Origin of the sequence: Niveibacterium sp. COAC-50, assembly GCF_013184235.1 — a bacterium.
Lineage (GTDB): Bacteria > Pseudomonadota > Gammaproteobacteria > Burkholderiales > Rhodocyclaceae > Niveibacterium > Niveibacterium microcysteis.
The window spans coordinates 55,939-111,418 of the sequence record NZ_JABCJM010000009.1 but is presented as its reverse complement, the minus strand read 5'-3'; the positions used below and the strand labels follow the sequence as shown (position 1 = coordinate 111,418).

Sequence of the window (55,480 nt, the reverse complement as noted above, 5' to 3'; positions counted from 1 at the left end):
CTCCTCCGCTTTGGGCACTGGCAGGAGGGCATCGTCCCGGAGGCGGGGCTGACCGCCGCGGAGCGGGGGCAGATGCAAGCGTTCTTTGAGCTGGTCGCGCGGTTCCGGCGGCGTAGCGCCGCTGGCAAGGCCTTCGCGCTACCAATGGCGGCCAGCAAGGTGGATGGCGACGCGCTCGCGCTGGACCACGTCAGTTTCGCGACGTGGCTGCGCGGCCAAGGGCTGAATTCCGCGCCGCTGCACTGGTACGTGGACTACGCTTGCCGCGATGACTTCGGTACCCCCGCTGCGATGGTATCCGCCTGGGCCGGCCTTCACTACTTTGCCGCCCGTGATGGTGAAGCGGAGGGGGCATCGAGCGACGTGGTGCTCACCGCACCTGAAGGCAATGGATGGATCACCGAGGGGCTCGCCGCACGCATCGGCGGCGAGCGTCTGCAATGCAATGCCATAGTCCGGCGCGTGCGGGCGACGCGCAGCGGGTATGAGAGTTGGGTAGAGGACATTGCAAGCGGCCGGACCTGTCGTGTCCGGTCGAAAGCCATCGTTTGGGCGGGCCCTTTGTTCGTCGCTCCGCGCGTGATCGAGGGCTTGCCCGACAGCGCACGTGACTATGCGGCGCGCATCGACTACGCACCTTGGGTGATGGCGCAGTTGTCGTTACATAGTTCTCCACCCGAGCGTCCCGGCGCGCAGCGCGCTTGGGACAACGTGCTCTACGGCTCGCGTTCGCTCGGCTACGTGGTCGCCACGCATCAGCGCCTCTCGGCGGCCCAAGCGCCGACGGTGTGGACCTGGTATCACTCGCTGCAAGGGGCGCCCAGCAAGATTCTGCGGCGTGAGCTGTTGGCTCAACCGCGGGAACATTGGGCGGCAATGGCCTTGAGCGAGCTCGCGCCGGCCTATCCCGATCTGGCGGACCATGTTTCGAGGATTGACTGCATCCGGCACGGCCACGCGATGGCGCGTCCCTTGCTTGGCTTTCTGGCGGATCCAGCGCGACACTGGTTTGCGCGGGGGCTGCCAACCTTGCAGTTTGCGCATGCGGACGTCAGCGGCTTCTCGGTTTGTGAGGAGGCCCATGCGCGCGGCGTGTCGGCGGCGGAGCGCATTGCTGCCGCCTTGAGCGGCCGCAAGCCGGACCCCCAAGTGATCTTCGATGTTTGATGAGGCCGACCCAGCGCCCTTCCTGCGATAATCGCGCACCATGAAAACGTTCTTCCTCTATCTGCTGCTTGGCGCGAATGCCTTGCTTGCGCTGATGAACATGACGGGCTTCTCGGCTGCCCCGGGCGGAGAGCCGGATCGCCTGTCGAGTCAGTTGCACCCGGAGAAGCTCAAGATCATTGGCCATGGCGACGACGCGCCAGCGCCTGAGCAGGCCGCGGCGGACCCAGCGCCGGTGGCGTCGGAGTTGGCCCCGGTGGTGGCGAGCAGCGAGGCGGCGCCCGCGGCTGAATCCGCGCCGGTTGAGGCGCCTGCGACCAAGCCCTTGGCGCTAGCCTGTGTCAGCTGGGGTGGGTTGACCAAGGCCCAGGCCGACGCAATTGCGTTGCGTGCGAAAGGGCTCAAGTTCACCGCCAAGGAACAGACCGTGAACGGCACGAGTTCTTGGTGGGTACATCTGCCACCGCAAACGGATCGGGCCGGCGCGGATAAGAAGGCCGAGGAGTTGCGCACGCTCGGCGTAAACGACTACTTCATCGTCAAGGATCCGGGCGCCAATCAGAACGCGATCTCGCTCGGGCTCTACAAGAGTGAGGAGTCGGCGAACCGCGCCCTTGAGGCCCTCAAGACCAAAGGGGTACGCAGTGCCCGTATCGAGGCTCGCGATACCAGCAGCATCAAACTGGAAGTGACCGGTCCGGCTGACCAGCTCGCCAGTTTTTCGAGCGACACCTCGTCGCGTGTGCCCAGTGCACCGCGTGCGAACTGCCCGCCCGGACGCTGATTGACGTGACGACACGCCCCCTTGTGGTCGGTCTGACGGGCGGCATTGGTAGCGGGAAGAGTGCCGCCGCGGAACGCTTCGCCGCCTTGGGGGCGGCGATTGTCGATACCGACCAGATCGCCCACCAGCTCACGGTAGCAGGCGGTGATGCGATTCCCGCATTGCAGCAGGCGTTTGGCCCACAAATCATCGGGGCTGATGGTGCCCTTGATCGCGCCGCGATGCGTGCGTTGGCGTTCGGTCAACCGTCGGTGCGACAGCGCCTGGAGGGCATCCTGCATCCGATGATTCGCGCACGCAGCGACGCGGCTGTTGCTGCGGCGCAGGCTGCGCCGTACGTCGTGCTGGTCGTGCCGCTGCTGTTGGAATCGGGGGGCTATCGCTCGCGTTGCGACCGGATTGCGGTGGTTGACGTACCTGAGGCGCTGCAACTGGAACGCGTCATGCGGCGAAGCGGGCTCGCCCGCGAACAAGTCGAAGCGATCATGGCTGCGCAGGCTTCGCGAGCCCAACGGCGCGCAATTGCCGACGATCTGATCGACAACAGCGGTGACATTGCTGCGCTGCAGCGTCAAGTCGATGAGCTCGATCGCCGTTATCGTGCTGAAACCTCAATGCCGGCGCGGCTTTCGTGACAAATTCCCTGCTATGATTTAAAGCACTTTCTCAAGTTTCGCGTTTTACACAACGACAAACGGACGCCGGAATCGCGCAGTGATCACCTACGAATATCCGCTGAACGAGCGCATTCGCACACTGCTGCGGCTTGAGGACCTGTTCGACAAGGCATTGCACTTCACGCTGTCGGATGGGGCGTACGAACATCACACCGCGCTGGTGAGCGTCTTCGAGATTCTCGATGTCGCCAGCCGCGCCGACCTGAAGGTCGATCTGGTGCAGGAGTTGGAACGCCAGCGCCAGATTCTGGTGTCCTTCCGGCACAACCCCGACATCTCCGAAGAAGCGCTCTCCGGCGCGCTCTACGAGATCGAGCAGGCCAGTGCCGCGCTGTTGGCCATGGCCGGCAAGATCGGCCAATACCTGCGCGAGAACGAATGGTTGATGAACATTCGCAGCCGCGCGGCGATTCCCGGCGGCGTGTGCGAGTTTGACCTTCCCTCGTACCACTATTGGCTGCACCGCAGTACCGAAGCCCGCCAGGCGGATTTGCGGGGCTGGATCGGGCCGATGACGCCGATCCGCGAAGGCCTTGCGATCGTGCTGCGCCTGCTGCGCGCCAGTGGCCGGCCGGACAATCTGGTCGCTCATCGTGGCCAGTTCCAGATGATGATGGGCGGGCGCAGCGCGCAAATGCTGCGGATCCGTCTCGCACAGGACGAGTCTTTCGTACCGGAAATCAGCGCCAACAAGTACGCGCTGAATGTGCGCTTCGTCGGCGCCGCCAGCGTGGCCCGCACGCGGCAAGCCGAATCTGATGTCGAATTCGAACTGACCTTCTGCAATCTCTGATCGCGCAGCCGGAACCTCCGGCCCGCCGCATCGCTCGAATCCCTTAAACTCGCGCGTTCGAAAAGAGCCGGCATCGCTGCGGACCCGCAGCGCAACCGAGCCTGGTCGGGCCTCGCCCGTTCCTTCCCCTGACTGGAGTAATGATCATGACGAAGCCACAGATCGGCGTCATCGGCATGGCCGTGATGGGCCGCAACCTTGCGCTCAATATCGAAAGCCGTGGTTACACCGTGGCGCTCTACAACCGCTCTTTCGACAAGACCGAAGAGGTGGTGCGTGAGAACCCGGGGCGCAAGCTGGTGCCGACGCAGTCGCTGGAGGCATTCGTCGCTGCGCTGGAAACCCCGCGCCGCATCCTGATCATGGTGAAAGCGGGCGACGCGACCGATGCCACGATTGCCGCGCTGCGCCCGCTGTTGGCGCCCGGCGACATCCTGATGGATGGCGGCAACACGCTGTTCACCGACACGATCCGGCGCAACCGTGAGCTGGCGACGACCGGCATCAACTTCATCGGCATGGGCGTCTCCGGTGGCGAGGAGGGTGCGCTGAAGGGGCCGTCGATCATGCCCGGCGGGCAGCGCGATGCGTATGAGCTGGCGGCGCCGATCCTGCGCGAGATCGCCGCACGTGCGCCCGACGGTGAGCCCTGCGTGACCTACATCGGCCCAGACGGCGCCGGCCACTACGTGAAGATGGTGCACAACGGTATCGAGTACGGCGACATGCAGCTGATCGCGGAGGCTTACGCGCTGCTGCAGGGCGTCGCAGGGCTGTCGAACGAGGAATTGGCTGACACGTTTGCCGACTGGAATACGGGCGAGCTGGACAGCTTCCTGATCGAGATCACCGCCCAGGTCTTCCGCAAGCGCGATGGCGAGACCGGCGGCTATCTGGTCGATGCGATCCTCGACAAGGCAGGCCAGAAAGGCACCGGCAAGTGGACCTCGCAGTCCGCACTGGATCTGGGTGTGGCCCTGCCCTTGATCACCGAGTCAGTGTTCGCGCGCTGCATTTCCGCCTTGAAGGATCAGCGGGTGGCTGCGAGCGCGGTGCTGGCTGGCCCTGCCGCGGCACCGTTCGAGGGCGATCGCGCGGCCTTCGTCGAGGCGGTTCGCCGCGCGCTGTACCTGTCGAAGATCATCTCCTACGCGCAGGGCTTCGCGCAGTTGCGCGCCGCTTCGGACGAGCACGGCTGGGATCTGCAATACGGCGAGATCGCGAAGATCTTCCGCGCCGGCTGCATCATCCGCGCCCGCTTCCTGCAGCGGATCACCGATGCCTACCAGGCGAATCCGGCGGTGGCGAACCTGTTGCTGGACCCATACTTCGCCGGCATCGCAGCGGACTACCAGGCCGCCTTGCGCGAGGTGGTGTGCCATGCGGTGCGGGCCGGTGTGCCGGTGCCGACCTTCGCATCGGCGGTGGCGTATTTCGACAGCTACCGTTCGGCGCGCCTGCCGGCCAACCTGATTCAGGCGCAGCGCGACTTCTTTGGTGCCCACACTTACGAGCGCACGGACCGCGCCGGCATCTTCCATTCTGATTGGCAACACGCATGAGCAACCCGAACCCGCGCACCGTCAAGTGCCCCACCTGCAGCCAGCCCGTTGTGTGGGCGCCCGAGAGCCGTTGGCGCCCGTTCTGCTCGGAACGCTGCAAGCTGATCGACCTTGGCGCGTGGGCGGACGAGGCTTATCGCGTACCCGGGCGGGAACCGCTGGCGGACGATCTGCCGCCGGGCGCTGACCCGCGCAACTGAAGCGTCGCAGCTTTAGCGGGCTGCGCTGCTTTTTGCGAGCTTGCGCCGGGCGAGCGCATCCACCAGATCCGGCAGCAGCAGCCTGAGCCAGCGGCCGAACTTGCCCTGGCCGGTCATCACGCATTCGCGGCTGCGCCGTGTCATCGCGCGCAGGATCAGGTTGGCGCAGGTCTCCACCGGCATCGCGCGGCCCTCGTCCAACCCGCTCTTGCCGGCGGGTTTGCCGTCGGCGCCGTAGCCTCGGTAGCGGATCTCGGTCGCCACCACGCCGGGGTAGGCGATCGTGACACCCACGCCCTGCGCCGCCACCTCGATCCGCAGGGCCTCGAGGAAACCGGTCATCGCGAACTTGCTCGCGCAGTAGGCGGTGCGCCCCGGCACGCCGAAGAGCCCGGCGAGGCTTGATACGCCGACGACCTGGCCATGTCGCGCGAGGATATGCGGCAGCGCATGGCGCACGCACCACAGCGTGCCGAAGTGGTTCACGCGCATCATGTCCTCGTACCAGCCGAAGTCGCTGACCTCGCTGATCATCGCGTGGCCGGATACGCCCGCGTTCGCCACCAGCACGTCGATGCCGCCGAAGCGCTCGACGGCCTTGCGTGCCAGCGCCGCGCAATCGGCTTCGATCCCCACGTCAGTCGGCACGCACAGCACCAGCGCGCCGAGCGCGCTGCACTGCTTGCCGACCGCAGCGAGTTTGTCGGCGTTGCGTGCAGCGAGCACGAGTTTGGGCCGCTGCGACGCGAGCTGGCGCGCGAGTTCCGCGCCGATGCCGTCGGAGGCGCCGGTGATCACCACCACCTTGTCGGTGTAGCGCGGTTTCATGGGGCGCTGCGGTGCCAGACACTGCGAATCGCCGCGATGCCGTGGGCGCCATAGCCACGCGCGGCATCCATATCGGTCGCGATCAGACCGCCGATTGCAAACGCCGGCATCGGCAGATCGCGCGTCAGCATGTGGAAGGCGCCCCAACCAATGCCGCTTGCGCCCGGGTGTGTCGCCGTAGGCAGCACCGGGCCGAGCAGGGCGTAGTCGAGTTCGAGGCGGGCGGCTGCTTCGAGGTCGGCGCGCGTGTGGCACGAGGCGCCGACCCAGTCGAAAGCCGGCCGCTCGGAAAGCTCGGCGAGCTGCGCCGCACGCAGATGCAGCCCGTCGGCGCCAACTGCCGCAGCCAGGGCGGCGTCGCCGTTCACCACTGCGAGGGCGCCGTGTGCATGGCAGCGCGCCACGCTCTCACGCGCAAGCTGTTCGCGCGCTTCCGGCGCGAGGGTCACGTCGCGGATCTGCACCAGTCGCAAGCCGGCAGCGAGCGCGGCATCCAGCGCGGCGAGCTGGGCGTCGATACCGATCTCCGCGGCGTGGGTAACGCCCATCGTGCGCGGCAGGCGCAGCGATTTGAGGATCGGTCCATTCGCCGGCAGCATCGGCGACACGCTGAGGGCATCGGCCCGTTGCCATTCGAGCGCCGAGTGCACATGGTCGTTCGGTGTGCCGGACCACTCCGCAACCTCGAAGAAATGCAGCCGCACATGCGCGTGCTCGTACAGGTGTTCGCGCGTGATCCACGGATTTGCGCGCTTGACCGTGATGCCAAGTTCCTCTTCCAGTTCACGCACCAAGGCGGCCTGGGCGGATTCGCCCGGTTCGACCTTGCCGCCCGGGAATTCCCAGTAACCGGCATAGAAGGTGTCCGGCGCGCGCTGACCGAGCAGGAAACTGCCATCAGGCCGCGTGATCACGGCGGCGGCCACTTCAACGCGTTTGCGCATCGCTACTCCCGAAGAAACGCGCCTGCAGCCAGGCGCCGATGAAGATGCCTGCGAGTGCCCACAGCAGATCGAGGTTGCCGAGCCCGAGCCCGGCAATCGCCGGGCCGGGACACACGCCGCAGAGGCCCCACCCAGCGCCGAAGATCGCAGCGCCGATCACGGTGCGGCGCGAGAATGGCGTCTGCCGCTTTTCAAAGAAGGCGCCGGCGAGCGGGCGGGCCAGCAGGCGAGGGCCGATCTGATAGGCGAGCAGGGCGACGATGACCGCGCCGCCGAGCACCAGCAGCAAACCAAGATCCTGAAAGCGCAGGAAGGCGAGCACCACCTCAGGCTGCGTCATGGTCGCGAGTGAGAGACCAAATCCGAAGACCACCCCGCAGAGGAGTGCGATGACCAGCCGGCTCATGGCAGCACCCCGAAGTGCGCGGCCAGTTGGGCGACGACGATTGCGGTGCTGAGGAAGGTGACTACGGCAACGAGCGAGGGCCAGCGCAGCGACGCGAGTCCGCAGATGCCATGGCCAGCGGTGCAGCCATCGCTGAGGCGCGCACCAAAGCCGATCAACAGGCCGCCGGCAAGCATGAGCCAGGGCGGTACGCGGGTGCTGGCGCCGAAATGCCCGAGGCTCGCAGCGAACAGCACGCCGCCGAGGACCAGGCCGGCCGCATAGGTGAGGCGCCAGCTGCGGCTCTCCAGCAGCTTGGCCTGGTGCAGCGCGGGTAGGCGCGATACCCAGGAGAGGCTGGCGCTGAAGAAGGTCGACAGCCCGCCGACGAGGCCCGCGAGCAGATAGAGCGCGCCAATCGCAGTACCGATCAGCAGCCCGCCGGCGAGGTAATGCCAGGGGCCATTCGGGAACAGGGTCTCAATCATCGGATGCTGCATGGTGGGTTGAAGAAGTGCCGGGCGTGGCGCGGCCTGCTACATCGCGTGCGAACTGCCAGGCAACCCGCCCGCTGCGCGAGCCACGCATCAGCGCCCACTGCAGCGCCTCGGTCCGCGTGGCCTCGTTGGCGATCTGTGCGTCGGCCACGCCGAAGGCGCGCAGCCAGTGGTACACCACCGACAGGTACTCGTTCTGGCCGAACGGGTAGAACGAGATCCACAGACCGAAGCGTTCCGACAGCGAGATCTTCTCCTCGACCGCCTCGCCCGGATGCAGCTCGTCGCCCACCTTGTGCGTCTGCAGGTTTTCGGCGAAGTATTCCGGCATCAGGTGGCGGCGATTGCTGGTGGCGTAGATCAGCAGGTTGTCCGGCGGTGCGGAGAGGCTGCCATCCAGCACGCTTTTCAGCGCCTTGTAGCCGGGCTCGGAGTCCTCGAAGGACAGGTCGTCGCAGAAGACGATGAAGCGCTCGCGTCGTCCCGCCACGAGATCGACGATTTCGGGCAGATGCAGCAGATCGCTCTTGTCGACTTCGATCAGGCGCAGGCCGCTCGCTGCGTACTCGGCCAGCATCGCCTTGACCAGCGAGCTCTTGCCGGTGCCACGCGCACCCGTGAGCAGCACATTGTTGGCGCGGCCTCCACGCACGAACTGGCGGGTGTTGGCGTCACAACGCGCCTTCTGGTCTTCGATGTCCTGCAGATCGGCCAGCCGTATGCGGTGCGGGTGATGCACCGGCTCAAGCCAGCCGCGTCCGTTGCGGCTGCGCCAGCGATGCGCCGGCGCACTCCAGTCGGGCGGTGGCGCCTTCGGTGGCAGCACCGATTCGAGCCGGTCGATCAGCGCCTCGGCGCGCGCGATCAGGTGTTCAAGGTTGGCCATCGCGGTGCGTCTCTCCGGGGTTCTTGTTTTCGATGCGCGCGGGGTCCTTCTTCGGCCAGGTGGCCCACACGATGATCAGCAGCAGTGCGAGCGCGACGCCCGCCTCAAGAAATATGACCCACATGCCACATGGCCCCGCGCGTGAGAGAAAGGGGGCGACGGTTATACTGGCCCGCGCCACGAACTCACAAGTTTAGCCGAACGATGCTTCGCACCCGCCCCGCCTTGCATACCGCTGTTCCCGTGTTGCTTGCCCTGCTGTCCGCGTGTGCAACGGTGCCGGAGACGGCGCCCACCGCCGCCGAATGCCCGGCCTGCCCGGTTTGCCCGACCGTGCCGGAGAAGCCGCCCGAGAAGCCCAAGGCCGATCCGCTGCAGCCGGCAAGCTGGAGCGACCTGCCGGGCTGGGGCGCCGACGATGTGTCGCAAGCCTGGGTTGCGATGCTTTCCTCATGCCGGGCCATGAAGGCGCCCGCGTGGCAGGCCAGTTGCCAGGCGGCCCGCGAGTTGGGCGAGAAACCCAGCGCCGCTGCGGTGCGCGCCTTTGCCGAGCGCGAATGGCAGCCGTGGCGGGTGGTGAACCCGGATGGATCGAACGAGGGTTTGATCACCGGCTACTACGAGCCGCTGATCCGCGGCAGCCGCACCCGATCCAAGTCGTACGACACGCCCGTCTATGCGGTGCCGGACGACTTGCTGATCATCGATATGGGCGAGATCTATCCAGAGTTGAAGAACATGCGGCTGCGCGGTCGGCTGGAGGGCCGCAAGGTGGTGCCCTACTACTCGCGAGCGCAAATCGAGGCCCGCCCGGACAAGTTGGGCGACAAGGTTCTGCTGTGGGCTGCCGACCCGATCGATTTCTTCTTCCTGCAGGTGCAGGGCTCCGGCCAGGTGCAGCTGGCGGATGGCAGCCGTGTTCGCATTGCCTATGCCGACCAGAATGGCCATCCGTATCAGTCGATCGGCCGCTGGTTGATCGACAAGGGGGAGTTGAAGCTCGAGCAGGCGGGTATGGAGGGCATCCGCAACTGGGCGCGTACTAACCCCGGTCGGCTCACTGAAATGCTCAATGCGAACCCGAGTTTCGTATTCTTCCGCGAACAGCCGGCGAACGGCGATGGCCCGAACGGCTCGCAAGGTGTGCCGCTGACGGCGGGGCGATCGATTGCGGTGGATACGCGCAGCGTGCCGCTTGGCGCGCCGGTGTTTCTTGCAACGACTGCGCCGGGCACTGACAAACCGATGCAACGGCTCGTGGTGGCGCAGGACACCGGGGGTGCGATCAAAGGCGGCGTGCGCGCGGATTTCTACTGGGGGTTTGGCGCTGAGGCCGGCGCGCAGGCCGGCAAGATGCGCAGCCGTGGCCAAATGTGGGTGCTATGGCCGAAGGGGCAGACCCCTCCTGGGGCGAAGCCAGGCACCTGACTCGTGCGCAGGAGCGATGCAATGCACGACGACGGTGCAATTTCATCGCTCATGCACCGCGCCAATGCGTTGCATGCATGCTGCAGTCAGCCGAAATGGCGTAAGTTATTGATTTTATAGTAAACGCCAAATTGGTGCGGTTGTTGCTTGTTGGTGCGCCATCTCGTTATGGAGCCCCTCATGGAGCAACTCAAGACATCCAGCGACGTTCTATTCGTTCTGCTGGGCGCCATCATGGTGCTGGCGATGCACGCCGGCTTCGCGTTTCTGGAACTCGGCACGGTGCGTAAGAAGAACCAGGTCAACGCCCTGGTCAAGATCCTCACCGACTTCGCCGTATCCACGATCGCGTATTTCTTCATTGGCTACGGCGTCGCCTACGGCATTCACTTCTTCACTGGCGCGGAGACGTTCGTCCAGCGCGGCGGTTACGACCTGGTGAAGTTCTTCTTCCTGCTGACTTTCGCTGCGGCGATTCCGGCGATCGTGTCGGGCGGCATCGCTGAACGTGCGCGCTTCCTACCTCAGCTGGGCGCGACGTTCCTGATCGTCAGCTTCGTTTATCCGTTCTTCGAAGGGATCATGTGGAACGGCAACTTCGGCGTGCAGAAATGGTTCGAAGCGGGCTTTGGCGTGCAGTTCCATGACTTCGCCGGCAGTGTGGTGGTGCACGCGGTGGGTGGCTGGATTGGCCTGGCGGCAGTGCTGATGCTCGGCGCTCGCCGCGGTCGCTACAACAAGGATGGCGCTGTTGCCGCGCACCCGCCTTCGAATATTCCGTTCCTCGCCCTCGGCGCCTGGATTCTGGTGGTCGGCTGGTTCGGCTTCAACGTCATGAGCGCGCAGACGATGGACAAGATCTCCGGTCTGGTCGCGGTGAACTCGCTGATGGCGATGGTTGGCGGCACGCTTGCAGCATTGGCTGCCGGCCGCAACGACCCGGGCTTCGTTCACAACGGTCCGCTTGCCGGTCTGGTGGCGGTCTGTGCGGGGTCTGACCTGATGCATCCGATCGGTGCCCTGTTCGTGGGTGCAATTGCGGGCGGGCTGTTTGTGTGGATGTTCACGCTGACGCAAAACCACTGGAAGATCGACGATGTGCTGGGCGTGTGGCCGCTGCATGGCCTCTGCGGCGCTTGGGGCGGTGTTGCGGCTGGCATCTTCGGCAGCAAGGCGTTTGGTGGCCTGGGCGGTGTCAGCCTGCCGGTTCAAGTGTTCGGCACGCTGGGCGGCATCGTTGTCGCGCTGGTGGGCGGGGCGGCGGTGTATGGCTTGCTCAAGCTGGTCGTTGGAATTCGCCTCGATGCCGAGGAGGAATTCAACGGCGCTGACTTGTCGATCCACAAGATCTCGGCGACCGCGGAACGCGAAACCCTTTGGTAGTGGTGATCGGAAGAAAACTAGGTCTGTCGGACGAGAACAACACCCGTCCGAATATAGTAGTTCCACCAATGAAGAGCCCGGCATGTGCCGGGCTTTTCAATTTGTAGGCGCTTGTGTGTATTTCGGAAGCGATCGTGGAAGGTTCGAGGCTGTTCCGCGGGGGCGGCCAGAGTGACGCCGACCGCTGCACGAGCACGTGTCGGATGTTCTTGGGCTGGCTTTCACTGCTGGGCGGTCACTCTTCTGGGTTCTCGAAATGCCGTTGCGACGACACCAGTGATCCCTATCCAAGTGCGGCTTGGGCCCTTCGCGCGCTGAGCACAGACACGCTTGTGAGGTCACATTCCCGACGTTCGCTATGGATGCTCAGTATGACGAGGGTCCAGATGTGGACAAGGACTCTCCGGAGGTCTCCGTGCTGAAGGCAATGTTTGATGCCGCCTCCTGACTGGAGTTCAGTTCCTCTGAGTTGGCCCAGATCCTACGGCTGAGTCGAGAGACCGTCTCCAGAATGCGTGCGGCGGTGACCGCTGGCACCGTGGCTCCGCGGCTTAAGATGAAATCGAAAACTTGGGATCTCGCGCTCCATCTCGCCAGTGCGTACCGTGCACTCCACGCCCTGGTAGGGGGCAATGACTGTGAAGCGCGTCTTTGGTTTCACGGGGCGGCACCGAGTCTGAGCGGGCAGCGCCCTCGGGACGCCGTGGGTTCTATCGAGGGCTTGATTAGCGTGGAGCGGTAACTAGACGCATTTCGTGCCTGCGCCTAGTTGATTGCTCAAAGGGCGATCCTGTGACTTGCTAATTGGGCGCCACCCGGCGTCCATCGTTGTGCCTCATCGAAGGCATTTCCGAAGGAGTGTGGCTCTAGGCGCAACAAGACGATTTCATTTTGCACCGTGAGCACCGAACGGCGGAAATTCAATCGCTTTCTTGGCCTCCGTCGTGGGCTAACCCGCACCAACACTAGTTCTTAGGTCGTCGGCCCTCCAATACCAAGCACAGGTTGGGCTTTCGCACTTCTCGACTCTTTACGCACTGCAGCTGTTGGGGAGGCTCTTGCATTGGGCTTCAATCCTCTCGGACTAAATTCGCATCGACATGAAGATCGCGACTTGAAAAGGGGGGAGGTCGCACCTATTATTAGCACTCGTCAGGGGTGAGTGCTAACAGCATGGCGCGCAAGCGCACCCCGCCGCTACCGTTTTTTCGGGGCCGGTTCGCCGGCCCGATTCATTGAACGTACTACGTACGAGGAGTGACCTGATGAAGATCCGTCCTTTGCACGACCGTGTGATCGTCAAGCGCATCGAAGCCGAGCGCACCACCGCATCCGGCATCGTGATCCCTGATTCCGCAGGCGAGAAGCCGGACCAGGGCGAAGTCGTCGCAGTTGGCCCGGGCAAGTTCCTGGACAACGGTGAAGTGCGCAAGGTTGATCTGAAGGTTGGCGACCGTGTGCTGTTCGGCAAGTACGCCGGCCAGACCGTCAAGGTCGATGGCCAGGAAGTCCTGGTCATGCGTGAAGAAGACATCCTGGGCGTGGTCGAGGCCTGAGCCTCCCGTTCCCCGGTCTGAAATTCCAGAGTATTCAGGAGCTACACAATGCCCGCTAAGCAAGTTCTGTTCGGCGACGACGCACGCGTCAAGATCGTCAATGGCGTCAACATCCTGGCCAACGCGGTCAAGGTCACCCTCGGCCCGAAGGGTCGCAACGTGGTGCTGGAGCGCTCGTTCGGCGCCCCGACCGTGACCAAGGACGGCGTCTCCGTCGCCAAGGAAATCGAGCTGAAGGACAAGTTCGAGAACATGGGCGCGCAGATGGTCAAGGAAGTTGCTTCCAAGACCTCGGACAACGCCGGTGACGGCACCACCACCGCGACCGTGCTGGCCCAGGCCATCGTTCGCGAAGGCATGAAGCTGGTCGTGTCGGGCCACAACCCGATGGACCTGAAGCGCGGTATCGACAAGGCTGTCACCGCCCTGGTCGCCGAAGTGAAGAAGGCTGCCAAGCCGACCACCACCTCGAAGGAAATCGCCCAGGTCGGTTCGATCTCGGCCAACTCCGACAGCTCGATCGGCGACATCATCGCCAGCGCGATGGACAAGGTCGGCAAGGCCGGCGTGATCACCGTCGAAGACGGCAAGTCGCTCGACAACGAGCTGGATGTCGTTGAAGGTATGCAGTTCGACCGCGGCTACCTGTCGCCGTACTTCATCAATAACCAGGAGCGTCAGATCGCCGCTCTGGACAACCCCTTCGTGCTGCTGTTCGACAAGAAGATCTCGAACATCCGCGACCTGCTGCCGGTGCTGGAGCAAGTGGCGAAGGCCGGCCGTCCGCTGCTGATCATCGCTGAAGACGTCGAAGGCGAAGCCCTCGCGACCCTGGTGGTGAACAACATCCGCGGCATCCTGAAGACCGTTGCCGTCAAGGCCCCGGGCTTCGGCGACCGTCGCAAGGCCATGCTCGAAGACATCGCCATCCTGACCGGCGGCACCGTGATCGCCGAGGAAGTTGGCCTGACGCTCGAGAAGGCTACCCTGGCCGACCTGGGCCAAGCCAAGCGCATCGAAGTCGAGAAGGAAAACACCACCATCATCGACGGCAACGGCAAGGCTGAAGCGATCCAGGCTCGTGTGGCCCAGATCGACGCCCTGATCGAAACCGCGACCAGCGATTACGACAAGGAAAAGCTGCAAGAGCGCAAGGCCAAGCTGGCCGGCGGTGTTGCGGTGATCAAGGTCGGCGCTGCGACCGAAGTCGAAATGAAGGAAAAGAAGGCCCGCGTCGAAGACGCGCTGCACGCAACCCGTGCCGCCGTTGAAGAAGGCGTGGTTGCCGGTGGTGGCGTTGCCCTGCTGCGCGCCCGCGCTGCGGTTGGCGCCATCAAGGGCGACAACGCCGACCAGGACGCTGGTATCAAGATCGTGCTGCGCGCGATCGAAGAGCCGCTGCGCCAGATCGTTGCGAACGCCGGCGACGAGCCGTCGGTCGTGATCGCCAAGGTGCTGGAAGGTTCGGGCAACTACGGCTACAACGCTTCGAACGGCACCTATGGTGACCTGGTTGAGCTGGGCGTGCTGGATCCGGCCAAGGTGACCCGCACCGCGCTGCAGAACGCCGCTTCGGTCGCTTCGCTGATCCTGACCACCGACGCGATGGTTGCCGAACTGCCGGAAGACAAGCCGGCCGGCGGCATGCCTGGCGGCATGGGCGGCATGGGCGGCATGGACATGGGCATGTAATTGCCCCGGTTCATCCGAACGGCTGAATGAAGAAACCCCGCTCCGGCGGGGTTTCTTTTTTGGGACGCCGCTTGCGGCAGGCTCAGGCGGGCGGTGCGAGCAGGCGATCGAGTTCGGCTTGCATGGCAGCCGCCACCACTTCACCTTTGGACTTGCGCGCTGCGGCGAGGAATTGGTCGCGGATCGCAGCGTAGTCGGCGAGCGTTTCGGCCTTCTCGACCTGCAGTTGCAGCATGAAACCGCGCAGCCCCAGCGTTTCGCGGATATGCAGGTTGAAATAGGCGTACAGCGCGCGGCGCTGCTCCTGCTCGTCGGCGGGCGCCGCCTGCGCCACATCTTCACCGGCTGCGGCGGGGATTTCGGTGTCTGGCGCGTCGGGCGACGCTTCGATTGCAACAGGCGGGGCGTTGGCCTCGGCCCCGGTACCCGCGATCAGCCCGTGGCCGATCAGTTCGCGGAAGCTGTCCTCGGTGACCCCGATTGTCTGCAGTGTATCGAGCAGTTCGCCTGCACGGTGCTTGCCGTCGATCAGCACGAGCAGGGAGCGCACGCGCGGATGCAGGCGGATCTGACGCGCGGTGATCTCCTGCGCGCCGGCCTCAGTCTTGAAGAAGACGGTATCTCTCATGTTGTCTCTCTCGCTGGCGCACATCGTTGTATGCGCCTCTTTCTTTTCTTACTGTGCTTGCTTCTGCGGCCCGGCGCAATGCCGCGCCGCGACGGCGTCGAAACGGCTTAACGCGGCGTTGTTGCGGGAATACGACAAATGCAATCCGCTGGCGTATGGGCGCAATGATCGATGAAGGGTATGCGTTTTGCAAATTCTGGGATTGCCTAACCTTGCGCGACAAGGCTTTGGTGCTGATGAGAACGGCTCGCACAAACAGCCGCAGGGAGCCCGCCGCGATTTGCCTCTTGATTTGCGGGCACGCAACAGTAATATCGAAAACGGCTGCCCTCACGTGGCCAAACATTCCTGAGGCCCCGTGCGTTTCGTGCGGGGCTTTTTTTCGCCCTTCCGGCGCCCCGAAGGTGCTGTGACGCCTCAAGGGGGGTGGGTGCTAAACTGCCGTTCGCAGCGCGCTGGCGTCCTGCCAGTGCGGCTCCCGGGGCATCCCATGAGAATCCTGCTCGCTGAAGACGACGAGATCATTGCCGATGCGCTGATTCGCGCGCTCAAACGTGGCGGCTTCGCGGTCGATCATGTGCCAACCGGCAGCGAGGCCGATGCCGCGCTCGCCAGCCAGTCATACGACCTGGTGGTGCTTGACCTGGGCCTGCCAAAACTTCCGGGCATCGAAGTGCTCAAGCGCCTGCGTGGGCGCAAATCGACCACGCCGGTTCTGATTCTCACCGCACAGGATGCGATCGAAGAGCGTGTGCGCGGGCTCGATGCCGGTGCTGACGACTATATGACCAAGCCCTTCGCGCTGCCCGAACTCGAAGCGCGCGCCCGTGCTCTGACGCGGCGGGGCACCGGGCAGGGGCGCTGCATCACGCTCGGGGCGCTGTCCTACGACCAGGCCGACCGCGTCGTGATGGTGAGTGGCCAGGTTGTGGAGCTCTCCGCGCGCGAGATCGGCGTGCTGGAAACGCTGTTGCTGCGCGCCGGGCGCCTGGTGAGCAAGGAGCAGCTGGTGGACCATCTGTGCGGATGGGGCGAGGAGGTCTCGCACAACGCGATCGAGGTCTACGTCCATCGCCTGCGCAAGAAACTGGAGCCGTCAGGCCTGAAGATCGCCACGGTGCGCGGGCTCGGTTACTGCCTTGAAAAGCCGGATGCGGCTACCTAGATGGCCCGGCTCCGCGTCGTCCAAGGGCGGCGCGGGAGGGCGACGCCCGCCGTATTCCCTGTTCGGCGAGATCCTCGACTGGATGCTCGCGCCGCTGCTGTTCCTGTGGCCAATCTCGATTATCGCCACCCACCATGTCGCGCAGGGCATTGCCGACAAACCTTACGATCGGGCCCTGGAAGCGAACGTCGCCGCCATTGCAAGGCTGATGCAGGTCGACGCGATGGGGCGGGTGACGGTGAACTTTCCGGCGCCGGCGCGCGCACTGCTGCGTGCCGACGAAGAAGACGCGATCTACTACCAGGTGATTGGCCCGCGCGGCGAACTGGTCGTGGGGGATGTCGAGCTACCGCCGCCACCACCTGAACCGGCGGAGGACGACGAACACCCCGCGCGCGCCCTTCATTTCGCCGACCTCGAAATTGCGGGCGAGGACGTGCGCATCGCGCGCCGCCGCTTTCTGCTGCCGGACGGCAAGGGCGAGGCGATCGTGCAGGTCGCTGAAACGCGCAACAAGCGCGAGGCGCTCGCCTCACGCATCGTCACCGGTGTGCTGTTGCCGCAGTTTCTTGTGATTCCGGCGACGGTGGTGCTGGTGTGGCTGGGCCTCACGCGCGGGATTGCGCCGCTCAACCGGCTGCAGGCGCTGATTCGCCGGCGCCGCCCGGCCGATCTTTCGCCGATCGAGCCTGCAAGCGTGCCGGAGGAAGTGCGGCCCTTGATCATCGCGTTCAACGACATGATGCAGCGCCTCGACGAGAACCTGCAGGCTCAGCAACGCTTTGTGGCAGACGCGGCACATCAGATGCGCACGCCGCTTGCCGGGCTGAAGATGCAGACCGAACTGGCCTTGTCCGAACACGACCCCGAGGCGCTGCGCGACTCCCTGCAACGCATTCACACCGGCGCTGAGCGTGCCGCGCACTTGATCAACCAGCTGCTTGCGCTGGCCCGCGCCGAGGCGAGTTCGCACGGCCGCAGCGGCCTCGAGCGGATCGACCTGGAGCAGCTGGTGCGCGAAGTGGCAACCGAGTTCGTGCCACGCGCTCTGCACAAGGGCGTCGATCTGGGCGTCGAGACGACCGGCTGGCCGCTTGCGGTGGACGGTATGCCGGTGTTGCTGCGCGAGATGCTGAAGAACCTGATCGACAACGCGATCAAATACACGCCGCGGGGTGGCCATGTCACGGTGTTCTCGGCCTACGATGCAGAGCGCCCGCGTGTTGCGCTGCTCGGGGTGCAGGACGATGGTGTTGGCATCCCCGAGGAGGATCGCGAACGCGTCTTCGAGCGCTTCTACCGCGTGTTGGGCAGCGGCGTGGAAGGCAGCGGGTTAGGGCTGCCGATCGTGCGCGAGATTGCCGATCTGCACGCCGCGACGATTCGCCTCGAACACGGCCCGGGCGGCGTCGGCACGCGATTCCTGATCGAATTTCCACGCGCCGGCGAACCCGTCGGGCCGCGTCCGCAAGCCATGGGCGAATGACCGCCGTTCTGCGTAAACCCGCACCAGCGCTCGTTTTTTGGTGCATTGCAGCGTAAGTCGCCCGTAAGTCAGCCCTCCTAGCCTGCGTCCGTCGTACATCCGTCTAGAAAGACGGGGCGACTGCAGCACCAACCCAATTGGAGGAGACATGGCACAAGTTGGCAGCATGGCTATCGAGCCGCAGGCTCGTGGCATCACTGCCGAGGAACGCAAGGTGATCTTTGCGTCATCCCTCGGCACGGTGTTCGAGTGGTACGACTTCTATCTCTACGGTTCGCTGGCGGCCATCATCGCCAAGCACTTCTTTGCCGGTGTGAACGAGACCACCTCGTTCATCTTCGCCTTGCTGGCGTTTGCTGCCGGTTTTGCGGTGCGCCCCTTCGGCGCGATCGTGTTCGGCCGCCTTGGCGACATGATCGGCCGCAAGTACACCTTCCTGGTGACGATCCTGATCATGGGTATCTCGACGGCCATCGTCGGTATGTTGCCCACCTATGCGCAAATCGGTGTTGCGGCGCCGGTGATCCTGATCTCGCTGCGTCTGCTGCAAGGCCTCGCACTCGGCGGCGAGTACGGCGGCGCGGCCACCTACGTCGCGGAGCATGCGCCGAAAGGCAAACGCGGCCTGTTCACCTCGTTCATCCAGACCACGGCTACGCTGGGCCTGTTCCTGTCGCTGCTGGTGATCCTTACCTGCCGCACGCTGCTGGGCAAGGATGAGTTCGAGGATTGGGGCTGGCGGATTCCGTTCCTGATCTCGGTGCTGCTGCTGATCGTGTCGGTCTACATCCGTCTGCAGCTCAACGAGTCGCCGGTGTTCAAGAAGATGAAGGAAGAGGGCAAGGCCTCCAAGGCACCGCTGACCGAATCCTTCGCGCGCTGGGAAAACCTCAAGGTGGTGATCTTCTCGCTGCTTGGCGGCACCGCAGGTCAGGCGGTGGTCTGGTACACCGGCCAGTTCTACGCGCTGTTCTTCCTGTTGCAGACGCTCAAGATCGACCCGATGACCGCCAACCTGCTGATCGCCGGCTCGCTCGCGATCGGCACGCCGTTCTTCATCGTGTTCGGCGGCCTGTCGGACAAGATCGGTCGCAAGCCGATCATCATGATCGGCTGTGTGCTGGCGGCGCTGACCTACTTCCCGATCTTCAAGGCGCTGACCCAGTACGGCAACCCGGACATCTTCGCCGCACAGGCGGCCAGCCCGGTGGTCGTGGTGGCGGACGACAAGGCCTGCTCATTCCAGTTCGACCCGGTCGGCAAAGCCAAGTTCACCAGCTCCTGCGATATCGCCAAGGGTGCGCTGGCGAAGAAGTACATCCCGTACTCGAACGAGGCGGCTGCCCCGGGCGCAGTGGCGCAGATCAAGATCGGCTCGACCGTGATCTCCGCCTACGAGGGCACCGGCTTGCCGAAGGACGAAGCCAAGGCCAAGAAGGACGCGTTCGACAAGGAACTCGGCGCAGCCCTGAAGGCGGCCGGCTACCCGGACAAGGCCGACCCGGCCAAGACCAACATCCCGATGGTGCTGCTGCTGCTCACGATCCTCGTGATCTACGTGACCATGGTGTACGGTCCGATTGCCGCCTGGCTCGTCGAGCTGTTCCCGGCGCGAATCCGCTATACCTCGATGTCGCTGCCGTATCACATCGGCAACGGATGGTTCGGCGGCTTCCTGCCGACGGTGGCGTTCGCGATGGTGGCGGCCACGGGCGATATCTACTACGGCCTCTGGTACCCGATCGTGATCGCGGTGATGACCGCTGTGATCGGCACACTGTTCATGCCTGAAACCAAGGACCGCGATATTCACCACGCGTGATGCAACGGGGCGGGCGTGCCCGCCCCGATTCAACGCCCGGCTCGTGCCGGGCGGTTTTTTTGGAGAGTACGCACGATGAAGCGGATGCTTCGTATCCCAATGAATCTACGCACCGCTGCCGCGATGGCGCTATGCTCGCCGATGATGGCGCTGGCATCCGGCGGCGACTCCGGCACCGGCGCCGTGGGTGAGATGGAGATCTCCGGTGGCCAGTTGATGCTTGTGCTCGGCGGCGTGGTCCTCGTCGGACTTGCGCTGTGGCTGGTGATCAAACTGATGAACAAGTGATCCTGGGCTGCGCTGCCCTGGGGGCGTCGTGAAACTCGCGCTGCTTGCCGATATCCATAGCAACATCGAGGCGCTCGACGCCTGTCTTGAGCATGCGCGGCAGGAGGGGGCGGACGCCTTTGCGGTGCTCGGCGATCTGGTTGGCTATGGTGCCGATCCCGGCCCGGTGATCGATCGCATCCTCGCATTGGGGGCATCTCTTCATGTTGCCGTGCTCGGCAACCACGATGCCGCAGCCGTCGGTCGCAGCCAGGAGCCGATGAACGACGAGGCGCAGGCCGCGATCGAATGGACCATTCCGCAGCTTAACGACGAACAGCGAGCCTTCCTCGCACAGTTGCCGCTGGTGGTGAGGGACGACGACGTCACCTGGGTGCACGCCAGCGCGGAATACCCCGAGCTGTTTCCTTACGTTGCAAGCGCGGCCGATGCGCGCGCCAGTCTGCTGGCGGCGGGTACGCGCTATGTCTTCTGTGGCCACGTGCATGATCCGACCTTGTACTACGTCGGCTCCGACGGGCGGCTGACGCCATTCATGCCGACACCGGGCTTCGGCATTCCGGTCGGGCGGCATCGCAGCTGGCTCGGTATTGTTGGGTCCTGCGGCCAGCCGCGCGACGGCCGCACCGGCGCCTGGTACGCGATGTTCGATCGCAGTCGCGCTCGCCTGAGCTATCACCGCGTGCCCTACGACACAGCAAGTGCCGCGGCCAAGATACGCCGCGCCGGGCTCGCCGAACGCTTTGCGTTGCAGATCGAGGGGCTCGCCTGATGCTTGCGACCGAGCTGTCGCCGGGCGACGAGATCGACGGCTACCGTGTTGAATCACGCCTGCATGCGGGCGGCATGGCCGTGATCTACCGCGTGTCGCGTCACGACTTGCCTGGCCCCGCCGTGATGAAAGTGCCTCGCCTGGGGCAAGGCGAGCCTGGTGCCACCGTGGTCAGCTTCGAAGTCGAACAGATGGTGCTCGAAGCGCTCGACGGCGGCCCGGTGCCAAAGCTCTACGCGGTGGGCGATCTGGAGCGCAGCCCGTACTTGGTGATGGAGCATGTTGAAGGGCTGACCTTGTCTGATCTGCTCGATCAAGGCCCGCTCGCCGAGACCGAGGTGCGCCGCATCGGCGCGGCGGTTGCCAACGCGGTGCAGCAGCTGCATGAGCAAGAGGTCATCCATCTCGACCTGAAGCCCTCCAACATCATCCTGCGCCCCGACGGCCGTGCGGTACTGATCGACCTGGGGCTTGCGCGTCATGCCCACCTGCCGGATCTGCTCGCGGAAGAGTTTCGTCGCCCGCTCGGCTCGGCGCCATACATCGCACCCGAACAGGTGCTGGGTATCCGCAGCGAGGCGCGCAGCGACGTGTTCGCGCTGGGGGTGATGCTCTACGAATTCGCCACCGGCAGCTATCCGTTCGGCGCACCCAGCTCGCCCGGTGGCATGCGAAAGCGTTTGCGCGAGAGCCCGGTGCCGCCGCGCGCTCGTGTGCCCGCCTTGTCTGAAGCGCTGCAGGAAACGATCTACCGATGCCTCGAGGTGAACATCGAGCGCCGGCTCGCCAGCGCAAAGCAGCTGGCCTTCGAGTTGCAGCATCCGGATCAGGTCGCCATCACCGAGCGCGGCCGCTGGACGCGACGGCAGGGCGCGCTGCAGCGGTTGCGCAACTGGATCGTCGGCCTTGGCTACGAGCCTGACGTGACGGTCGCGCCGGCCGCTCGCGCCAGCGATGCGCCGATCATCATGGTGGCCGTGGCCACTGCCTACACCAACGAAAAGCATCAACAGGCGATTCGCAATGCGGTGCGCCGCTTCGCGCAGGCGATGCCTGACGCGCGCGTGGCATGCGTAACGGTGAGCAAGCCGCAGCCGGTGATGGGGACCTCAGACGAGGCCACCAGCGGGCCGCGCCTGCATCTTCAACAGCTGATCCAGCTGCGCCACTGGGCGGAGCCGATCGCCCTGCCGGCGAGCCGCATCACTTTCCATGTGCTGGAGGCGGCCGACCCCGCCGACGGCCTGCTCGAATATGCGCGCGGCAACAGCGTCGACCACATCCTGATTGGCGCGCCGCCGCCCAATCTGGTCGGCCGCAACATCCTGCCGCCGGTGGCAGACAAGGTCATCAGCGACGCCCCCTGCAGCGTCACCATCGTCCGCCCGCGCTAACGCGGCGGCAGCCACGCCGTAAGCGAACCGTCAGCGCTCCGTCAGCGCCGAGTCAGGCTCGGCGCCTAACCTCCGCCATCACGCTGTGACAAGCGCGAATAAAAGGAGGAGGGGCAATGAGCAGCAAGGCGATCAACTGGGCGGCGATCGACGCCGACCCGCGGTTCCAGCGACTGCACGCCAAAAAGACGTCATTCCTGATGGGGTTGATGATCTTCTCGGTCGTGTACTACTTCCTGCTGCCGATCGGTGCAGCGTATTTCCAGGATGTCTACAAGATCAAGGTCTTCGGGCCGGTGAACGTCGGCTTGCTGTTCGCGCTGTCGGAATTCATCGTCGCCTGGACCATCGCCTTCTACTACTCGAAGAAGGCCAACACCGAGTTCGACGCGATGGCGGAAGAGCTCGTGCGTGAAGCAGAACGGATCGGGGGCTGAACCATGGAATTGCGCAGCAAACTTCTACCGGGTGCGCTCGGTCTAGCCGCAGTCCTGGCCGCCGGCCCTGCGCTCGCGCAGGGTGCCGTCGCGCCTGAATGGCGCTGGCTGACCTTCCTCGTTTTCGCGGCGATCATCGCGCTGACGATGTTCGTGACCTACGTAGCGTCGAAGCGGGTGCACTCCGCGTCGGACTTCTACACCGCGGGTGGCGGCGTCTCGGGCCTGCAGAACGGCTGGGCGATCGCCGGTGACTATCTGTCCGCCGCATCCTTCCTCGGCATCGCGGGTCTCATCAGCCTTTATGGCTACGACGGTTTCATGTACTCGGTCGGCTGGCTGGTGGCCTACATCACCGTATTGCTGGTGATCGCAGAGCCGTGCCGCAACATCGGCAAGTACACGCTCGCCGACATCCTCGCCTACCGCAATGATCCGAAGAAGACGCGCGTGGTTGGCGCGATCTCGGTCATCACCGTATCCACCTTCTACCTCACCGCGCAGATGGTCGGCGGCGGTGTGCTGGTGAAGACGCTGATCGGCATCGACTACGAAGTGTCGGTGATCACCGTTGGCGTACTGATGCTGGCCTATGTGCTGTTCGGCGGCATGGTCGCAACCACCTACGTGCAGATCATCAAAGCGGTGCTGCTGGTGTGCGCATCGCTGGTGCTGGTGGCCTTCGTGTGGGCGCCGTACGGCTTCAGCCTGCCGGGCTTCCTCGACGCCGTCGTGGCGGATCCGAAGGTGCAGGCGCAGGTTGCCGCGCTGCTCGGCGATCCGGCTAAGAACATGTCGCCGGCTGAACTCGGCCAACGCTTCCTTGAGCCGGGCCTCTACTTCAAGGCGCCGATCGATCAGATCTCGCTCGGCATCGCGTTGGTCTTCGGTACCGCCGGCCTGCCGCACATCCTGATGCGCTTCTTCACCGTACCGACGGCAAAAGAGGCACGCAAGTCGGTGATCTGGGCGATGGCGATCATCGGCGGCTTCTATGTGCTGACGATCTTCCTCGGCATGGGCTCCGCGATCAAGGTTGGCCCGGAAGGCATCAAGGCGGTCGATGCCGGCGGCAACATGGCGGCCCCGCTGCTCGCGCAGTTCGTCGGTGGCGGCGGCAACAGCTTCCTCGGCAACTTCATGCTGGCCTTTGTGGCTGCGGTCGCGTTCGCCACCATCGTGGCGGTGGTTGCGGGCCTGGTGCTCGCGGCGGCCTCTGCGGTGGCGCACGACTTGTATGTCGGCGTCGTCAAGGGTGGTCACGCCAGCCAGGCAGAGCAAGTGCGCGCAGCGCGCATCGCTACCGTGTTCGTCGGCGCACTGGCCATCGTGATCGGTATCGCCGCCAAGGGCCAGAACGTTGCCCACCTGGTTGCGCTCGCCTTTGCCGTGGCCGCCTCGGCCAACTTCCCGTGCGTGCTGCTGACGCTGTACTGGAAGCGCTGCAATACTGGCGGCATCGTGGCGGGCATGATCATCGGCACGATCACCGCGATCGGCCTCGTGATGGTCTCGCCGAACATGACCTACCCGAAGGCCGTACGCGCCGCGGCGCAAAAGGTGCTCGACGGTGAGGCCGAGAAGCGTGCGGCGATCGCCAAGCTTGTCGCCGCCGCTGACGAGGCTTCCACCGCCAAGGCTACGAAGCAGACGGCTGCGCTCGACAAGGCGGTGAAGAAGGCCAACGACGACCTCAAGAAAGTCGAAGGTCAGGAGACCTCGATCGTCGGTCTCGAAAAGCCGCTGTTCGAGTTGAAGAACCCGGGCCTGATCTCGATTCCGCTCGGCTTCCTCGCCGTGATTCTTGGCTCGCTGCTCTACCGCGACAAGCGCGCCGAGGACATGTGGGACGAACTCTATGTGCGCCAGAACACCGGCATCCTTGCCGCGAAGGCAGTTGCGCACTAGAACACAGTTAGTGTCACTCCATCTCTCGCCCCTCTGCGGAGGGGCGTTTTTTTGGTCACGAGCCGGCGGGCCGCCCCAAAATCACGAAGTGTTTGACTTTCCGAATATCTCAGCTAAAATGCTTAGCTCTTCGGCCAGATAGCTCAGTTGGTAGAGCAGCGGATTGAAAATCCGCGTGTCGGTGGTTCGATTCCGCCTCTGGCCACCAGATTTAGACGCCCAACCCTTACCGGTTGGGCGTTTTCATTTCTGGGTCTGAAACGCCTTCATCTCACACTTCCGGCAGCCCATCGCGTCTGTGCGCTGGCGAGTTCCTCGCGGCTGAGCACGAATTCCGTGCTGTCGGTCAGGCGATCGACGACCAGGTCGATGAAGCGGCGCACGCGGGCGGGTTGGGCGGTGCGGCTGCCGTAGTAGAGGAACAGGCTGTAGGCGTCGGCCACGTTGTCCACCAGCAGGGGCACCAGGCGTCCGGCGCGGATATGCGGCGCGGCGGTGGGCGCGGCGAGCTGGCCGATGACTTCTCCGGCGAGCACGGTGCGCAATTCGAGGATCTCGTCGTTAGTGCAGAAGGACGGCGGTACCGGACATTCCTGCACCGCGTCGCCGAGCTTCACATGCCAGGGCACCAGACGACCGTTGCCCGGATGGCGGAACACACTGCAGCGGTGACCGTTGAGCGCCTGATGGCTTTCCGGCAACCCATGTTTGCGCAGGTAGGTCGGCGCGGCGCAGATGATCAGCTGCAGCGGGAACAGGCGGCGCGCGATCAGCCCTTCCTGCGGCGAAGATCCGATGCGGAAGCCGACATCGACCCGGTCTTCCACCCAGTTGCCGATGCGGTCGTCGAGCTGCACGTCGGGCTGCACTTCCGGGTAGAGCCGGCAATATTCTTCCAGCACCGGGCTGATCACCGGCTGCAGCACCGAGCGCGGGCCGACGATGCGCAGCGGCCCGGCGATCTCCTCGCGGGTCTGGCGTGCGCCGTACAAGGCTTGCTGCAGGCCGATCAGCGAGGGGCGCGCAGCTTCGAGGAAGCGCTGGCCTTCCTCGGTCAGCGACATGCTGCGCGTGGTGCGATGGAACAGCCGCACGCCCAGGTAGGCCTCCAGCTGCCCAAGCGCCTTGCTCGCCGCTTGCGGCGAGATCTGCTGCGCCTCGGCTGCGCGGCTCAGGCTACCCAGCTCGGCCGTGCGCACGAAAGTCGTAATCGAGCGCAGTTCGTTGATGGCCATATGTGACCCCCGCTCAATGCATTTACATCTTTAGGTTGTAAATCATTCAACGCTCTTGCGTCTAGTTTGATGTTTATCGGCTGACTAGAGTTCGTCCCATCGGCATGCAACCCGCGTGCGCCCCCTCAAGGAGATCTCGATGGACAACTTCAGCTTCTACAACCCGACGCGCATTGAATTCGGCAAGGGCAAGGAACAGCTCGCCGGGCAGATCCTGGCCGAGCACGGCATCAAGAAGGTGCTGCTGACCTACGGCAGCGAGCGGATCAAGCGCGACGGCCTGTTCGCAACGATCAGCAAGAGTCTGGACAAGCATGGCATCGCTTTCGTCGAGTGCGGCGGCATCGTCAGCAACCCCTTGCTGTCGAAGGTGCGTGAAGCGATCACCGTGGCGCGCGAGCACAAGGTGGAGGCTGTTCTCGCGGTGGGCGGTGGCTCAGTGCTCGATAGTGCCAAGGCGATCGCGGCCGGCACGCTGTACCAGGGAGACGTGTGGGATCTGTTCCTGCGCAAGGCGCCGGTCGAAGCGGCGCTGCCGGTGTTCGCAGTGCTCACGCTGGCTGCGACGGGCAGCGAGATGAACGCCGGCGCCGTCGTCACCAATGAGGTGACGAAGGAAAAGTTCGCGATCCAGTCGCCGCACACCTTCCCGAAGGTGTCGATCGTTAACCCGGCGTTGATGCAGACCGTGTCGCGCGACTACCTCGTGTATTCCGCCGCCGACATCATCGCGCACTCGATCGAGGGCTACTTCACCGCCACGGTGCAGCCGAAGATCCAGTCGCGCCTGGTCGAATCGGTGATCAACACCGTGATCGAAACGACCGATGCGCTGCTCGCCGATCCGCTGGACTACAACGCCCGCGCCGAATTCGCCTGGGCCGCCACGCTGGCTCTGAACGGTGTCACCTATGCCGGCACCGCGGGCTTCGGCTACCCGAACCACATGATCGAGCACTCGCTGTCGGCGCTGTTCAACGTGCCGCACGGTGCCGGTCTGTCGGTCGTGATGCCGGCCTGGATGAGGTGGTACCACGGCCGCAACCCGTCGCAGTTCGAGCGTTTCGCTAAGCAGGTGTTTGGCCTCGCCACGGCGGAGCAGGGCATCGCCGCGCTGGAGCAGTGGTTCGACAAGATCGGCACGCCGACGCGCCTGTCGCAGTTGGGCATCACTGCAGCCGACCTGCCCGCGATTCTCGACAACCTACAGGGCAATGCGCAGTGGTTCGGCCTGGCAGAGATCTACACGCAGGACGTGCTGGCCGAGATTCTCAAGGGCGCGCTGTAAGGCGGACAAGCGGCATCAAACGAGGACGAATTCAATGAGCAAAGAAATTATCGTCATTATTGGCGCCGGTGGTATCGGCGTCGCCATTGCACGCCGACAGGGCTTCGGCCGCACGGTGTTGCTGGCCGACTTCAATGAGGAGACGCTTGCCAGCGCGGCGCAGTCCATGCGTGATGCGGGCTATGCGGTTGAAACTCAAGCGGTCGACGTCACCTCCCGCGAATCTGTCAAGGCGCTGGCGGCCACGGCGGCGGCCCTTGGCAGCGTGATGCAGGTGGTCAACACCGCAGGGCTATCGCCCAATATGGCGCCGATCGAAGGCGTGCTGAAGGTTGACCTCTACGGCGCTGCGGTGGTGTTCGACGAATTTGGCGAGGTCATCGCGCCAGGCGGCGCGGGACTGATTATCTCCAGTATGGCCGGGCACATGATGCCTGCGCTGCCGCCGGAGCAGGATCAGGCGCTGCTCCACACGCCCTCCGACGACTTGCTGGCCCTGCCATTCCTCCAGGCGGAGGTCATCCCGAACACGGTGGTGGCGTACATGATCGCCAAGCGCGCCAATCACCTGCGCGTGCAGGCGTCCGCCATCACCTGGGGCAAGCGCGGCGCGCGCGTCAATTCGATCAGTCCTGGGATTGTCGTTACGCCGCTGGCGCAACACGAACTCAACTCGGAGATCGGCGGCATGTACCGCGCGATGGTGGAAGCATCGCCAGTCCGCCGCATGGCGCCGCCCGACGAGATCGCGATTGCTGCCGCCTACCTGCTCGGCCCGGAAGCCAGTTTCGTGACCGGCAGTGACTTGCTCATCGACGGTGGCGTCATTGCGGCGATGAAGACCGGCGTGCTGGGCTCGCCCGAGTGAACCGAAGCTGGGGGCGACGGTGCTGCTCACCGTATCCCCCGGCGGTTTTAGGAATCTCATCTATGACCCGTATCCTCATACTCGGCGCGAACGGCCAACTCGCCCGCAACACGATTCCCGTCCTGCTCGAGCGTGAGGACGTTGCGCTGACGCTCTACCTGCGCCGAGCGAAGCGCTTGACCAATCCCGACCCAGCGCGCGTCCGCATCGTCGAAGGCGATGTGCTGGACCGCGCCGCGCTCGAAGCGGCAATGCAGGGGCAGGACGTGGTGTATGCCAACCTTGCTGGCGACATGGCCGCTCAGGCGCGCAACATCATCGCCGCGATGCAGGCCGTGGGTCTGAAACGGCTGATCCTCGTGAGCTCGATGGGCATTTACGGCGAAGTGCCGGGCGAGCGCTACCGCAGCGTGCTGGACCCCTACCGCGATTCGGCGGCGCTGATCGAAGCCTCGGATCTGGACTACACGATCCTGCGCCCGGGCTGGTTCACCCGCGACACGCGCGTCAGCTACCAGATCACGCAGAAGGGTGAGCCCTTCCGTGGCCACGACGTTTCGCTCGCGAGTCTTTCGGATCTGATCGTGAAGCTCGCGCTGACGCCGGGCCTGGAAGTGCGTCGTAGCCTTGGTGTGAGCGCGGCATGACGCACACGGCACACCCCATCCGTCGCGGCGCGGTGCTCGCCATCATCATGGCGAGCTACCTGATGATCGTGATCGACATCTCGATCGTGCTGACCGGCCTGCCGAAGATTCAGGCGGCGCTGGGCTTCACGCCGGCCGGCCTGTCGTGGATCCAGAACGCCTACACGCTCGCCTTCGGGGGCTTTTTGCTGCTTGGCGCACGCGCTGGCGATATCCTCGGGCGGCGGCGCATGTTCATCGCGGGGCTCGCGATCTTCACGAGCGCCTCGCTGGCAATCGGCGCCGCGCAATCGCCGGCGTGGATGATCGCCTTCCGCGCGGTGCAAGGCTTCGGTGCCGCGGTGCTGGCGCCCTCCACACTGGCGCTGATCGCCACGCATTTCGAGGAAGGTCATGAGCGCTCCCGCGCACTGGCCTGGTATGCCGCCGCGGCCGGCATCGGCGCGACGCTGGGCTTGGTGCTGGGCGGCGTGCTGGCCGACCTGATCTCCTGGCGCGCGGGCTTTTTCATCAACCTGCCGATCGGCGCCGCACTCATCGCTGGCAGCCTGCGTCACATCCGCGAGACGCCGCGCCACGCGGGGCGCTTCGATCTTGCCGGCGCGCTGAGCTCCACCCTGGGCATGGGGGCGCTGGTGTTCGGCATCGTCGAGGCGGCTGAGGCGGGCTGGGCTTCGACGCTGACGCAAACCAGCATCGCCGCTGGCGCCGTGCTGCTGGCGGCCTTCCTGTGGATCGAGACGCGGGCGCAGCAGCCGCTGCTGCCGCTTGGCCTGCTCACCAACCGCCGGCGCAACGGCGCCTATGCCGCGCGGCTGCTGTTCCTCGCCGGCATGTCGGGCTTCTGGTTCTTTACCGCGCAGTATCTGCAGGGCTCGCTGCACTTCAGCCCGATGCAGGCGGGGCTGGCCTTCATGCCAGTGACCTTGCCGCAGTTCCTGTCCTCGATCTCGGTGCCAGCGCTGTCGCGCCGCTTCGGTGCGCGGCGCTTGCTGCTCGCGGGCCTGTCGCTGTGCGTGCTCGGCCTTCTGTGGCTGGGCCTTACTGCGCAGCGGATGTCCTATCTCGGCGGCGTGGTCGGGCCGATGCTGCTGATCGGGCTGGGACAGGGTGGCGTGCTCGCACCGCTGACGATGGCCGGCGTCGCCGGTGTCGAAAGTCGCCATGCGGGCGCTGCGTCCGGCCTGCTGAACGTGGCCCATCAGCTTGGTGCCTCGCTGGGGCTGGCTCTGCTGGTGGTCGTGTATGCGGGCGCGAATGTCGGCGGGGTGGCGCCGGTCCATGACGCAGCCGGCATGGCGCAGCGCACCGGGTTCGCGCTGCTGGCGGCGGCAGGCTTCCTTCTGACTGCCCTGCTGGTATCGGCCCGCTTCATCTGTTTCGACCCGGCGCGACCATCGGCGCCGGCGACTTCTTCGACACCCGCCTCCCGGTCCGCCTGACGCGGCTGAGCGGCGCGTTACGCAACGCGTGATCCACGAAAGGAAAACACCATGGAACACACCAACATGCCCCCCGCCGTCACCGTAGCCCGCGCCGGCTCGCAGGCGTCCTACGCTGGCCCGGCCGATTGGTTCACCGGCCGGGTGCGCGTCGACCCGCTGTTCGCGGCGCCCGCACCGGCCGCCGCTTCGGGCGGGCTCGTGACCTTCGAACCTGGCGCGCGTACCGACTGGCACACCCATCCGCTCGGGCAGACCCTGATCGTCACCGCCGGCTGTGGCCGCGTGCAGCAGGCCGGCGGCCCGGTGCAGGAGATCCGCCCTGGCGACGTGGTGAGCATTCCGGCCGGCGTGAAGCACTGGCATGGCGCAGCGCCCACCACCGGCATGAGCCACATCGCGATCCAGGAGCAGCAGGCCGGTAGCGTCGTGAGCTGGATGGAGAAGGTCAGCGACGCTGAATACGCTGGCTGAGCTGGCTGGGTTGCAGCGGTGGTGCAATGAAAAACGCCGGGCGGGGCCCGGCGTCACGCGGTCTGGCTACAAGCGGTTCAGCTCAGTGCAGCGTGTAGAGGTAAGCGATCAGGTCGGCGCGCTCGGCCGCATTCGGCAGGCCGTCGAACTTCATCTTGCCGCCGGGCACCGCCTTGCGCGGGTCGGCGACATACGCGTCGATCTTGTCGGGCGTCCAGCTAATGCCGGACTGTTTCATCGCGTCGGAGTAGGCGACGTCGGCGACGGTACCGGCCTTGCGGCCGACCACGCCGAACAGCGACGGCCCCTTCTTGTTCTTGCCTTCCTTCACGCTGTGACACTCGGCGCAGTTTTCGGCGAACACGTCGGCGCCGTGCTTGGCGTCCGCCGCGAGTGCATGGCCGCCACTCACTGCAAGCAGCAGCGCGAAGAGGATTGAACGGGTGGTTTTCATCTGCGGCTCCGTGGCTCAGAACGAGGTCCAGGCAAACAGGTAGAGCGTGTTGTTGTCACGCGCGTTGCGGCCGGATCCGTCGTAGTTGTTGCTCTCGCCATTGAAGCGGGTGTACCAGGTGTACTGGGCGCCCAGGCGCAGGTTCGCCCACGGCGATCCCCAGGACGATTCTTTGCCCCACGGCGTCCAGTCCGCCTGCAGCATGTAGCCAGTGGTGTTGGGCGAGCCGGTCGCGCTACCCATGTCCGGCGCTGGGGCGTACAGCAGCGCATCGCTGCTGCCCTTGGTGCGGAAGGTGCTGGCGGTCAGGCCCCAGGTCTGGTTGTAGTAGTAGGACGCGTTGAGCTGCATTTCCTTCAGTGTGCCGCTCTGGTTTTCCGCTTCGCCGTTGGCGTAGGCCACATCGCGCTTCTGCTTCTCGTGAATGTAGCTGGCATACACGGTGCCGATGTGCTCGCGGGTGCCGAGGAACTGGTAGGACGCATCGACGCCGATGTCGTTGTAGCGGTTGGCCGGGCCTTGCACACGATCAGGCTGCACGCCCGCGTTGAGACCGAACAGGCCGACGTGGTAGGCCTGCTTCTTCAGGTCGCCGAAATAGGCGAGGCGCCAGTAAGCGTTGGACGTGAGACGGCCGACTTCATCCTGCAGCCCGAGTTTGTCGAGCGTCGATGCCGACAGCGCCTTGTAGGTGCCAAGCTCGGCGTAGTAGTGGTTGTCGTACATGCCGTAGGCGGACACCCCCAGCACATGTTGGCCGAGGCCACCGGCAATCAGCGGCGACGCTGGCGCCGGCGCGAGCTCCGTCGCCATGTACGGGAAGCGCCAGGCGGGTGCGGTGTTGAACGGATCGGACAGGGTCGGGTTGTTGTTCAACGAAAGCCCGGCGATCAGATCCTTGCCGCCGACACTGAAGGTATCCGCCGCGCGCAGCTCGGCGTTGTCGATCGCGGTCTTGCGTTCGGCGCCGGCATAGGTCGTCTGCACGAACGCGCCGAGCCTGTCGGCGAGCCGGCCGGCGAGGAAGACGGAGACCTCCTGTGCAACCGCGTTGTTGTTGGTCTTCGTGTGCTCGGTGGGCGGATCGGTCAGATCCTTGGCCGTGCGGTCAAAGCCCCCGACCAGCATCGCGGAGAGCGGAATCTTGCTGCCCTGTCCGTCGCTGTCGGTATAGCCGCTCAGCTTGAAGCGGATGCCGGCAGGCGTGAGTTGCGGGCCGTAGGCGCCGACGTGGCAGGCGGCGCATTCCATGCCTGTCTGGCGCGCAAAGCTGGGCAGGGCCAGGGCGGGTTGGGCGATGGCTGCGGCAACGGTGCCGGCAGCCAGCCATCGCAACAGACGCCCGTGGCGGGCGAGCGCACGGGCGAGCGAAGTGAATACTTGCATCAAGATCCCCTTGTGGGTTTGCAGAAAACAGGTGATTGGGCTGCGCTCAGCGGCGGCGCGGCAGCATCGCGACGAGTACGGCGTCGCGGCGGAAGAAGTGGTGCCAAAGGGCTGCGCCCGCGTGTGCGAGCACCATGATCAGCAGCGCCCAGGCGGCGCGCAGGTGCCAGTCGGCGAGGCTGTCTGCGAGGTCAAGATCGGCCGCAACGATGTGCGGCAGTTCGATCAGCCCGAGCAGGCGCACCGCCTTGCCGTTCGCATTGGTGAGCGCCCAGCCCAGCAGTGGCAGGCCCGCCATCAGCCCGTACAGCGTCAGATGCGTCAGCGCCACGCCGATGCGCGGCAGCGGCCCCAGATCCTGCGCGGCGCTGGCGTGGCCGCTGACGCGGCGCGCGACGAGGCGGCCCGCCATCAGCATCAACACCGCAACGCCGAAGCTGCGGTGGGCTTCGATCAGGATCAGACGCAGGGTCTTGTCGTCGATCAGCTCGCGCAGCAGCACCGCTGCGGCGGCGGCAACGATTGCGATGACGGTTGCCCAGTGGAAGAACTTGATCGACGCGGCGTGCCCGGCGGTTGCGGGGCCAGCGTTGTCGAGCGTGAAGGTTTGGGCTTGCATGCCGGGGCTCCAGAGTGAGACACCCCGGACCCTAGCGGTTGCAAGCTTTCGGAAACCTGTCGGCGTCAGCCGCCGATTGCAAGCACCTGTTGCGGAAAGCGGATGCGGAAGCACACGCCTTGGCCGCCCGCCGGCGTCAGCACCTGAACCTCGGCACCGTGCCGCAGTGCGACCTCCTTGACGATCGCGAGCCCAAGGCCGGAGCCCTGCTCCTGGTCGGTCGCGAGCCTGAAGAAGCGTTCAAAGATCCGCTCTCGCAGCGATTCGGGGATGCCCGGTCCGTCGTCTTCCACTTCCAGCCAGGCGCTGCCGTCGGCGGCGCTGCCGCAGCGTGCCGTGACATGCGCGCCAGGCGGGCAGTACTGCAACGCGTTGTCGATCAGGTTGGCGAGCAGTTCCTTCAGCAGCCATTGCGAGCCCCTCACTGCGGCGGGGGCAGGGGCGAAGCCGAGGTCGATCTGGCGTGCGAGCGCGTGGTCGACAAAGTCGGTCGCCGCCTCTTCCAGCAATTGATCGAGCGCCACGATCTGGTGGCGCGCCGGGTCGGTGGCTTCAGGGGCCGATCGCGCAAGCGCGAGCAGCTGATGGGTCAGGTGGGCCAGCTTCGAGGTGGCCGCGAGCAAGCGAGCAATGCGGGGGCGGGCCTCTGCGGGCAGTGAATCGGCGGCCAGCTCCAGTTGCGTTTGCAGGCCGGTGATGGGCGTTCGCAATTGATGTGCGGCATTCGAGATGAACGCGCGCTGGGCGATGCCAGCCTCGCTCAGCGAGTGCATCAGGCGATTGATCGCAGCGAGCAGCGGGCGGATTTCGCGCGGCGCGTCGTCGTCCGGAATCGGATCAAGCTTGTCCGGCGAGCGTCTGGCGACCTGCTCAGACACGGCGTCGAGCGGGCGCAGCGCATAGCGCACGCCGAAGAACAGGATCGCCAGCGCCGCGAGCGTCTGCGCCAAGTTGGCGAGGATCGTCGTGACGACGATCTGGCGTGCGGCGCGCTCGCGCTTGAGCAGCGTCTCGGCAACCACCACGGTTGCGACCGTGCGCCCGGTGCGATGCCGCAGCGCGGCTACGCGCACCTTGTCGTGCCCGATGCGCAGTGTGCGGAACGCGGGCGTCGGGGATTCCACATCGCCGACAAACGGCAGCAACTCCTTGTCTCCGGCGCGGATGCGGCCTTGCGGATCGGTCACCAGCAGGAAGACCTTGTCTACGCTGTCCGCTCGCAGCACCGCTTCCGCCTGCTTCGGCAGGTCGACGTCGACATCGCCGTCTTCATCGTCCAGCCGCGAGGCGAGCGCCACCGCGGTGCTGGCGAGCGAGTGGTCGTAGGCTTCGTTGGCAACGCGCGACGCTTGTCGGTAGTCAGCGACCGTGCCGATCACCATCAGTACCAGCAGCGGCAGTGCCAGCACCGCCAAGAGGCGCCCGCGCAGGGCAAGTGGTGCGCGACGCTCATGCATCACTGCGCTCCGTTTCAAGCCGGTAGCCTATGCCGCGCACAGTGCGGATCACGACGCCGCTATCCGCCAGCTTGCTGCGCAAGCGTGAGACGTAGATCTCCACCGCGTTGTCGGTGATCTCGCGGTCCCAGCGGCTGAGACTGTCGGCGAGTTTCTGCTTTGCGACCACGCGCGGTGCGGCCAGCATCATCTGCTCCAGCACATTCCACTCACGCCCGGTCAGATCCAGCGTGCGGCCCGCACAGGCGGCGGTGCGCTGACCGAGGTCCAGCTGCAACGCACCGAATGCCAGTTCGGAGCTGGACGATGCGCGGCTGCGGCGGATCAGCGCGCGGACCCGCGCCACCAGCTCCGGCAGCATGAAGGGTTTGGTCAGGTAGTCGTCGCCGCCGCCTTCGAGGCCCTCCACACGGTCTTCGAGCCGGTCGCGTGCGGTCAGGATAAGCACCGGCAGCGCATGGCCACGCCGCCGCATCTCACGGATCAGCGCCATGCCGTCGACGCCCGGCAGGCCCAGATCGACGATTGCCAGATCGTAGGCAACCGCGGCCAGCGCGGGTATCGCGTGTTCGGCCGAGGCCAGGCGGTCAAGCTCGAATCCGTGACGTTGCAGGCCTTCGGAAATCCCCGCGGCGACCATCTCGTCGTCTTCGATCAACAGAATGCGCATGGTTCTCCCGAGCCCCTGCCTTGATGCCTGCCGGCGCAGATAGTGCCGCGTAAGCCGAATGCCGACGATGCGGTGCCGGATGGTAAACTGTAACGTTACGTGATCCTGGTCCATGGCCCCGGGCGGTTGCTTGAATTGGCTCAAGCAAATCGGCTGGGCGAGCTTCTCCCCCGCCGGGCCCCAGTGATGTAATTGACACGGTTCCAGACCCAGCCCGATTCGATGCAACTGTTTGCGCTAGGCCTCAATCACCATTCCGCGCCGGTCACCCTGCGTGAACAGGTGGCTTTTCAGCCCGACGGGCTGTCGGAGGCTTTGTCACGCCTGGTACGCGAACGCCCGGTGCGCGAGGCGGCGATCCTGTCGACCTGCAACCGCACCGAGTTGTACTGCGCGACCGAAACGCCCGAAGCCGTGGCCGACTGGTTGGCGGACTTCCACCGCGTTGCGTTGTCGCAGATTTCGCCGCACCTCTTCACGCTGCAGCACGACGCTGCAGTGCGGCACATGTTCCGCGTTGCGTCCGGCCTCGATTCGATGGTGCTGGGCGAGCCGCAGATCCTCGGCCAGATGAAGCAGGCAGCGCGGCTGGCCGAAGAGGCCGGCACGCTTGGCACCCTGCTGCACAAGCTCTTCCAGCGCACTTTCTCGGTCGCGAAGGAAGTCCGCTCGACCACCGCGATCGGCGCCAACATCGTGTCGATGGCCGCCGCCGCGGTGCGTTTGTCCGAGCGGATCTTCTCGACGATTGAAGAGCAGCGCGTGCTGTTCGTCGGCGCGGGCGAGATGGTTGAGCTTTGCGCTGCGCACTTTGCCGGTTGCCGCCCGCGCCAGCTGACGATTGCCAACCGCACGCCGGCCCGTGCTGAGGCGCTTGCCGCGCGTTTCGCGGGCGACGCCCTTACGCTCGACGCCTTGCCGGACGTCCTCGGCCGTTACGACGTGGTCGTGAGCTGCACCGCGAGCCCCTTGCCGATCATCGGTCTGGGCATGGTCGAACGCGCGCTCAAGCAACGCCGCCATCGCCCGATGGTGATGGTCGACCTGGCTGTGCCGCGCGATATCGAGGCCGAAATCGCAAAGCTCGACGATGTGTTCCTCTACACCGTCGATGATCTTGCGCAGGTCGTCGAAGCGGGCGTCGAGTCGCGCCAGCAGGCCGTGGTGCAGGCTGAGGCGATCATCACCGATCAGGTATCCCACTTCCTGCACTGGGTCGAGGCGCGCGATGCCGTGCCGGCGATCCGCGCACTGCGCAGCCGCGCCGACGCAGTTCGGCAGGCCGAGCTCGAGCGCGCGATGGCGCGCTTGGCGCGCGGCGAAGATCCGCAGGCCGTGCTCGAAGCGCTGTCGCAGGGCATCACCAACAAGCTGATGCATGGCCCGACGCAATTCCTCAACCGCGCGGACGGCGAGCAGGTCGGCGAAGCTGCCGAGCTCGTGCGTCGCCTGTTCAATCTCGATCGTTCCTAGCGCTGAGCGGGGCGCGCGCCGCCGCTTTGCCGAGACACCATGAAACCCAGTATCCGGGAAAAACTCGAACAGCTCGTGCACCGTCTGGAAGAACTCGACCAGATGCTGGGCAGCGAGGATGTCACCAGCGACCTCGATCGCTATCGTCGCCTGAACCGCGAGCATGCCGAACTCTCGCCGGTGGTGGCGCTGTGGCGTGACTACCTGCGTGCCGAAGGCGACCTGCGGGCCGCGCAGGATCTGCTGGGCGATCCCGACATGAAGGCCTTTGCGCAGGAAGAGATCGATTCGGCGCGCGGCGCGATCGCGCGCCTGGATGCCGACCTGCAACTCGCGTTGCTGCCGAAGGACCCGAACGACGCCCGCAACCTGTTCCTCGAAGTGCGCGCGGGTACCGGCGGCGAAGAGGCTGCGCTGTTTGCCGGCGTGCTGTTGCGGATGTACACCCGCTATGCGGAACGCCAGGGCTGGCGCGTCGAACTCGTGTCGGTCAATGAGTCGGATCTCGGCGGCTACAAGGAGGCGATCGCGCGCATCGTCGGCGACGGCGCCTACTCGAAGTTGAAGTTCGAGTCCGGCGGGCATCGTGTGCAGCGCGTGCCGGTCACTGAAACGCAGGGCCGCATCCACACCTCCGCGTGCACCGTGGCGATCCTGCCGGAAGTCGACGAGGTTGCTGACGTCGAGATCAATCCGGCCGATCTGCGTATCGACACCTTCCGCGCCAGCGGCGCCGGCGGCCAGCACATCAACAAGACCGATTCCGCAGTGCGCATCACCCATTTGCCGACCGGCATCGTCGTCGAGTGTCAGGACGACCGCTCACAGCATCGCAACAAGGCTCAGGCGATGTCGGTGCTGGCGGCACGGATCAAGGACGCGCAAGTCCGCGAGCAGGCGAGCAAGCAGGCTGCGCATCGCAAGAGCCTGATCGGCAGCGGCGACCGCTCGGAACGCATCCGCACCTACAACTACCCGCAGGGCCGAGTGACCGACCACCGCATCAACCTCACGCTGCACAAGCTGGACATGGTGGTGGAAGGCGATCTGGACGAACTGATCGACGCCCTCACGCGCGAACACCAGGCCGAACAATTGGCCGCGCTGACCGAGGTTGTGTGAGCGCGCAGGGCTGGCCAGCGCGAGCGAGCGATAACCGTCCCGCGGTGCGCTGCGCATACGATTGGCGAGGCGCCCACCAATGAGCCTTCCCGTAACGCTGGGCGACGCGCTGGCCTTGGCGCGCGGGCGAGTGCCGGCTTCCGAAGCGCGGTTGCTGTTGCGCGAAGCGAGCGGGGAGCGCGCAGCCACGATCGTCGGCTTTCCGGAGCGTCCGCTGAGCGACGTTGCGGCGCAGTGTTTTGTCGACTGGATTGCTCGGCGTGAAGCCGGGGAACCGGTTGCCTATCTGCTGGGCGAACGCGAGTTCTATGGCCGCGTCTTTCGTGTGTCACCGGCGGTGCTGATCCCGCGCCCTGACACCGAGCTGCTGGTCGAACAAGCGCTGCTGCACCTGCCGGAAGGTGCCCCCCGCGTGCTCGATCTCGGCACCGGCAGCGGCGCAATTGCGATCACGATTGCGCTGGAAGCGCCGCATGCCCAGGTGTCGGCAGTCGATGTCTCCGCTGCCGCGCTGTCGGTTGCGCGCGAGAACGCGGAACGGCTGGGCGCTCAGGTACGCTGGCTCGAAGGGCCCTGGTGCGCGCCGGTGCAAGGCGAGGTTTTCGATCTGATCGCGTCCAACCCGCCTTACGTGGCCGCCGAAGACCCGCATCTCGCGCAGGGCGACCTGCGCTTCGAGCCGCCCGGCGCGCTGGCCTCGGGCCCGGACGGACTCAGCGATATCCGCATCATCACGACCGAAGCCTGGGCTTGCCTGAAGCCGGGCGCCTGGTTGCTGTTCGAGCATGGCTACGATCAAGGCGACGCCGTGCGCGCATTGATGCTGGCGGCGGGCTATATCGATTGCGTGACGCTGAAGGATCTGGGCGACAACGACCGCGTGACGCTGGGGCGACGGCCGGTTTGAACGGCTGGATTTGACCCGGTGCGCGGTTTTTTCTAGACTACATACCTGATTGAATCAGTCAGGTATTCTGACTTAGCCGAAGGAATTTACATGAGCGTGCAAGACATCATCCACCAGACGGTCACCGAGAACCCGGTGGTGCTCTTCATGAAGGGCACGCCGCAGTTCCCGCAGTGTGGTTTCTCCGCGACCGCTGCGCAGATCCTCAAGCTGCTCGGCGTTACGCAGTATGCGTCGGTGAACGTCCTGACCGACGACGACATTCGCCAAGGCATCAAGGAATACGCAAACTGGCCGACGATTCCGCAGCTCTACATCAAGGGCGAATTCGTCGGCGGCTGCGACATCATGAAAGAGATGTATCAGTCCGGCGAGCTTCAGCAGATGCTGCAGGAAGCGGGCATCGTCAGCGCCTGATGGGTGCTGCTGAATGAAAAACGGCGACCTTCGGGTCGCCGTTTTCGTTTGCGGCCTACAGTTGTCGATCGGGTTTGATGGCGTCGGGCGCTGGCGCCTCGTCATCGTCGCTGTGGCCGCTCCAGTTGCGCCACGCCTTGCGCGCCAGATGCGCCGTCAGCAGATGCGGTGGCATCCGCAGCCAGTGCCCGCGCAGGTATAGAAGCTGACGTGCGAGTGGTGTCCATGCGTCGCCAGCGGTTGGGTCGTTTGGCCGCAGCCCCCGCAGGTAGAGCTGTTCGAGCAGGCGCTCGCGCGTATCGCTGGGCCAACGGCCACCGAAGGCCAGTGTCGTCGCCGGGATTGGCGTGGCAAGCATCACCGAGCACATGTGCAAGGCATAGCGCAGCGGGCGTTGCAGGTTCAGCGCGACAGCGCGTGTTTCCAGCGATTGCCAGAAAGCGCCCTGACTTGCGAAGTGTCGCAGCAGGCCGTCCAGATCCACGAGATCGCGCATGCCGTTGTCCAGTTCGCCTTCATGGAACAGGTGGCAGGCGCTGTGCAACACCATGTCGGCCGGTGCCAGCACCCAGACGCCTGGCGTGGCGGCGGCCGGCACGGCCTGATCCAGCAGCAGCGCGGGGTCAGGTGGATGGCGTGCGGTGAGCGGCAGGATGTTGTGATGCACATCCAGCGAACTGCCGCGGTTGACGTGGCGAAGCGGCGGCAGCTCGTGCATCCACTGGCGGTAGTAGCGCTGGTCATAGGCGTTCAGATGCGAACTGATCCAGCCGTGGCGCAGCAGCGTCGACTCGGTGTCCGGCAATGCTGCTTTAGGCACCAGCAGGTCGATGTCACCGAAAACCCGACCGCGTGACGCCGGCAGGTTGGCCGCGAGATAAGCCGCGCCCTTCAGCAAAACCAGGCGGATGCCGCATTCGTCCAACGCGCGGCGTACCCGATCTATCTCGGCCAAGGAAGCAATGCGTTGCCGAGCGCCGACCGCACGCGCGGCGATGAGGTGTTGGCGCGGGCCGGGCGGTACCGCGTCGAGCAACCCGTAGGCTTCGAGATCGGCGGCGATGCGAGCGCTCAGGTTCGCGTTGCGCGCCTGGCGGATCACGTCATCCCACTCGCGTAGCGAGAGTCGCGCGGCGCATTCGGGCGCCCGCAGCAGTGGTAGCAGGGCGTCGCGAATCATGGCCGGGCCTCGTCAGCGAGGCGGTCGAAGGCGGCAATTGCTTCGTCCAGCCGGCTGTAGCGCAGCGCGATGCAGTCGCTTCGATCCACCGTGTCGACCAAGGTGCGGAAGCCAGTCTCGCCGAGCATGCTGTAGTTGAAGGCGTTCTCCGCCAGCTGGATGAAGCCTTCCGCTCGCGGCAAGGGTTTCATCGTCAGCGCTGCACCCGCCTCCCACTGCGGGAAGATGATCCAGCGGGGTAGCGCACGTTCATGCATCCGGGCAACGCTGTCGCGCGGTGGCCGCAAATGCGCGACGCGGCCTTTGTGGGTGTCGGGGCATTCGGGGCCGAAGCTTGCCGACGGCTCGAACTGCTGAATGATGTCGATCGAACTGTTCTTCAAATTCACCGGGCGGGCCAGCGCGACGACGCGCCCATCAACCGGGTCGAGCAAGGTCAGTTCGTCCGAGCACAAACGCCAGCCGCGTTGAATCAGCGCAGCGGTCAGCGTGCTTTTGCCAGAGCCCGGGGGGGCCGGAAGGATGGCCGCCAGACCGTTGCGTTCCACGACCGCAGCGTGGATCACCAGAAACTGGTGGCAATAGGTTGCGATGCACCAGTTGATGCCCCACTCGAGCATCGCAAAGCTCTGCGCGTGTGGCAGCGGTTTGAACGGTGTGCGGCCGTCAAGGTGAAACTGAACCTGCGGCCGTATCCAGGCGCGGAGTCCGGAGACGCGACCCACCTGCACATGGAAATCTGCAAAGTCGTTTGGCGCCAGCGCGTGATCAGCGTAAAGCGTCTGCACGGCTTTGCGTACGACCGGCTCGCGGCTGCGGATGTGCAGTGTCAGGGGGCCGCTGGTGAGCCAGAGACCGTCGCCGGACAGGCGCGCCGACAGATCTGCTTCGTTCAGGTCTGTAACGCGGAGCGTAGCGGTCAAATCAGTTCGATGCGGCGGAGTTGGTCGAGTGCCTGGGACACGTTGTCGGTGAGTTCAGGCGAGCACGGCAGCGATAGCAGACCGGCGATGGCGTCCGCTGCCTGCGCCGCATCGTAGCGTGCGGCGGCTGGCAAGGCGAGTACTTCCGCGGCGAGCGGCGACAGCGCGTGCGTCGCGCCGGTCTGGCGATCGTAGAAAACGGAACCGTCGGGCCAGTGGTGACTGACCCAACGTGGACTGGCGTCCTGCATGCGGGGCCCGCGCTTACGGCGAGATGTAGTTGTTCTTGAGGTAATTGACGATGTCGGTGCCGGTCCACGGCGTCGCGCCAGCATAGGGCACGTACTTGCCGTTGAGCGCCCATTCGCGCCAGATTGCGATCACGCCTTCGGCGGTGAGTGCCTTCGGATCGATCAGGCCCTTGAGGATGTTCAGGTAGGCGCCGATGCAGTGGAACGCGACCTTGTACGGATCTTCATAGCCCAGCAGATTGAGCACCTGAAGCATCGTCATCATCGAGCCGTCTGGATTGAACAGGCGGCTGCCGGCAATCGTGCCGACAACGAAGATCGAGTGGAAGGGCGTCGACTGCGGAATCGGCCAGTTACCGGCGCTGCAGTTCTTCCAGTAACCGGGCGAGCGCCCGTTACAGGTTCCGACTTTGGTGCCGCGGTGACTCAGCGCGCCCGAGAGCGTTTGCGAGGGCGAAATGCACTCACCCGGGTTCAGGCCGCCAAGGACGGGCCGGCTGGTCAGCGTCAGGATGATCGGGCCGGTGGCCATGCCGCCGCGTACCAGCAACCGGCGCCGTGCTTCAGATACGCCCGATTCTGCACGGTCGGGTGACTGGGCGGGATGGTCAGCGCTAGGCATGTTTTCGTGGTTCGACATGGTCTCGATCCTGGAGGTCATGTTGCATTCTGTCAGGCACTCACTGCCAATTCGTGCAAATTGGTCACGGCCTGACAGCAGGATGCAATGGGTTGCAGCTAACCATGCAAGAAACGTGCTTGGCGGCGATTCAATAAAAAACCAATAAAAAACAGTGCTTTGCGGTGCTGGTGTGGTGCGGGCCGTGGGCAACAGCGGCAGGATGTCAAATGCGCCGACGATTCCTTGCTCAGCGTCGCAGGTATTCCGACAGTTCGCGTGCCATGCGCTCAGCCTGGCGCAAGTAGCTCGCGCCGAACAGGTTGAGGTGGTTGAGCATGTGATAGAGGTTGTAGAGCGTGCGTCGTTGCGGGTAGCCCTCGGCGAGCGGCGCGGCTTGCATGTAGGACAGGTAGAAGCGCTCGGGCAGCCCGCCGAAGAGTTCGCTCATTGCAAAATCGGCTTCTCGATCGCCGAAGTAGGTCGCAGGGTCGAAAACGACCGGCTCCCCCTCTGCGGTTACCGCGATGTTGCCGGCCCAGAGGTCACCGTGCAGCAGTGCCGGTTCGGGGCGGCGCTCGAGAAAAAAGGCGCCGATCTTGTCGATGATGCGTTCGCCGTGGTTCTGAAGGTCGCCACGGTAACCGCGTCGCGCGGCTTCGGCGAACTGCGGCGCAAGGCGCTGGTGTGCAAAGAATGCGGGCCAGTCGGCGCGAGGTGAATTGTCTTGCGGCGATTGGCCGATGAAGTTGTTGCGCCGCCAGCCGTAATGTTCGCCGACGGTGCTGTGTAGCTGCGCCAGTGCCGCTGCGCAGCGAGGGGCGTCGGCTGCTTGCATTGGCCGCAGCGGCAGGTGTTCGAGAATCAGGAATGCATGCGCCTCGCTCGCGCCACTGGCCACTATCGCCGGCGTGCGGATCGTGCCCGTCGCGGCGATGGCGGAGAGCGCATCGACTTCAGCATCAAACAGTGCAAGGTTCGTCGCTGCGCTGGTCTTCACGAAGACGCGCTGGGCCGCGCTCCCGACGATCCAATTCCGATGTGTGCCGCCGGAGGCGGGTTCGGCGCTCGTGACGCGGAACGCCGTGCCGAGCGCGCCGCGTGCAGCCTCTTCGACAGCCGCGGCGAGCGAGGCCTCCATGCGGGTCAGGCCAGGCGGTTACGCGCGCGGGCGATCGCGGCGCGAACCTGTTCGGGGGCAGTGCCGCCGATGTGGTTGCGGCCGGCCAGCGCACCTTCGACTGTCAGCACTTGGTAGACGTCCTCTGCAACCAGATTCGAGAAGCTGCGCAGCACGTCGAGGGGCAGATCGGGCAGATCGCAGCCGCGGGTTTCGGCTTCGCGCACCGCACGGGCGACAGCTTCGTGCGCGTCGCGGAAGGGCAGGCCGCGCTTGACGAGGTAGTCGGCCAGTTCCGTGGCGGTGGCAAAGCCTTGCTTGAGTGCGTCGCGCATCGCGTCGGCCTTCACCCGGATGCCTGAGACCATGTCGGTGAAGATGCGCAGGCTGTCGATCAGCGTGTCGGCGGTGTCGAACAGCGGCTCCTTGTCTTCCTGGTTGTCCTTGTTGTAGGCCAGCGGCTGGCCTTTCATCAGGGTCAGCAGGCCGACGAGGTGGCCGTTTACGCGGCCGGTCTTGCCGCGCACGAGTTCGGGGACGTCCGGGTTCTTCTTCTGCGGCATGATCGAGCTGCCGGTGCAGAAGCGGTCGGCCAGATCGATGAAGCCCACGCGCGGGCTCATCCAGAGGATCAATTCTTCCGACAGGCGCGACAGATGCGTCATCACCAGTGCGGCGGCGGCGGTGAATTCGATCGCGAAGTCGCGGTCGGACACGGCGTCGAGCGAGTTCTCGCAGACGGCCTCGAAGCCCAGCTCGCGTGCGACGAATTCGCGGTCGATCGGGTAGCTGGTGCCGGCCAGCGCCGAGGCGCCCAACGGCAGACGGTTGATGCGGCGGCGGGCGTCGACCAGGCGTTCGGCGTCGCGGCGCGCCATTTCGACGTAGGCCATCAGGTGGTGGCCGAAGGTTACCGGCTGTGCGACTTGCAGATGCGTGAAGCCGGGCATCGGCGTTTCGGCGTGCTGTTCGGCCAGATCGCAGAGTGCGCGCTGGAAGTTGCCGAGCAGTTCGATGGCCTGGTCGACTGCGTCGCGCAACCACAGGCGGATGTCAGTGGCCACCTGGTCGTTGCGCGAGCGCCCGGTGTGCAGGCGCTTGCCGGCGTCACCGACCAGCGTGGTCAGGCGGCGCTCGATGTTCAGGTGAACGTCTTCGAGATCGAGGCTCCATTCGAACTTGCCGGCGGCGATCTCGTCGAGGATCTGCGCCATGCCACGCTCGATGTCGGCGAGGTCCTGCGCGCCGATGATGTTTTGCTTGGCGAGCATCTTCGCGTGCGCGAGCGAACCACGGATGTCCTGCTCGGCCATGCGGCAGTCGAAGAACACCGATGCGGTGAATCGCTTGACGAGATCCGACACCGGTTCGTTGAATCGGCCAGACCAGGCCTTGGCATCGCCGGTTTCGGCGTGCGAGGGTTGTGAACGCTCTGTCATAATCGCGGGAATCCATGAGCACCCGTGCGGCGCTGGGAAGTGGCGCGGCTCAGGCGGGGAAAAGTGCGGCGGCGCGCCGCGGGACACGATGGCAAGTATACGGCAAAAGCCCAAGCAGTCCGGCCCGGCGACACGCGGCAACGCAGTGGCGCCACCTGATTTTCGCAACCTCGGTGTGATGTTGCGCGGGCTGCTGGGCCTCAACCTGATGGGGCTGGTGACAGTGGCGTTGCGCGGCGTGCCCGGCGATGCGCTAATGCGCGAGGCGTTGGCGATGGCGGGCCTGCTGGAATTGCCGCTGATGCTGGGGCTCTTGCTGGCCTACATGCTGGCGCCCGTGATTGCGTCGCAGACCTATCGCAAGGCGACTATGTTGCTCGCCGCGGTTGGCGTTGCATCGGTGCTGGCGACCTTTCCGCTGCTTTCGTCGCTCGCCGAACGTGCCGATCTGTGGCGCTGGAGCCTCTGGGCGGCCGGCAGTTGCGCGCTGTTGATGGCGTACTTCCACTGGCGCGCGGCGCTGGCGACACCTGCGCTGTCAGAGGCGCGCGTGCTGGCGTTGAATGCGCGCATCCGGCCGCACTTCTTCTTCAACAGCCTCAACGGGGTGCTGGGTGTGATGCGGTCCGATCCGCGCCGTGCTGAGCAGGCGCTGGAGTCGCTGGCGGATTTGTTCCGCAGCCTGATGCGCGAGAACCGTGATCTCGTGACGGTGGGCGATGAGATCGAACTGGCGAATCGCTACCTCGACCTCGAACGGCTGCGGCTGGGGGATCGCCTCAAGGTGGTGTGGGATCTGCGGCATTGCCCACTTGATGCCAAGGTGCCGCCGCTGATGCTGCAGCCGCTGATCGAGAACGCGGTGTATCACGGCATTGAGCCGTCCCCGACGCCCGGCGAGATCCAAGTGCGCATCGCGCAACGCGGGCGGGAACTCGTCATCGAGGTAGATAACCCTGTTCAGGCGGAGACTCGTCAACAACAAGGTAATCGCATGGCTCAGGCCAACATCCGGGAGCGATTGATGCTGTTTTTCGATATCGAGGCGCAGATGGACAGTGGCGTGAAGGATGGCCGTTACCGCGTCCGCATCTGTCTGCCTTTGCGCAGGGAGGGGCGGGCATGAGCGGGCAGGAAGTGCTGGCGGTGCTGAACGTGCTGATCGTGGATGACGAGGCGCCTGCACGCGAGCGCCTGCGGGATTTGCTGGGTGACGTCGCCGCGACGCAGCCCACCCGTATTGTCGGCATGGCCGCCAACGGGCACGAGGCACTGAGATTCCTCACGGCGCAACAGGTTGACCTGCTGCTGGTGGATATCCGCATGCCGGGGATGGACGGCATCGAACTCGCGCAGCACGTGGCAAGGCTCGCGTCGCCGCCGCGCATCGTGTTCGTCACCGCCTACGACCAATACGCAGTCAGCGCCTTCGATCTGAATGCGATCGACTACCTGCTCAAACCGGTGAGGGCGCAGCGGCTTGAGGCGGCGCTGGCGAAAGTGCGTGCAAGCCTGCCGGTGGCGCGTGAGGCACTTGATCGCATCGCCGAACCGCGACGGCATTTCTCGGTGAGCGAGCGCGGCCGGATTGCGCTCATTCCTGTAACCGATGTGCTGTTCCTCAAGGCCGAACTCAAATACGTCACCGCGCGCACCGTCGAGCGCGAGTACCTGCTCGACGAATCGCTGGTGCAGCTGGAACAGGAATTCCCGGAGCGCTTCGTGCGCATCCACCGCAACTGCTTGATCGCGCGGGCGGCTGTCGCTGGATTCGAGCGCGACGAAGCCGCCGAGCACTGGCTGGTGAAGATCAACGGCCTCGACGAAAAGCTCGCAGTAAGCCGCCGCCAGTGGCCAACCGTGCGTGCCGCCTTGCTGGGTGGCGCAGGCGATGAGCGCCCATGACTTCAAGCCCCCCACTTTGCGGCCGTTGATAGCCCCGTGAACGCACAAGCCCCCACCCCCCGACAGCGTCCGCTCACGCTGGGCATTCTCGCGGCTGATATTGATACCGCTGTTGCGCTGCGTCTGGTTGCCGGCATCATCGACGAGGCGCGCCTGCGCGGCGCGCGCACGGTCTTCCTGCCGGGGCATCCGCCGGCGGCGTCGGCCGAATTCGACCGGCAGTTCAATCTGGTATTCCGCTTGCCTGACGCCACGGCCTTCGACGGCCTGCTGGTGATCGGCACCACCTTGCAGTACCACTTGAACGCAACGCAGCTCGACAACTTCCTCGCCACTCTGCCCAAGGTGCCGACGCTTTGCCTGGGGTTTGCGTCGCAGGTCGTGCCCAGCGTCGTCAACGACAACCACGGTGGATTCCGTGCGCTGATGTCGCACCTGATCGAGGAGCATGGCTGCCGCCGCATTGCGATGATTGCCGGCCCGGCAGGGCAAGCGGAGGCCGAGGCACGACTGGCTGCTTGGCGTGACGCTTGCACGGATGCGGGGATCGAGGTCGATCCCGATCTGTTGTTGCAGGGCAACTTCACGCAGGCGAGCGGGCGCGCAGCGATGAGTGCACTGCTGGAGCGCGGCGCTACGGTTGATGCGGTGGTCGCCGCGAATGACGACATGGCCTTGGGGGCGATGGCCTGCGCGGTGGATCATGGCCTGCATGTGCCGCAGCAGCTTCGTTTCGGCGGTTTCGACGACATCCTCGCCGCGGGCCGCCTTGGCGTGGGGCTGACGACCATCAACCAGTCGCACTATGCGCTGGCGCGCGCATCCGTCGCGCAACTGATCGAGCGGATCGGCGGCGCGGAGGTCACGCCGCTGACGCGTGTGCCGACACGGCTGGTGCGCCGGCAATCCTGTGGCTGCGGTGGCTTCTACGCCCGACCGGAGACCTTCGCTGCGCAACTGGATGTGCGGCTTGCCGGCATGCTGGAAGAACTGGCGGTGGCGCCTGAGCACGAGGCCAACTATCGGGCAGCGAGCCTTCTGGTCGAGCAGGGCCTCGCGAGAGCCTTGGCGGAACAGGACTTTCAGCCGCTGCTGGCGGCGGTGCAGACCGTTGCGCGCGACGTGCTTGCGGCGGAGGGCCATGTCTACGGGCTGCAGGCGTTGCTGGTCGCGGCGCAGCGCTGGCTGATCGAGCCGCGCGGCCTGGCGCCGGAGGCCTGGGCCGCGGTTGCCCGCTGGCTGCAACAGGCGCAGATTGCGCTGGCGGGTCTGCAGGACGTCGCACAACAAGCGCGCCATCGGCTGCACAGCGAACGCGCGCTGGCTTTCCGAGACCTGCTCAAAACGCGTATCGCCACCTTCGACTTGCAGAAGCTCCTGGAACACCTCTCGGAGGCGCTGGCTGATCTCAGTCTCGATACCTGCTGCATTGCGCTCTACAGCGGTGAGGCGCGCATTTCCAGCCTCGACGATTTCGACCTGCCGGGCGAGGCGCGCCTGCTTTACGCCTTCATCGGCGGGCGTGAGCGCCCGTCGCTGAACGGCGAACGCTTCCGTACGCACGACGTGCTGCCGGCTGACGCCTGGGCCTTGGCGGCGGACAGCACTTCGCTGATCGTCTACCCGGTCTTCCACGGCGCCGAGCACTTCGGCTTCATCGTGTTCAGCGTCGACCCGGTCGCGGGTGGGCCGTGGGAAACGATTCGTGACGAGGTGTCGTCGGCCTTGAAGGCGTCGTTGCTGGTGTCGGAGCTCGCCGCCGCGCGGGATGCGCTACGCAGCGACCTCGCACAGGCGCGCCAGGGCCAGCGTGAGCTGGCTGATATCGCGCATCGCGACGAATTGACCGGGCTCCTCAACCGACGCGGCTTCCTCGCCGAGGCGCGCCTGCGTGCGGACATGCTGAGTGCAGACGGCCTTGCGACCGCAGTGATCTTTGCCGACCTCGATGGGCTCAAACCGATCAATGACCGTCATGGCCACGCCGCCGGTGACGTTGCGATCCGCCAAGCCGGCGAGGTGCTGCGTCGCGGTTTCCGCTCGGCCGACCTGATCGGCCGCATCGGTGGCGACGAGTTCGTCGTGCTGACTGCGAACGCCGACCCGGACGCACTCAGCGCGATGCGCGAACGGATCTACCGTTTGTTCGAGCGGGCCAGCCAGGACTTGCCCTTCCCACTGGCTTGCAGCCTTGGCTATGTGGTGTCGCCGCCGGGTGTGCCGGTTTCGCTGGAGGATCTGCTCGCGCGCGCCGACAGCGTGTTGTACGAAGAAAAACGGCGCCGCAAGGGCGCCGCTTGGCATACCGGGGTCTAGCGGGGGCTGCGCCCCCGGCCCAACTTAACCCGAGTTGCGCAGGCCTGCCGCGATACCGTTGATCGACAGGTGGATGCCGCGCTTGATGCGTTCCTCCTCGTTGCCGTCGCGATAGCGGTGCAGCAGCTCGACCTGCACATGGTTGAGCGGATCGAGGTACGGGAAGCGATTGCGGATCGAACGCTTGAGCAAGGGGTTGCCATCGAGCAGTTCTTGCTGGCCGGTGATGGCGAGCAGGGCGTCGATGGTGGCCTGATGTTCGGCGCGGATGCGCGGGAAGATCGCTTCGCGCAATGCTTCGTCGCGCACCAGCGCAGCGTAGCGAGAGGCGATGGCAATGTCGCTCTTGGCCAGCACCATGTCCATGTTCGACAGCATGGTTGCGAAAAACGACCACTCCTTGTGCATCGACTGCAGCACCTGCATGCCGTCCGGCCGCTCGGCGAGGAAGGCGCGCACCGCTGCGCCGAAGCCGAACCAGCCCGGCAGCATCAAGCGGCACTGCGCCCAGGAGAACACCCACGGAATTGCCCGGAGGTCTTCGATTGCGGTGGTCTTCTTGCGTGACGCCGGGCGCGAGCCGATGTTCAGGTTCGCGATCTCGGAGATCACCGTCGATTCCCAGAAGTACTTCTCGAAGCCCTCGGTTTCATAGACCAGCCCGCGGTACGCCTTGAACGCGTGCTCCGACAGGCGATCCATCACTTCCAGGTATTCGGCGCGCGGCGCAGCTTCCGGATGCGCCAGCAGCGTCGCCTCGAAGGTGGCGGCGGCGAGCACTTCCAGGTTGCGCTGACCGACTTCCGGGTTGGCGTACTTCGACGAGATCACCTCGCCCTGTTCGGTGAGGCGGATCTTGCCTTGCACCGCGCCGCCCGGCTGCGCCAGGATCGCCTGGTAGCTGGGGCCGCCGCCGCGGCCAACCGAGCCGCCGCGGCCGTGGAACAGACGCATCTTCACGCCGTGGCGCTTGAACACCTCGATCAGCTGGATCTCGGCCTTGTAGAGCTCCCAGCCAGAGGTCATGAAACCGCCGTCCTTATTGGAGTCCGAGTAACCGAGCATCACTTCATGCATGTCGCCGCGGCTGGCGACGAGTTCGCGGTAACCGGGGATCGCGAACAGGCGGTCCATCGTTGCGCTGGCGGCTTGCAGGTCGCCGATCGTCTCGAACAGCGGCACGATGTTGACGTCGATCGCGCGCTCATGCGGCCGCAGAAGACCGACTTCCTTCAGCAGCAGTGCGAGTTCGAGCATGTCCGACACGCCATCCGTCTTCGAGATGATGACGTTGTGGATGCAATCGCGTCCGTACAGGCGATGGGCTTCGGCAGCCGCACGGAAGATCTCCAGCTCGCCGACAGTTTCGTCGGAGTACTGCACGAAGGGCGACGCAAGCGGACGCGGCGTCGCGAGCTCTTCGAGCAGCGCAGCGATTCGGCCTTCCTCGTCGAGGGCGCGGTAGTCGAAACCGGGGCGCACCGCGGCGAGCAACTCGGCGACGGTGCGCTCATGCACGTCCGAGTTCTGGCGCAGATCGATTGCGGCAAGGTGGAAGCCGAAAACCTTCACTGCGCGGCGAATGCGGCGCAGGCGACCTTGCGCGAGCGTGCCAGAGCCGTTCGCGAGCAGCGAACGATGTACCGTTTCGAGGTCCGCCGCGAGTTCGTCGGCGCTGGCGTACGGTTCGGCTTGCCCGACCGGTGGGCGGCCGACGCGGTGGCCGAGCAGGTTTTCTGCGGTAGCCGACATGCGGGCGTAGATGCCTGCGAGCGCGCGGCGATAAGGTTCATCGCTGCGGTGCGGCGACTTGTCCGGCGAAAGGTTGGCCAGTTCGATCAGCTGGTCGGATGCGCTGACCAGCAACTGGGCCAGCGAGAGCTCGCTGCCAAGGATGTGCAGTTCATGCAGGTAGAACTCGAGCGCGACCGTGGACTGCATGCGCATCGCTTCGCGCAGCACATCCGCGGTGACGAACGGGTTGCCGTCGCGGTCGCCGCCGATCCAGCTGCCCATGCGCAGGAACGCCGGCAGCTCCATGTTCTTCCAGGTCTCGCCATGCTTGGCGAGCAGGTTTTCGAGCGCGACGTAGAGCTTCGGCAACTCGCGCAGGAAGGTGTAGCTGTAGTACGAGAGGCCGTTGTCGACTTCGTCGAGCACCGACAGCTTGGTCGGCCGCAGCATGCGGGTCTGCCACATCGTCAGCACCGCGCGGCGCAGGGCGGCGTCGTTCTCCTCGATCTCCTCGGGCGTCATCTGGATGCGATCGCGCGCATCGAGGAACTGGGCGATCTTGAGCTGGCAGTTGAGGATCGACTTGCGCGACACCTCGGTCGGGTGCGCGGTCAGCACCGGCCCGACGAAAGCTTCTTCGAAGAAGTCAGCGATCTGCTCATTCGTCACGCCGGCTTCGAAGGCCGCTTCGATGGCGCGTGCCATCGTGCCTTCCCGCGGGGCGGAGCCGGCGATCGCATGCATGCGCGAACGGCGGATGTGGTGCTGGTCTTCGGCAATGTTCGACAGATGCGAGAAGTAGCTGAAGGCGCGCACGACGTGGATCGTCTGGTCGCGCGACAGCGAATCGAGCATCGCTTCGAGTTCGCGGCGGGCGGCGATATCGTCATCACGGCGGAAGCGAATCGAGGTCTGGCGGACCCGCTCGATCAAATCGAATGCCGCCTCGCCCTCCTGGGCGCGGACGGTGTCACCGAGAATCCTGCCAAGAAGACGGATATCTTCTTTGAGGGGGAGGTCCTTCGCTGCTTCCTGCTTAGCCTGATCGCTCATTGTCGGTTTTGCTGTGGGATTGGGGGTGATCCCCGGGCGGCCTTTGTACGGTTCGGGGGCAAGGGCCGTGCGTAAACGTCGCAATTTTGACATTGCACCGCAATATTTTGAAGCTTATCAGGCCTTTGTATGCGTTTGCCGATCAAAAATTGTGCGGTGGTACCATCGCAATCCTTATCGAATCCGGCCGCAAGGCCCTTGTCATCGTGACCAGCCCCGCACCCGAACGCATCGTTATCGCCACCCGTGAAAGCCGTCTCGCCCTGTGGCAGGCCGAGCATGTCAAAGCCCTGCTCGAAGGCCTCTATCCGCAAACCCGGGTGGAACTGCTTGGCATGACAACGCGCGGCGACCAGATTCTGGACCGTGCGCTGTCGAAGGTGGGCGGCAAGGGGCTCTTCGTGAAAGAGCTGGAAACAGCGCTGCTTGATGGCCGTGCCGACATCGCGGTGCATTCGATGAAGGATGTGCCGGCCGAATTGACAGACCCGTTCTGTATCGCCGCGATCCTCGAGCGCGAGAATCCGCTCGATGCCTTCGTGTCGAACAAGTACGCCTCGCTCGACGAGCTGCCGCCCGGCGCGGTGGTTGGCACCTCCAGCCTGCGGCGCGAGGCGCAGATCCATGCGCAGTATCCCTACCTTGGCGTGACGCCCCTGCGTGGCAACCTTGATACCCGCCTGCGCAAGCTCGATGAGGGGCAGTACGACGCGATCGTGCTGGCCGCCGCCGGGCTCAAGCGCCTTGGCCTTGGCGAGCGTATCCGCGGCACGCTGCCGGCGGAAGTGTCGCTGCCCGCAGCGGGGCAGGGGGCGCTAGCGATCGAGGCGATCGCCGCGCGCGCCGATGTGCGTGCCTGGCTCGCGCCGCTGGTCGATCGCTCGGCCACCGCCTGCGTGCTGGCGGAGCGCGCGGTGACGAAGGCGCTCGGCGGCGGCTGCGAGGTGCCGATTGGCGCCTACGCGCAGATCGCCGACGGTGAGTTGTTCCTGCGCGGCTTCGTCGCCTTGCCGGACGGCAGCCGTTTCGTGCGCGCCGAGCTGCGTGGTGCGCCGGCCGATGCCGAAGCGATTGGCCTGCGGGTGGCCGAAGCGCTGCGCGCACAGGGCGCAGCCGAGATTCTGTCGCAATTGTCTACGCACTGAGCTGGCTAGCAGGGATGACCGCTGCGCTGGCAGGCCGCACGATTCTTGTGACGCGCCCGGTGGCGCAGGCGGACGCTCTTTGCGCCGCGATCGAGGCTCAAGGCGGGCGGGCCTGGCGCCTGCCGCTGCTGGATATCGCGCCGATCGAAGAAGCGGCCGAGTTTGCCGACTTGGCGCGCGCGCTCGACGACTACGATTTCGCCTTCTTCGTCAGCGCCAACGCCGTCAACCACGGTCTCGCGGGCGTGCGGGCGCATCGCGCCTGGCCGCCGGGGCCTCGGGCGGTAACCGTCGGGCCTGGCAGCGCGGCCGCGTTGCGCGAAGCCGGGTTTGCGCAGGTGTTGGTGCCACGCGAGCGTTTCGACAGCGAAGGCGTGCTGGCACTCGACGAATTTGCCCCCGCTGCGATTGCGGGCAAGCGGGTGTTGATCCTGCGTGGCGACGGGGGGCGCGAGTTGCTTGGTGATGCCCTGACGGCGCGTGGCGCGCAGGTGCGCTGCTTCACCTGTTACCGCCGCCTGGCGCCCGAAGTGGATGTCCCTGCGCTGGCGGAGGCGAGTATGCAAGGCCGGCTGGACGCGATCACGCTCACCAGCAGTGAAGCGGTTCGCCACCTCGCCGCGCAGCTGGAGTCCGCTGGCGAATCCGTGCTGCGCGTGCCGGTTTTCGCGCCGCATGTGCGGGTGGCGGATGCAGCTCGCGCAGCCGGATTTACCCATGTTGTGCTGACCGATGCGGCCGATGCTGGCCTGCTGGCGGGGCTTTGCGCCCATTTCGCCGCAGGCTGAGCGCGTGGCATCGGGTTATCATGAAACCCATGGATACCAGTAGCGAAACCTCCACTCCCGTCACGCCAGCTGCCGCACCCGCCGCGCCTCAGGGGCGCCGCGGCTGGCGCAGTCTCGGCCATCCGCTGGTGATCGCTGGCGCTGTGGTGCTGGCCTTGCTTGCCTGGCAATGGATCGAAACCCGCGCGCAGCTCGAAGTGCTGAAGCAGCAGGTTGCGCAGCGGCTTGGCGAATCCGATGCTGCGACCCGCGAAGTCAAAGGGCGCGCGAAGGAAATCCAGGACTCGATCCAGGCGATGGGCAACCGCCTCGCGGTACAGGAAGCCCGCATGGCCGAGGCGCAGGGCCAACAGGCTGCACTGGAGGCGCTGTATCAGGACCTGTCGCGCTCGCGCGATGAATGGGTGTTGGCCGAAGTGGAGCAGGCGCTGAACATTGCGCAGCAGCAGTTGCAGCTGGCCGGCAATGTGCAGGCGGCGCTCATCGCGCTGCAGAGCGCAGAGGCGCGCCTTGCCGGCTTCGAGCGGCCGCAGCTGCTGCCGCTGCGGAAGTCGATCGCACGCGATATCGAGCGCCTGAAGGCGCTGCCGCTAGCCGATATTTCGGCCATGGGGCTCGCGCTGGAGAACCTGATCGATCGCGTCGACACCCTGCCGCTGGCCTTCGAACATTCGCCGCCGAAGCAGGAGAAGGTGGTCAAGCCGCAGCCCAAGAAGGGCGCGAAGCCGGTCGAGCAGTCCGCGCCGGCTGTCGTCGAGCCGCCGGCCTGGTATGCGCGCTTGCTCGGTGACTTCTGGACGGAGCTGCGCGGCCTGATCCGCATCGAGCGGCTTGATCGGCCCGACCCGGCGCTGCTGTCGCCCGCACAAACCGTGTTCCTGCGCGAGAACCTGCGCCTGCGGTTGCTCTCTGCACGCCTCGCACTGCTGCAGCGCGACGGTCGCGTCTTCCGCGAAGACACCAAGCAGGCCGCTGCGTGGATGGAGCGCTACTTCGATGTCGAGGACCGTGAGGTAGCGATGCGTCTGGCTGATCTGCGCAAGGCGCAGGGCGCGCGCCTGTCGGTCGAGTTGCCCAACCTGAACGAAACGCTTGGCTCGCTGCACAGCGCACGCGTTGCCGGCGCGCGCTGAGGCCCGAGCATGATGCGCGCCCTGTTCTGGCTTCTGAGTATCTTCGCGCTGGCCGCTGGCCTCGCGATCGTCGCCCGCTATAACGACGCCTACGCGTTGTTCGTGTGGCCGCCTTGGCGGCTGCATATCTCGCTGAACCTGCTCGCGATCCTCTCGGTCGGCCTGTTCGCTTTGCTCTACATGGCCACGCGGCTGGTTGCGCGGGCGCTCGCGCTGCCGGGGGCGGTCGCGGCGTTTCGTGCGCAACAGCGCAAACAGCGTTCGATCCAGGCCTTGCGCGACGCGCAGCGCTTCCTGGTGGAAGGCCGCTACGGCCGCGCCCATGCGCAAGCCGATGCTGCCTACCGCGCCAACGAATCCCCCGGCCTTGCGGCACTGATCGCCGCGCGAGCCAGCCACGCGATGCGTGAGCATGTGCGCTGTGAGGAATGGCTGCGCCGTGCGGCCGAGCATGACCGCGAAGTGCGCGTGGCGCGTTTGATGACCGAGGCCGAGTTCGCGGTGGCGGACCGCCGCTTCGACGTGGCTGCCGAGCGACTCGACGCGCTGCGGCAAGGCGGTCACCGGCACATCGCGGCGCTGCGACTCTCGGTGCAGACGGCCGCGGCGCGTGGCATGTGGGGCGATGTGCTGCGTCTGGCGCGACAGCTCGCAAGCCACCGCGCCTTCACCGCTGAACAGGCGGCGCCGCTGGTTCGCCGCGCGCATCTTGAAAGCCTGCGCGAGCTCGAGG

At 65.4% G+C, this 55,480-nt stretch carries 55 protein-coding genes and 1 tRNA gene (2 of these 56 running past the window's edge); 36 read left to right on the top strand and 20 right to left on the bottom strand.

Annotation, left to right across the window (positions count from 1 at the left end; genetic code table 11):
• From HH302_RS21425 to yacG, 6 genes are all read left to right on the top strand, one after another.
• Nucleotides 1–1,167, top strand: partial view of an NAD(P)-binding protein gene (locus HH302_RS21425; protein ID WP_172204975.1) — the 3' portion only. The gene continues 471 nt to the left of window position 1, outside the view; 1,167 of the gene's 1,638 nt are visible here — the last part of the coding sequence; the start codon falls outside the window, past its left edge; it ends in the stop codon at nt 1,165–1,167.
• Nucleotides 1,168–1,207: 40 nt separating this feature from the next.
• A complete protein-coding gene (locus HH302_RS21420; protein ID WP_172204972.1) occupies nt 1,208–1,951 on the top strand; it encodes an SPOR domain-containing protein in 744 nt (247 codons plus the stop codon).
• Nucleotides 1,952–1,956: 5 nt separating this feature from the next.
• Nucleotides 1,957–2,586 (top strand): dephospho-CoA kinase, encoded by a 630-nt coding sequence (gene coaE / locus HH302_RS21415; protein ID WP_371814749.1) that lies wholly within the window; start codon nt 1,957–1,959, stop codon nt 2,584–2,586.
• A gap of 79 nt (nt 2,587–2,665) precedes the next feature.
• Complete coding sequence (gene zapD / locus HH302_RS21410; RefSeq protein ID WP_172204969.1) at nt 2,666–3,421, top strand: cell division protein ZapD; 756 nt, start codon at nt 2,666–2,668, stop codon at nt 3,419–3,421.
• Nucleotides 3,422–3,567: 146 nt separating this feature from the next.
• Nucleotides 3,568–4,983 (top strand): NADP-dependent phosphogluconate dehydrogenase, encoded by a 1,416-nt coding sequence (gene gndA, locus HH302_RS21405; protein WP_172204967.1) that lies wholly within the window; start codon nt 3,568–3,570, stop codon nt 4,981–4,983.
• On the top strand, nt 4,980–5,183 hold the full coding sequence (yacG, locus tag HH302_RS21400) for a DNA gyrase inhibitor YacG (protein ID WP_172204964.1): 204 nt from the start codon (nt 4,980–4,982) through the stop codon (nt 5,181–5,183). The genes gndA and yacG overlap by 4 nt, the downstream gene beginning before the upstream one ends.
• 12 nt (nt 5,184–5,195) lie before the next feature.
• On the opposite strand, the gene HH302_RS21395 is transcribed toward yacG, so the two are convergent.
• From HH302_RS21395 to HH302_RS21370, 6 genes are read right to left on the bottom strand one after another with little or no spacing between them, the layout of a single operon-like run.
• Nucleotides 5,196–6,011: an SDR family oxidoreductase gene (locus tag HH302_RS21395; protein ID WP_172204961.1), complete on the bottom strand. Its 816-nt coding sequence runs from the start codon at nt 6,009–6,011 to the stop codon at nt 5,196–5,198.
• On the bottom strand, nt 6,008–6,955 hold the full coding sequence (locus tag HH302_RS21390) for a Nudix family hydrolase (protein WP_172204958.1): 948 nt from the start codon (nt 6,953–6,955) through the stop codon (nt 6,008–6,010). Before HH302_RS21390 ends, HH302_RS21395 begins: the two co-directional genes overlap by 4 nt.
• Nucleotides 6,939–7,361, bottom strand: coding sequence for a DUF6691 family protein (locus HH302_RS21385; RefSeq protein WP_172204955.1), 423 nt, complete (start codon nt 7,359–7,361; stop codon nt 6,939–6,941). The genes HH302_RS21390 and HH302_RS21385 overlap by 17 nt, the downstream gene beginning before the upstream one ends.
• Nucleotides 7,358–7,828: a YeeE/YedE family protein gene (locus tag HH302_RS21380; RefSeq protein ID WP_253946267.1), complete on the bottom strand. Its 471-nt coding sequence runs from the start codon at nt 7,826–7,828 to the stop codon at nt 7,358–7,360. The genes HH302_RS21385 and HH302_RS21380 overlap by 4 nt, the downstream gene beginning before the upstream one ends.
• Complete coding sequence (locus tag HH302_RS21375) at nt 7,821–8,723, bottom strand: ATP-binding protein (protein WP_172204949.1); 903 nt, start codon at nt 8,721–8,723, stop codon at nt 7,821–7,823. The genes HH302_RS21380 and HH302_RS21375 overlap by 8 nt, the downstream gene beginning before the upstream one ends.
• Complete coding sequence (locus tag HH302_RS21370; RefSeq protein ID WP_172204946.1) at nt 8,710–8,847, bottom strand: hypothetical protein; 138 nt, start codon at nt 8,845–8,847, stop codon at nt 8,710–8,712. The genes HH302_RS21375 and HH302_RS21370 overlap by 14 nt, the downstream gene beginning before the upstream one ends.
• Before the next feature lie 80 nt (nt 8,848–8,927).
• Between HH302_RS21370 and HH302_RS21365 the strand changes: the two genes are divergently transcribed.
• The 5 genes from HH302_RS21365 (at nt 8,928) to groL (ending at nt 14,782) form a co-directional block, all read left to right on the top strand.
• The gene (locus HH302_RS21365; RefSeq protein ID WP_172204943.1) at nt 8,928–10,151 is read left to right on the top strand and encodes a murein transglycosylase A; all 1,224 of its coding nucleotides are present in this window, start codon (nt 8,928–8,930) and stop codon (nt 10,149–10,151) included.
• A gap of 180 nt (nt 10,152–10,331) precedes the next feature.
• The gene (locus tag HH302_RS21360; protein ID WP_172204940.1) at nt 10,332–11,534 is read left to right on the top strand and encodes an ammonium transporter; all 1,203 of its coding nucleotides are present in this window, start codon (nt 10,332–10,334) and stop codon (nt 11,532–11,534) included.
• Nucleotides 11,535–12,045: 511 nt separating this feature from the next.
• Complete coding sequence (locus tag HH302_RS22815; RefSeq protein WP_371814752.1) at nt 12,046–12,276, top strand: antitoxin Xre/MbcA/ParS toxin-binding domain-containing protein; 231 nt, start codon at nt 12,046–12,048, stop codon at nt 12,274–12,276.
• Between the two features lie 523 nt (nt 12,277–12,799).
• On the top strand, nt 12,800–13,090 hold the full coding sequence (locus HH302_RS21350) for a co-chaperone GroES (RefSeq protein WP_172204934.1): 291 nt from the start codon (nt 12,800–12,802) through the stop codon (nt 13,088–13,090).
• 48 nt (nt 13,091–13,138) lie between these two features.
• Entirely contained in the window at nt 13,139–14,782 is a 1,644-nt protein-coding gene (groL, locus tag HH302_RS21345; protein WP_172204931.1) for a chaperonin GroEL, read from the top strand.
• A gap of 82 nt (nt 14,783–14,864) precedes the next feature.
• On the opposite strand, the gene HH302_RS21340 is transcribed toward groL, so the two are convergent.
• Nucleotides 14,865–15,410, bottom strand: a complete 546-nt coding sequence (locus tag HH302_RS21340) for a hypothetical protein (RefSeq protein ID WP_172204928.1) — start codon at nt 15,408–15,410, stop codon at nt 14,865–14,867.
• Nucleotides 15,411–15,900: 490 nt separating this feature from the next.
• Here HH302_RS21340 and HH302_RS21335 point away from each other — a divergent pair, with 490 nt between their 5' ends.
• From HH302_RS21335 to HH302_RS21295, 9 genes are all read left to right on the top strand, one after another.
• On the top strand, nt 15,901–16,575 hold the full coding sequence (locus HH302_RS21335; protein ID WP_172204926.1) for a response regulator transcription factor: 675 nt from the start codon (nt 15,901–15,903) through the stop codon (nt 16,573–16,575).
• Complete coding sequence (locus HH302_RS21330; RefSeq protein WP_172204923.1) at nt 16,562–18,061, top strand: sensor histidine kinase; 1,500 nt, start codon at nt 16,562–16,564, stop codon at nt 18,059–18,061. The genes HH302_RS21335 and HH302_RS21330 overlap by 14 nt, the downstream gene beginning before the upstream one ends.
• Nucleotides 18,062–18,209: 148 nt before the next feature.
• Nucleotides 18,210–19,883 carry an MFS transporter gene (locus HH302_RS21325; protein ID WP_172204920.1) on the top strand — a complete coding sequence of 558 codons (1,674 nt, stop codon included), beginning with the start codon at nt 18,210–18,212 and terminating at the stop codon, nt 19,881–19,883.
• Nucleotides 19,884–19,982: 99 nt separating this feature from the next.
• A complete protein-coding gene (locus HH302_RS21320; protein ID WP_172204917.1) occupies nt 19,983–20,171 on the top strand; it encodes a hypothetical protein in 189 nt (62 codons plus the stop codon).
• A 28-nt stretch (nt 20,172–20,199) separates the two neighbouring features.
• A complete protein-coding gene (locus HH302_RS21315) occupies nt 20,200–20,943 on the top strand; it encodes a metallophosphoesterase family protein (protein WP_172204914.1) in 744 nt (247 codons plus the stop codon).
• Entirely contained in the window at nt 20,943–22,337 is a 1,395-nt protein-coding gene (locus HH302_RS21310; RefSeq protein ID WP_172204911.1) for a bifunctional serine/threonine-protein kinase/universal stress protein, read from the top strand. Before HH302_RS21315 ends, HH302_RS21310 begins: the two co-directional genes overlap by 1 nt.
• Nucleotides 22,338–22,453: 116 nt before the next feature.
• Nucleotides 22,454–22,774: a DUF485 domain-containing protein gene (locus HH302_RS21305; protein WP_172204908.1), complete on the top strand. Its 321-nt coding sequence runs from the start codon at nt 22,454–22,456 to the stop codon at nt 22,772–22,774.
• Between the two features lie 3 nt (nt 22,775–22,777).
• The gene (locus HH302_RS21300) at nt 22,778–24,682 is read left to right on the top strand and encodes a cation acetate symporter (protein ID WP_172204905.1); all 1,905 of its coding nucleotides are present in this window, start codon (nt 22,778–22,780) and stop codon (nt 24,680–24,682) included.
• Between the two features lie 132 nt (nt 24,683–24,814).
• Nucleotides 24,815–24,890: transfer RNA gene (locus HH302_RS21295), tRNA-Phe, on the top strand.
• Nucleotides 24,891–24,948: 58 nt separating this feature from the next.
• Here the strand turns inward: HH302_RS21295 and HH302_RS21290 are convergent.
• Entirely contained in the window at nt 24,949–25,917 is a 969-nt protein-coding gene (locus tag HH302_RS21290; protein ID WP_172204902.1) for a LysR family transcriptional regulator, read from the bottom strand.
• A gap of 139 nt (nt 25,918–26,056) precedes the next feature.
• Between HH302_RS21290 and HH302_RS21285 the strand changes: the two genes are divergently transcribed.
• The 5 genes from HH302_RS21285 to HH302_RS21265 all read left to right on the top strand — a co-directional run bounded on the left by HH302_RS21285 (nt 26,057) and on the right by HH302_RS21265 (nt 30,636).
• Nucleotides 26,057–27,205 carry an iron-containing alcohol dehydrogenase gene (locus HH302_RS21285; protein ID WP_172204900.1) on the top strand — a complete coding sequence of 383 codons (1,149 nt, stop codon included), beginning with the start codon at nt 26,057–26,059 and terminating at the stop codon, nt 27,203–27,205.
• 34 nt (nt 27,206–27,239) lie between these two features.
• Nucleotides 27,240–28,073 (top strand): SDR family oxidoreductase, encoded by an 834-nt coding sequence (locus HH302_RS21280; RefSeq protein WP_172204898.1) that lies wholly within the window; start codon nt 27,240–27,242, stop codon nt 28,071–28,073.
• A gap of 62 nt (nt 28,074–28,135) precedes the next feature.
• On the top strand, nt 28,136–28,720 hold the full coding sequence (locus tag HH302_RS21275) for an NAD(P)H-binding protein (protein ID WP_172204896.1): 585 nt from the start codon (nt 28,136–28,138) through the stop codon (nt 28,718–28,720).
• The gene (locus tag HH302_RS21270) at nt 28,717–30,162 is read left to right on the top strand and encodes an MFS transporter (RefSeq protein WP_172204894.1); all 1,446 of its coding nucleotides are present in this window, start codon (nt 28,717–28,719) and stop codon (nt 30,160–30,162) included. Before HH302_RS21275 ends, HH302_RS21270 begins: the two co-directional genes overlap by 4 nt.
• Before the next feature lie 51 nt (nt 30,163–30,213).
• Nucleotides 30,214–30,636 carry a cupin domain-containing protein gene (locus HH302_RS21265; RefSeq protein WP_253946266.1) on the top strand — a complete coding sequence of 141 codons (423 nt, stop codon included), beginning with the start codon at nt 30,214–30,216 and terminating at the stop codon, nt 30,634–30,636.
• A gap of 82 nt (nt 30,637–30,718) precedes the next feature.
• Here the strand turns inward: HH302_RS21265 and HH302_RS21260 are convergent, their stop codons facing one another.
• From HH302_RS21260 to HH302_RS21240, 5 genes are all read right to left on the bottom strand, one after another.
• Nucleotides 30,719–31,090 (bottom strand): cytochrome c family protein, encoded by a 372-nt coding sequence (locus tag HH302_RS21260; protein WP_172204892.1) that lies wholly within the window; start codon nt 31,088–31,090, stop codon nt 30,719–30,721.
• Nucleotides 31,091–31,105: 15 nt separating this feature from the next.
• A complete protein-coding gene (locus HH302_RS21255; protein WP_172204890.1) occupies nt 31,106–32,476 on the bottom strand; it encodes a cytochrome C in 1,371 nt (456 codons plus the stop codon).
• A 46-nt stretch (nt 32,477–32,522) separates the two neighbouring features.
• Entirely contained in the window at nt 32,523–33,095 is a 573-nt protein-coding gene (locus tag HH302_RS21250; RefSeq protein WP_172204888.1) for a cytochrome b, read from the bottom strand.
• A gap of 65 nt (nt 33,096–33,160) precedes the next feature.
• Nucleotides 33,161–34,552 carry a sensor histidine kinase gene (locus HH302_RS21245; protein WP_172204886.1) on the bottom strand — a complete coding sequence of 464 codons (1,392 nt, stop codon included), beginning with the start codon at nt 34,550–34,552 and terminating at the stop codon, nt 33,161–33,163.
• Nucleotides 34,545–35,222 (bottom strand): response regulator transcription factor, encoded by a 678-nt coding sequence (locus HH302_RS21240; protein WP_172204884.1) that lies wholly within the window; start codon nt 35,220–35,222, stop codon nt 34,545–34,547. The genes HH302_RS21245 and HH302_RS21240 overlap by 8 nt, the downstream gene beginning before the upstream one ends.
• Before the next feature lie 222 nt (nt 35,223–35,444).
• Between HH302_RS21240 and hemA the strand changes: the two genes are divergently transcribed.
• The 4 genes from hemA (at nt 35,445) to grxD (ending at nt 39,141) form a co-directional block, all read left to right on the top strand.
• Complete coding sequence (hemA, locus tag HH302_RS21235) at nt 35,445–36,695, top strand: glutamyl-tRNA reductase (RefSeq protein ID WP_172205066.1); 1,251 nt, start codon at nt 35,445–35,447, stop codon at nt 36,693–36,695.
• A 39-nt stretch (nt 36,696–36,734) separates the two neighbouring features.
• Nucleotides 36,735–37,817: a peptide chain release factor 1 gene (prfA, locus tag HH302_RS21230; protein WP_172204882.1), complete on the top strand. Its 1,083-nt coding sequence runs from the start codon at nt 36,735–36,737 to the stop codon at nt 37,815–37,817.
• A gap of 79 nt (nt 37,818–37,896) precedes the next feature.
• Complete coding sequence (gene prmC / locus HH302_RS21225; protein ID WP_172204880.1) at nt 37,897–38,724, top strand: peptide chain release factor N(5)-glutamine methyltransferase; 828 nt, start codon at nt 37,897–37,899, stop codon at nt 38,722–38,724.
• Between the two features lie 90 nt (nt 38,725–38,814).
• Complete coding sequence (gene grxD, locus HH302_RS21220) at nt 38,815–39,141, top strand: Grx4 family monothiol glutaredoxin (RefSeq protein ID WP_172204878.1); 327 nt, start codon at nt 38,815–38,817, stop codon at nt 39,139–39,141.
• Between the two features lie 55 nt (nt 39,142–39,196).
• On the opposite strand, the gene HH302_RS21215 is transcribed toward grxD, so the two are convergent.
• From HH302_RS21215 to argH, 6 genes are all read right to left on the bottom strand, one after another.
• A complete protein-coding gene (locus tag HH302_RS21215) occupies nt 39,197–40,321 on the bottom strand; it encodes a nucleotidyltransferase family protein (RefSeq protein ID WP_172204876.1) in 1,125 nt (374 codons plus the stop codon).
• Nucleotides 40,318–41,244, bottom strand: coding sequence for an HprK-related kinase A (locus tag HH302_RS21210; RefSeq protein WP_172204874.1), 927 nt, complete (start codon nt 41,242–41,244; stop codon nt 40,318–40,320). The genes HH302_RS21215 and HH302_RS21210 overlap by 4 nt, the downstream gene beginning before the upstream one ends.
• Entirely contained in the window at nt 41,241–41,495 is a 255-nt protein-coding gene (locus tag HH302_RS21205) for an HPr-rel-A system PqqD family peptide chaperone (protein WP_172204872.1), read from the bottom strand. Before HH302_RS21205 ends, HH302_RS21210 begins: the two co-directional genes overlap by 4 nt.
• 13 nt (nt 41,496–41,508) lie before the next feature.
• Nucleotides 41,509–42,135 carry a hypothetical protein gene (locus HH302_RS21200; protein WP_172204870.1) on the bottom strand — a complete coding sequence of 209 codons (627 nt, stop codon included), beginning with the start codon at nt 42,133–42,135 and terminating at the stop codon, nt 41,509–41,511.
• Between the two features lie 229 nt (nt 42,136–42,364).
• Complete coding sequence (locus HH302_RS21195; RefSeq protein WP_172204868.1) at nt 42,365–43,255, bottom strand: fructosamine kinase family protein; 891 nt, start codon at nt 43,253–43,255, stop codon at nt 42,365–42,367.
• Between the two features lie 5 nt (nt 43,256–43,260).
• The gene (argH, locus tag HH302_RS21190; protein ID WP_172204866.1) at nt 43,261–44,673 is read right to left on the bottom strand and encodes an argininosuccinate lyase; all 1,413 of its coding nucleotides are present in this window, start codon (nt 44,671–44,673) and stop codon (nt 43,261–43,263) included.
• Nucleotides 44,674–44,761: 88 nt separating this feature from the next.
• Here argH and HH302_RS21185 point away from each other — a divergent pair, with 88 nt between their 5' ends.
• The 3 genes from HH302_RS21185 to HH302_RS21175 are packed head-to-tail and all read left to right on the top strand — an operon-like array spanning nt 44,762 to nt 48,894.
• The gene (locus HH302_RS21185; RefSeq protein WP_172204864.1) at nt 44,762–45,799 is read left to right on the top strand and encodes a sensor histidine kinase; all 1,038 of its coding nucleotides are present in this window, start codon (nt 44,762–44,764) and stop codon (nt 45,797–45,799) included.
• On the top strand, nt 45,796–46,578 hold the full coding sequence (locus tag HH302_RS21180) for a LytTR family DNA-binding domain-containing protein (protein ID WP_172204862.1): 783 nt from the start codon (nt 45,796–45,798) through the stop codon (nt 46,576–46,578). The genes HH302_RS21185 and HH302_RS21180 overlap by 4 nt, the downstream gene beginning before the upstream one ends.
• Nucleotides 46,579–46,614: 36 nt before the next feature.
• Nucleotides 46,615–48,894 (top strand): GGDEF domain-containing protein, encoded by a 2,280-nt coding sequence (locus HH302_RS21175; RefSeq protein WP_172204860.1) that lies wholly within the window; start codon nt 46,615–46,617, stop codon nt 48,892–48,894.
• A 24-nt stretch (nt 48,895–48,918) separates the two neighbouring features.
• Here the strand turns inward: HH302_RS21175 and ppc are convergent, their stop codons facing one another.
• On the bottom strand, nt 48,919–51,681 hold the full coding sequence (gene ppc / locus HH302_RS21170; RefSeq protein WP_172204858.1) for a phosphoenolpyruvate carboxylase: 2,763 nt from the start codon (nt 51,679–51,681) through the stop codon (nt 48,919–48,921).
• Between the two features lie 203 nt (nt 51,682–51,884).
• Here ppc and hemC point away from each other — a divergent pair, with 203 nt between their 5' ends.
• The 4 genes in view from hemC to HH302_RS21150 are tightly spaced (at most 29 nt apart) and all read left to right on the top strand, a layout consistent with a single transcriptional unit that may run on beyond the window.
• Nucleotides 51,885–52,826 carry a hydroxymethylbilane synthase gene (hemC, locus tag HH302_RS21165; RefSeq protein WP_371814751.1) on the top strand — a complete coding sequence of 314 codons (942 nt, stop codon included), beginning with the start codon at nt 51,885–51,887 and terminating at the stop codon, nt 52,824–52,826.
• A 14-nt stretch (nt 52,827–52,840) separates the two neighbouring features.
• Entirely contained in the window at nt 52,841–53,614 is a 774-nt protein-coding gene (locus HH302_RS21160; protein ID WP_172204856.1) for a uroporphyrinogen-III synthase, read from the top strand.
• Between the two features lie 29 nt (nt 53,615–53,643).
• Nucleotides 53,644–54,747 (top strand): uroporphyrinogen-III C-methyltransferase, encoded by a 1,104-nt coding sequence (locus tag HH302_RS21155; RefSeq protein WP_172204854.1) that lies wholly within the window; start codon nt 53,644–53,646, stop codon nt 54,745–54,747.
• Between the two features lie 9 nt (nt 54,748–54,756).
• On the top strand, nt 54,757–55,480 hold the 5' portion of the coding sequence (locus HH302_RS21150) for a heme biosynthesis HemY N-terminal domain-containing protein (protein ID WP_253946265.1). 452 nt of this gene lie beyond the right edge of the window; the window shows 724 of its 1,176 coding nt (coding positions 1–724); it begins with the start codon at nt 54,757–54,759; the stop codon falls past the right edge of the window.

Coding starts and splice junctions, on each gene's coding strand:
- HH302_RS21420 (WP_172204972.1), top strand. CDS start 1,208: ATGAAAACGTTCTTCCTCTATCTGCTGCTTGGCGCGAATGCCTTGCTT.
- gndA (WP_172204967.1), top strand. CDS start 3,568: ATGACGAAGCCACAGATCGGCGTCATCGGCATGGCCGTGATGGGCCGC.
- yacG (WP_172204964.1), top strand. CDS start 4,980: ATGAGCAACCCGAACCCGCGCACCGTCAAGTGCCCCACCTGCAGCCAG.
- HH302_RS21395 (WP_172204961.1), bottom strand. CDS start 6,011: ATGAAACCGCGCTACACCGACAAGGTGGTGGTGATCACCGGCGCCTCC.
- HH302_RS21390 (WP_172204958.1), bottom strand. CDS start 6,955: ATGCGCAAACGCGTTGAAGTGGCCGCCGCCGTGATCACGCGGCCTGAT.
- HH302_RS21385 (WP_172204955.1), bottom strand. CDS start 7,361: ATGAGCCGGCTGGTCATCGCACTCCTCTGCGGGGTGGTCTTCGGATTT.
- HH302_RS21380 (WP_253946267.1), bottom strand. CDS start 7,828: ATGATTGAGACCCTGTTCCCGAATGGCCCCTGGCATTACCTCGCCGGC.
- HH302_RS21375 (WP_172204949.1), bottom strand. CDS start 8,723: ATGGCCAACCTTGAACACCTGATCGCGCGCGCCGAGGCGCTGATCGAC.
- HH302_RS21370 (WP_172204946.1), bottom strand. CDS start 8,847: ATGTGGGTCATATTTCTTGAGGCGGGCGTCGCGCTCGCACTGCTGCTG.
- HH302_RS21365 (WP_172204943.1), top strand. CDS start 8,928: ATGCTTCGCACCCGCCCCGCCTTGCATACCGCTGTTCCCGTGTTGCTT.
- HH302_RS21360 (WP_172204940.1), top strand. CDS start 10,332: ATGGAGCAACTCAAGACATCCAGCGACGTTCTATTCGTTCTGCTGGGC.
- HH302_RS22815 (WP_371814752.1), top strand. CDS start 12,046: ATGCGTGCGGCGGTGACCGCTGGCACCGTGGCTCCGCGGCTTAAGATG.
- HH302_RS21350 (WP_172204934.1), top strand. CDS start 12,800: ATGAAGATCCGTCCTTTGCACGACCGTGTGATCGTCAAGCGCATCGAA.
- groL (WP_172204931.1), top strand. CDS start 13,139: ATGCCCGCTAAGCAAGTTCTGTTCGGCGACGACGCACGCGTCAAGATC.
- HH302_RS21340 (WP_172204928.1), bottom strand. CDS start 15,410: ATGAGAGATACCGTCTTCTTCAAGACTGAGGCCGGCGCGCAGGAGATC.
- HH302_RS21335 (WP_172204926.1), top strand. CDS start 15,901: ATGAGAATCCTGCTCGCTGAAGACGACGAGATCATTGCCGATGCGCTG.
- HH302_RS21330 (WP_172204923.1), top strand. CDS start 16,562: ATGCGGCTACCTAGATGGCCCGGCTCCGCGTCGTCCAAGGGCGGCGCG.
- HH302_RS21325 (WP_172204920.1), top strand. CDS start 18,210: ATGGCACAAGTTGGCAGCATGGCTATCGAGCCGCAGGCTCGTGGCATC.
- HH302_RS21320 (WP_172204917.1), top strand. CDS start 19,983: ATGAATCTACGCACCGCTGCCGCGATGGCGCTATGCTCGCCGATGATG.
- HH302_RS21310 (WP_172204911.1), top strand. CDS start 20,943: ATGCTTGCGACCGAGCTGTCGCCGGGCGACGAGATCGACGGCTACCGT.
- HH302_RS21305 (WP_172204908.1), top strand. CDS start 22,454: ATGAGCAGCAAGGCGATCAACTGGGCGGCGATCGACGCCGACCCGCGG.
- HH302_RS21300 (WP_172204905.1), top strand. CDS start 22,778: ATGGAATTGCGCAGCAAACTTCTACCGGGTGCGCTCGGTCTAGCCGCA.
- HH302_RS21290 (WP_172204902.1), bottom strand. CDS start 25,917: ATGGCCATCAACGAACTGCGCTCGATTACGACTTTCGTGCGCACGGCC.
- HH302_RS21285 (WP_172204900.1), top strand. CDS start 26,057: ATGGACAACTTCAGCTTCTACAACCCGACGCGCATTGAATTCGGCAAG.
- HH302_RS21280 (WP_172204898.1), top strand. CDS start 27,240: ATGAGCAAAGAAATTATCGTCATTATTGGCGCCGGTGGTATCGGCGTC.
- HH302_RS21275 (WP_172204896.1), top strand. CDS start 28,136: ATGACCCGTATCCTCATACTCGGCGCGAACGGCCAACTCGCCCGCAAC.
- HH302_RS21270 (WP_172204894.1), top strand. CDS start 28,717: ATGACGCACACGGCACACCCCATCCGTCGCGGCGCGGTGCTCGCCATC.
- HH302_RS21265 (WP_253946266.1), top strand. CDS start 30,214: ATGGAACACACCAACATGCCCCCCGCCGTCACCGTAGCCCGCGCCGGC.
- HH302_RS21260 (WP_172204892.1), bottom strand. CDS start 31,090: ATGAAAACCACCCGTTCAATCCTCTTCGCGCTGCTGCTTGCAGTGAGT.
- HH302_RS21255 (WP_172204890.1), bottom strand. CDS start 32,476: ATGCAAGTATTCACTTCGCTCGCCCGTGCGCTCGCCCGCCACGGGCGT.
- HH302_RS21250 (WP_172204888.1), bottom strand. CDS start 33,095: ATGCAAGCCCAAACCTTCACGCTCGACAACGCTGGCCCCGCAACCGCC.
- HH302_RS21245 (WP_172204886.1), bottom strand. CDS start 34,552: ATGCATGAGCGTCGCGCACCACTTGCCCTGCGCGGGCGCCTCTTGGCG.
- HH302_RS21240 (WP_172204884.1), bottom strand. CDS start 35,222: ATGCGCATTCTGTTGATCGAAGACGACGAGATGGTCGCCGCGGGGATT.
- hemA (WP_172205066.1), top strand. CDS start 35,445: ATGCAACTGTTTGCGCTAGGCCTCAATCACCATTCCGCGCCGGTCACC.
- prfA (WP_172204882.1), top strand. CDS start 36,735: ATGAAACCCAGTATCCGGGAAAAACTCGAACAGCTCGTGCACCGTCTG.
- prmC (WP_172204880.1), top strand. CDS start 37,897: ATGAGCCTTCCCGTAACGCTGGGCGACGCGCTGGCCTTGGCGCGCGGG.
- grxD (WP_172204878.1), top strand. CDS start 38,815: ATGAGCGTGCAAGACATCATCCACCAGACGGTCACCGAGAACCCGGTG.
- HH302_RS21215 (WP_172204876.1), bottom strand. CDS start 40,321: ATGATTCGCGACGCCCTGCTACCACTGCTGCGGGCGCCCGAATGCGCC.
- HH302_RS21205 (WP_172204872.1), bottom strand. CDS start 41,495: ATGCAGGACGCCAGTCCACGTTGGGTCAGTCACCACTGGCCCGACGGT.
- HH302_RS21200 (WP_172204870.1), bottom strand. CDS start 42,135: ATGTCGAACCACGAAAACATGCCTAGCGCTGACCATCCCGCCCAGTCA.
- HH302_RS21195 (WP_172204868.1), bottom strand. CDS start 43,255: ATGGAGGCCTCGCTCGCCGCGGCTGTCGAAGAGGCTGCACGCGGCGCG.
- argH (WP_172204866.1), bottom strand. CDS start 44,673: ATGACAGAGCGTTCACAACCCTCGCACGCCGAAACCGGCGATGCCAAG.
- HH302_RS21185 (WP_172204864.1), top strand. CDS start 44,762: ATGGCAAGTATACGGCAAAAGCCCAAGCAGTCCGGCCCGGCGACACGC.
- HH302_RS21180 (WP_172204862.1), top strand. CDS start 45,796: ATGAGCGGGCAGGAAGTGCTGGCGGTGCTGAACGTGCTGATCGTGGAT.
- ppc (WP_172204858.1), bottom strand. CDS start 51,681: ATGAGCGATCAGGCTAAGCAGGAAGCAGCGAAGGACCTCCCCCTCAAA.
- HH302_RS21160 (WP_172204856.1), top strand. CDS start 52,841: ATGACCGCTGCGCTGGCAGGCCGCACGATTCTTGTGACGCGCCCGGTG.
- HH302_RS21155 (WP_172204854.1), top strand. CDS start 53,644: ATGGATACCAGTAGCGAAACCTCCACTCCCGTCACGCCAGCTGCCGCA.